Origin of the sequence: Citrobacter sp. CK206 (assembly GCF_030333125.1) — a bacterium.
Lineage (GTDB): Bacteria > Pseudomonadota > Gammaproteobacteria > Enterobacterales > Enterobacteriaceae > Citrobacter_B > Citrobacter_B koseri.
Genome location: NZ_JAOWGM010000029.1, coordinates 321,881 through 377,343, shown reverse-complemented (window position 1 = coordinate 377,343; position 55,463 = coordinate 321,881). Strand labels below are relative to the sequence as shown.

Sequence of the window (55,463 nt, the reverse complement as noted above, 5' to 3'; positions counted from 1 at the left end):
GGTTGCCGCAGCGCAAAGCGCAGACAACATTCCGGCGGCGGACGAGGGAAATAACCGCACCGACTGGGCTGAGGTGACGACGGGAATTAACCAGAGCATTCAGGACGCGATAGCGCGCTATCAGGGCGGCGATGCGAAGAATGCAATTCTGGATATCCAGGATACCTACTTCGACCGCTTCGAAGCCAGCGGCATGGAAAACAAAATCGGCTCTCGCGATTCGGCATTTAAAACCACGCTGGAGGCGTATTTTACCCGCCTGGTCAGTCTGATGAAGGCCGGTCAGCCGGTTGAGCGCCTGAATGCGGAGGCCAGCGCGCTGGCGCAGGATCTGCAAAAAGCCGTGACGATGCTGGGCGAAGGCGAAGAAACCCAGTGGAGTCTGCTGCTCTATAGTCTGATGATCATCGTGCGCGAGGGGCTGGAAGCGCTGCTGATTGTGGCGGCAATCGTGGCCTACATGGTGAAAAACAACCATCAGGATAAGCTGCCGCTTATTCGTCAGTCGGTAATTGTGGCGCTGATCGCCAGCGTCATCACCGCCGCTATCTTCCAGATGCTGTTTACTAACTCCGGCGCCAGCCGTGAACTGCTGGAAGGCATAACGATGCTGATTGCCGTCGTGATGCTGTTCTTTATGAGTTACTGGCTGCTGTCCAAAGTGGAAGCGCGCCACTGGAAAGCCTGGCTGGAAGGCAAACTGTCTCATTCCCTGTCGCGAGGCTCCCTGGTCGGACTATGGCTGACCAGCTTCCTGGCGGTCTACCGCGAAGGGGCGGAAACGGTGCTGTTCTATTACGCTCTGATTGGCGATGCAAACACGGTGTCCGGCCATATGGCGATTGGCGCCGGTTTTGTGATTGGCTGCGTGGTGCTGCTGCTCGCCTGGCTGGTGATGCGTTACTCAGTGGTGCGCCTGCCGCTGAAACCCTTCTTTATGTTTACCGGCAGTTTCATGTATCTGATGGCCTTCGTCTTTGCGGGCAAAGGCGTCCTGGAACTGGTGGAAGGCAAACTGTTCCAGCCTACGTTGATTAACGGCTTCCCTGAAATCAGCTGGCTGGGGATTTATCCCTACGTGGAAACGTTGTTACCGCAGGTCGTATTGCTGCTCGCGGCGCTGGTGGCGCTGTGGGTGATGCGGCGCAAAAGCGCGGTTCCCGGGGAGACGATAAAAAATAACCCATAATCGTTGTATAGCCGTTGTTTTAGACGAGAGGATACGTTTGATGACCATGAAGAAAACCCTGATTGCCAGCGCAGTGATGGCCAGCATTTTCACTGCGCCAGCCGCGTTTGCTTTTAAAGAGTACCCGGCAGGCGAGCCTGTCACCATGAATGAAATGGAGCTGGCGGCCGTTTACCTGCAACCGATTGATATGGAACCGCGCGGCATGGGCTTACCGGCAGCAAAAGCCGATGTTCACCTTGAAGCGGATATCCACGCTGTAGAAGGCAATAAAAACGGTTTTGGCGCAGGGGAATGGATCCCGTACCTGACCATCAGCTACACCCTGGTCAACAACGACACGGGCGAAAAACAGGAAGGCACCTTCATGCCGATGGTTGCCAGCGACGGCCCGCACTATGGCGCGAACATCAAAATGATGGGCGTGGGCAACTATAAAGTGACCTACCACATTGAACCGCCGTCAAAAGCCGGGATGCATCGCCATACTGACAGCGAAACAGGCGTAGGCCGCTGGTGGAAACCGTTTGATGTGAGCTACGAGTTTAAATATGTCGGTCTGAACTAAAACCGACTAACCAACGCGCCTGGAGGATTCCCCCTTCTGGCGCGTTGGTCAGACCGATCATATGCCCGTCGCCTAATTCAACCCGCCGTACAGAGTCGAAGTTATGAGTTACTTTTTCGTCACGACGCTACAGGTCTTTTTCTGCATTGCGCTTCTTTCCGGTGTTCTCTGGAGTCGAAACGATCCTCCCTCTTTACGTCCACTGACCTGGACGCTGCTGACCGGGCTGATTGCCGGCGTGCTGGCGGGACTGTTTATTCACGGCAGCCAACCGGTACAACTGCTGCTGGTTGGGGCGGAGGTCATGGTATCGCTGCTGTTTGTCCTCAGTTTCTGGTGGGCTTCAACGCGTATCCGCTATCTGTGGCAGGGGATTCTGATTTTCGGCGCTGCCCGCCATTGGGCGCTGGACCCTAATCTGGGCGGGCTGACCAGTACGCATGTGCTGAATACTGACCTGCTGTTAAACCTGACGGCCGTCGTTCTCGCTTTTGCGATCCTCTGTCTGGCGGGCGTACTCTGCGCGATGCTGCTGCGGCGTATTCGCGGCCTGTACTGGCCGTTAACGCTGATTCTGCTGGTGATGATCTGGCTGCCGCTGAGCGGCAACCTGCTGTTGTTGCTGATGAAATTACAGGTTGTTCCGCTGGGAAAATCACTGCTGAGCTTCGTGGCGAAAGTCACAAATAACACGGCGCTGTATAACTGGGCGGGAGCCGCGCTGCTGCTGGCCCTGGCGCTGTGCTGGCTTCCGGCGCTGTTGCGGGCTTTTCGACAGACGCGGGAAACCGAAGAACCGATCGCTCACCGTCTGGCGCTGGCGCAGCGTCGCAATGCTTTACGGCTGTGGCTGGTCACAATCGGCTGCGCGGTGGTCGTTATCGCAGGCCAGCTGTGGTGGGATAAAGTGGCCTCGCAGCCGCCGCAACTCTCTGAAGCCGTGCCCGTAACGCTGGGGAGCGATGGCATGGTGCGCCTGCCGGTCGAACAGCTTCGTGACGGTAAACTGCATCGTTTCGTCTGGGTGGCGGACGATGGCAAAGCGGTGCGCTTCTTCGTGATTAACCGCTATCCCGACAAGCTGCGTTTTGGCGTGGTGTTCGACGCCTGCCTGCTGTGCGGCGATCAGGGTTATGTCATGGAGGGCAATCAGGTTATCTGCGTCGCCTGCGGAGTGCATATTTTTATTCCGTCTATCGGCAAGGCCGGTGGCTGTAACCCGGTGCCGATTGAAAACTGGCACAATGATGAAAAAGAGCTGGTGATCCCCGGTAAAGAACTGGCGACAGGGGTGAACTACTTCTCGACGGTCATGACTATTAAGGTGACCGATCCGGTCGATGGTTCAACGTTGACCAATACCTCAGCCGATTACAAATACAGCTATGGCGGCAAGACCTGGTTCTTCTCGTCAGAGGCTAACTATGAACGCTTCCGTGAAACGCCGGAGCAGTTTGTTCCTGCCGACATGAGGGAGGAATAATCATGCTGTGGCGGATGTTACGACAATCCTGGGGGCGCAATTTACGCCGCAAAGTGCTGGCGATAATCACCGTTTTTCTGGCCTCCAGCCTGATCTCGGCGCTGCTGGCGGTGTCCATTGATATCGGCGACAAAATGTCCAGAGAGCTGAAGTCTTATGGTGCGAACATTTTGATTGAACCCGCCGGACAGACTGCGCTGCCCGCGCTGTTTAGTGAGAGCAGTAATCCGCTTTCCGGTCAGGATTTTCTTGATGAAGCCGAGCTGCCGAACATCAAAGATATCTTCTGGCGAAACAACATTGTCGGGTTTGCGCCGATGCTCGGCGGCGAAGCCAGCGTGGAGGGAGAACCGGTGCGGATTCTGGGCACCTTCTTCAGTCAGCCAGTGGATATTCCTGATGAAGAGGGATATGAGACGGGGCAGAAAACGGTCAGCCCTTACTGGCAGGTGACCGGCGACTGGCCGCAGGAACCGGCAGGCGCAGAGCCGCAGACCTTAGTCGGGCACGCGCTGGCGCGGCAAATGGGCTGGAAACCCGGTGATAAGCTGACATTACGTACCGAAGGCGAAGCGGTGCAGGTCACCGTCAGCGGTATCCTCTCCAGCGGCGGCGATGAAGATAACCAACTGGTGATGCCGCTAAGCACGGTACAGCACCTGCTGGGGCTACCCGGAAAAGTGCAGGCGATTCGCGTCTCGGCGCTGACGGTGCCGGAAAACGAGCTGTCCCGCCGCGCGCGGGAAAACCTGGACGCGCTCAATGCCGAAGAGTACGACCTCTGGTATTGCACGGCCTATGTGTCGTCGATCGCGCATCAGCTGGAAGAGGCGATTTCCGGTGCGGAAGTGCGCCCGGTATGGCAGGTCGCGGCGTCTGAAGGGGTGGTGATCGATAAAATTCAGCTGCTGATGGCGGTCGTTACCGTCGCGGCGCTGGCGGCTTCCGCAATGGGGATCGCCTCGTTGATGACCAGCACCATTATGGAACGCGCCAAAGAGATCGGTTTGATGAAGGCGCTGGGTGCGCGACAGTGGCAAATTATGCTGTTGTTCTACCTGGAAGCGGCGTCCAGCGGGCTGGCTGGCGGTGCGCTGGGATGTATTGCCGGGTGGGGGCTGGCGAAAGCGATTGGCGTCATGCTCTTCGACGCGCCGCTTAATTTTGCCTGGATTGTGGTGCCGTGCGTACTGGTGATTGCGGTACTGATTGCGTTGATCGGCACCTGGTTCCCGGCCCGGCGGATCGCCCGACTGTATCCTGTGGAGGTGCTGTATGGCCGCTAAACGTACCATGCTCTGGCTGCTGGTGTGGCGGGCGCTGCGTCTGCGTTTTCAGCGGGTCAGCGTGGTGTTTGCCGCGCTGATGGTGGGGGCGACCATCGTGACGGCGCTTTCTGCCGTCTGGTTCGACATTAACACCAAAATGAGCGAAGAACTGCGCACCTTCGGCGCGAATTTTTACATCGGGCCGGGGCACGGTTCCAGTATGCCGCAGCAGGAGTTGCAGAGCATTCTCGATCAGGCGCCGCAGGGGCTGGTGCATGGCGCCAGTCCGTGGTTGTACGGCATGGCGCGCACCGAGCTGGAAAAAGTGGTGATGGTTGGCGTGTGGTTCGAGTCGCTGCAAAAACTGGTGCCGTACTGGCAGGTCACCGGTAGCTGGATTGGCGTCAGTTTTGACGACCGTAACGCGATGATCGGCGTCAAACTGGCGGAACGCCTCAACGTGCAGCCGGGCGACAGCATCACGCTGGTGGATCACAATCAGCGTAAGAATTTGCAGATTAAAGGCATTGTGGAGTCTGGCGATGCGACGGACAACATGCTGATCGTCAGCCTCGACGTGGCGCAGGCCTGGCTGCATCAGCCGGGCAAAATCAGCCACGGCTTGCTGAGCGTCAGTAACGATGTCGGCCAGGTGGAGAGCTACGCCAGCCGGTTGCAGGCGCAGTATCCTGATCTGGAGATTCGTCCGGTGCGTAAGGTCTCTGCTTCCGAAGGGCAGGTGCTGGATAAAATTAAAGGTCTGATGGGGCTGGTCTCGATCGTGATTCTGGCGCTCTCTTCGCTGTGCGTGAATACCACGCTGATGGCGATTGTCGGCGAGCGGGCGCGCGAGTTTGCGCTGCAAAAAGCGCTTGGTTCCAGCAACGGCGATATCGTGCGGCAAATTCTGCTGGAAACCAGCATCATCGCGCTGGCGGCGGTGGCGTGCGGCTGGGTGCTGGGATATTTGCTGGCGCAACTGTTGGGATTAACGGTGTTTAATGCCGCCATTTCGCTGCGTTTGCCGGTGTTGCCCATTACTCTGGTGTTGTCTTTACTGGTCGCCATTCTGGCGGCGATTGTTCCGGTGCGACGCGCGGTAAGCGTCGAGCCTGCTAAAGTGCTGAAAGGAGAGTAGCGCCATGTCCGTTACGCATATCCCTCAGGTGGCGATCGAAACCCGCCACTTATACAAACGGTTCGGTGACGTTACCGCCCTGGATGACATTAATCTGCGCATTGCGCAGGGTGAATTTGTCGCCATTATGGGCGCTTCTGGTTCTGGTAAAACCACGCTGATGAATATTCTGACGTGCCTTGATACGGCGACGGAAGGGCAGGTGTTTCTTGATGGCACCGATGCCGCCGCGCTGGATGAAGAGGGGCGTCGTCGCTTTCGCGCCGAGAAAATCGGCCTGGTATTTCAGCAGTTCCATTTGATCCCGTTCTTAACTGCGCTGGAAAACATCATGCTCGCCCAGCATTACCACAGCGTGGTGGATGAAGCGGCGGCGAGGAAGGTGCTGGAGCAGGTAGGGCTTGGGCATCGTGTGACGCACCTGCCGAGCCAGCTTTCCGGTGGTGAGCAGCAGCGTGTGTGTATCGCCCGGGCGCTGGTCAACGAACCGCCGGTTATTTTCGCGGATGAACCGACGGGTAACCTGGATGAAGAGAATGAGCAGCGGGTGCTGGATCTGCTCACCGATCTGCATCGTCAGGGGCGCACGATTGTGATGGTGACGCACAACCCTGCGCTTGGGCAGTTTGCCGACCGTATTCTGCGGCTGCAACACGGTAAATATCTGGGTGAGGAGGCCAATCAACATGCGCTGGCATAATGTGCTGTTACTCGCGGCGGCGATCCTGATAAGCGGGTGTAAAGAAGAAAAACTGGCGGTCGGGGCACCGGCCCCGGCGCTGGCGGCGTTTGATCTGCAAGGCCAGGAGTCAGGCCTTGAACGCTGGCAAGGAAAGGCGGTGTACCTGAATTTTTGGTCTGCGGGATGCGGGGGGTGTCTGGCGGAAATGGACACGCTGGAAGCGCTGAGCAAAAAATGGGGCGATAAAGTGGTGGTTGTGGCGGTCAATACCGACCCTGAAACGGTCAGGATTAACGATCTGCTGGCAAAGCATCAGATAACCTATCCGGTGGTGCGCGATCAGCTCAACATTACCCAGGAACGTTATCAGGTGATCGGCACGCCGACCTCCGTACTGATTGACCCCGAAGGACGCGTTCTGGAGCTACACCAGGGTATGCGTAAGCCGCCAGAGTTAGAGGCCACGTTTGCGCGCCTGGCGGCGCGATGAACGACGCGTACGGAGAAATACCCAATGGCATTTATCTGGAACGACGAAAGCCTTGCGATTCTGCGGGAAAACGCGGGCATCCTCACGACAGAGCAGATAGCGCAACTGCTTCACACCAATATTACCGCCGTGCGGAATATGGCTTATCGGCTGAAACTGAGCCTTCGGGTGACGGCGTATAATCACCGACGCATAGCGCAGGTTCAGGCGCTTTATGCCTCTGAGACGTTGAGTCTCAAAGAGATCGCGGCGAAAACGGGGCTGACGGCCAGTACCGTGCAATATATCGTGTACGTGAAATCAAAAAATAAGCCCTACGCCACCACGGAATATGTCTCTTTTGAAACGGAGAACGCCGTTCATTACCGCGTGCAAAAAGAATTTGTCGATACGGAGCGTTCCCTGCTGGACAACATCTCTGATAACACGCGATTTCGTGAACTGTATCTGACGGACGGCACTTTTTATTGCGCCCGCAATATTAAGTATGAGGTTTTTATCTCGGAATAACCGGAACATGCTGACCTGCCGGTTATCTTCTGGAATCTCCCGTTTTGCGAAACCGTTCCCGGAAAAATGTCATATTTCTGTCACACTCTATGAGGATTGATAACAACAAGAGGTTGTAGGGATGAAAAAATCGATACTCGTCGCCGCTGTGGCAGGGGTTGTTTTATTGTCGTCCGCCGCGCAAGCGCAGACAACGCCGGAAGGTTATCAACTGCAACAAGTGTTGATGATGAGCCGACACAACTTGCGCGCGCCGTTGGCCAATAATGGCAGCGTGCTGGAGCAGTCCACGCCGAATCAGTGGCCGGAGTGGGATGTGCCCGGCGGGCAGCTCACCACGAAAGGCGGTGTGCTGGAAATTTATATGGGCCACTACATGCGAGAATGGCTGGCGGAGCAGGGGATGGTCACGTCAGGCGAATGCCCGACGCCGGACACGGTATATACCTATGCCAACAGTCTGCAACGCACCGTTGCGACGGCACAATTCTTTATCACCGGCGCTTTCCCTGGGTGCGACATTCCGGTACATCATCAGGAAAAAATGGGCACGATGGACCCAACGTTTAATCCAGTGATCACCGATGACTCTGCGGCGTTTAGCCAGAAAGCGGTGCAGGCGATGGAAAAAGAGCGCAGCCAGATGCAGCTTGACGACAGCTATCAACTGCTGGCGCAGATGACGGACTACAAAGATTCACCGTCCTGCAAAGAAAAACAGCAGTGTTCGCTGACCGAAGCCAAAGACGCCTTTAGCGCGAAGTATCAGGAGGAGCCTGGCGTTTCGGGGCCGCTGAAAGTCGGCAACTCGCTGGTGGATGCGTTTACGCTGCAATACTACGAAGGCTTCCCGATGGATCAGGTCGCCTGGGGCGAGATTAAATCCGATCAGCAGTGGAAAGTCCTGTCAAAGCTGAAGAACGGGTATCAGGACAGCCTGTTTACCTCGGGTGAAGTGGCGCGCAACGTCGCCAAACCGCTGGTCAAATATATTGATAAAGCGCTGGTGACTGACCGTAGCAGCGCGCCGAAAATTACCGTTCTGGTGGGGCATGACTCGAATATTGCTTCGCTGCTGACGGCGCTGGATTTCAAACCTTACCAGTTGCACGATCAGTACGAACGCACCCCGATTGGCGGCAAGATTGTGTTCCAGCGCTGGCATGACAGCAAAGGCAATCGCGACCTGATGAAAATCGAATATGTGTATCAGAGCTCGCAGCAGTTGCGTAACGCGGACGTCCTGACGCTGAAATCACCGGCGCAGCGCGTCACGCTGGAACTGGCAGGATGCCCGATAGACGCAAACGGCTTCTGTCCTCTTGATAAGTTCGATAACGTGTTGAACAGCGCGGCAAAATAGCAGAGGTTCTCCCCCGCGCAGGCGGGGGAGAAAAGGTCAGACATTTTTACGTTCGATGGTTTGTTCGCCCCAAAATAGCGAATCTTTATCCGTCTTCTCAAAGGCTTTAAGCAACACTTCGTCGCTGCCTTCCTCCCAAATTTTTTCAGCCAGTTTCTCGTCATACTTCGCGACTTCAAAAATGGCTTCGGCTATTTCTGGTGATGTATTACGCAGACTTGCCCATTCGCCGACGTGATGAGCCTTCGCTTCTTGAGTTGGCATTCGAATCCTCCTGTTGAAGATTAGCCGTTGAGTTTTACTGCCAGACCTGCAACATATTCACCCTGATAGCGAGCGATAGAAAGTTCTTCCTGGCTTGGCTGGCGTGAACCATCGCCCCCGGCAATTGTGGTGGCGCCGTATGGCGTACCGCCGCGAACCTGCGAGACGTCAAACAGTTCCTGCGCGGCGTAACCGATAGGGACAATCACCATGCCGTGGTGAGCCAGCGTGGTCCAGGTTGAGGTAATGGTTTGTTCCTGACCGCCGCCGGTGCCTGTCGAGCTGAATACGCTGGCGAGTTTTCCATACAACGCGCCGGATGCCCACAAACCGCCCGTCTGGTCCAGGAAGGTGCGCATCTGGCCTGACATATTGCCAAAGCGCGTCGGCGTACCAAAAATGATGGCGTCGTAATCAGGCAGTTCCTGCGGGGTTGCGACTGGTGCGTTTTGTGTTTTACCTCCGGCCTTTGCGAAGATTTCAGGCTGCATCGTTTCCGGTACGCGTTTGATAATGACTTCTGCGCCGTCCACTTTGTTTGCCCCTTCCGCCACCGCATGCGCCATAGTTTCGATGTGTCCGTACATGGAATAATAAAGCACCAGAATTTTTGCCATTTTGCACTACTCCTCGAGTTAACCGTGTCCGTAGCGATTCGCTACCTCTATTTAAAGATATGACGTCCTGGAGAGAGTGCAAATATCACAACCATTTCTTTGATTTATAACAAAATTTATCAACGTCGTTTTTGTTGCAAAATGATACATTTTTCGCCGTTCGGATTTCTTTAACCATAAGAGAGGCTTATTGATTTCCTGGGGGGATTATTCCTGTCCCCCTGACGAACCTGTTGCAGAATATTACGATTTACTGGTCAGCCGGGGTAACTTCGCTAAGCTTAGTTCCGCGTGGCAATAATTGTGGCGTCTGCCATATGCCGCGTGAGGAGATCTTCCTCAACACCGATGCAATATGATGTCTAATCTATGACGGAGGTCAGTAATGGCAAACCATCGGGGCGGTTCCGGTAATTTTGCGGAAGACCGCGAAAGAGCATCAGAAGCAGGTCGTAAAGGTGGCCAGCACAGCGGGGGCAACTTTAAGAATGACCCGCAGCGTGCATCAGAAGCAGGCAAAAAAGGGGGCAAAAGCAGTCACGGTAACCGTAACAGCTAGCCTGTAAGTTAACGCCATAATGTTTAGCGCATGCCGCTGGTAAACGTTATGATGCCACCGCCGCCGGTTCCTCCGGCGGTTTTTTTGTCCGTAAGATTGAAGTGTCGCCGCAGGCGACGCAAACTAAGCGTCCTGACGTTCAAAAAGAAAAAAGCGCCGTTGCCACGGTATCCTGGCGGCAATAAAACAAGGAGAGGGCGCATGGTTCAACGCGCAGAGAAAAAAACAGGTAAACGTTCACAGGCCGTCAGCGCCAAGCGCCAGGCGATTTTAACCGCTGCATTAAACACGTTTTCCCAGTACGGTATTCATGGTTCACGTCTGGAGCAGGTGGCTGAACTGGCGGGAGTGTCCAAAACCAACTTGCTCTATTATTACCCGTCGAAAGAGGCGCTTTATGTCGCCGTACTGCGACAAATCCTTGATATCTGGCTGGCGCCGTTAAAGGCCTTTCGTGAAGATTTCGCGCCGCTGGTGGCGATCAAAGAGTACATCCGTCTTAAACTGGAGGTCTCCCGTGATTATCCGCAGGCTTCCCGGCTTTTTTGCATGGAGATGCTGGCGGGCGCGCCGTTGCTGATGGAAGAACTGACCGGGGATTTGAAGGCGCTGATTGACGAAAAATCGGCATTGATTGCCGGATGGGTAAACAGTGGAAAACTGGCGCCCGTCGATCCGCATCACCTGATCTTTATGATTTGGGCTTCAACGCAGCATTACGCCGATTTTGCGCCTCAGGTCGAAGCGGTAACGGGCGCAACGCTGCGTGATGAAGCCTTTTTCAATCAAACGGTCGAAAGCGTACAGCGGATGATTATTGAAGGCATTCGCGTACGTTAACCGGCAGGCGGCAACGGACAGCTCAAATCGCCTTCCTCACATTGCAGCAGCGAAGCTAAAAACGCTTCGCGTTCGTCCGTTTTGTCCGTCATGCACTGGCTGGCGATCATCGGCTGTATACTGCCGCCTTCCGTGCCGGAACTGACCAGCGCGCAGTCGGCGTCCCGCAGGGCAATCCAGGCGATTTGCGCTTTTTTCAGCAAGTCACGCTGCGGCGGTTCGGCGCGTTTTAGCGCATTCTGGTACGTTTCATTGAGTTTTTTATCGGCAGTTTGAAATTGCGCGGCGGCGCAGGTGTTCATCTCCATTTGCGTGCTGGCGTTGGCGCAGTCATCGGCCAGTGCCGGAGCGCTGAGTAGCAGCGCAGCGCATGTGAATATAATTCGCTTCATACTTCCCTCTGGCTCTAAAACATTGCCGGATGGCGGCTTTGCCTGATCCGGCCTACAAATGTGTTTTGTAGGCCCGGTGAGCCGTAGCGCCACCGGGCATTTTCCAAAGCCTTAATTAACCACAGCCTTAACCAATTGTCATCAGGCTGGCGTTACCACCTGCCGCAGCGGTGTTAACGCTGAGCGAGCGCTCGATATACAGACGCTCCAGCAGGATATTGGTTTCACCACGGGCAAAGCCCTGTACCGACACGATCGCGCCGTCACGGGCGGCTACCGCCTCGCACAGCGCCCGTAGCTGATCGGAATCGCCGTGGAAGATCACCGCATCGAACGGCTGCGAAGTCAGCGTGTCCGCTTTCGCAAACTGAATACGTTCACAAACCGCAGCGGGCAGGCGCTTCGCCAGTTCGCGATGGAAGGCATCGTCCGGCCACAAAATCAGACTCCCGACCGCTGTCACGGCGGCGACCTGCACCAGAGCGTCCTGCTCGTCATCAGCCAGACACAATACGCGTTCACGCGGCAGTAACGTCCAGGTATTGCGCTCACCGGTAGGGCCGGGCAGCAAACGCTGGGTTCCGGCCTGCGCCAGCTCGCTAAACTGCTGACAAAGCGTATGCAAAGCCGGGCGATCCGCCGCCCACCCGGTCAGCGCGTCAAGCGGCTGAGTCAGCGCGGCTTTAAGCTGGGCATCTACCGGGTAGTCCGCATCCTGACGGGCAAGCGTAATGCCCAGCGCGTTTTCCGGGCGATTTGCCAACAGACGGTAGAGATAGAGCGGACCGCCCGCTTTCGGCCCGGTGCCGGACAAGCCTTCGCCGCCGAATGGCTGGACGCCCACGACCGCGCCGACCATATTACGGTTGACGTACAGGTTGCCTGCGTGTGCTGAACCGGTGACCTGCGCAATGGTCTCGTCAATTCGGGTATGTACGCCCAGCGTCAGACCGTAGCCGGAGGCGTTGATCTGCGCAATCAGTTCGGGAAGGTGGTTGCGCGTGTAACGCACCACATGCAGCACCGGCCCGAAGATCTCTTTTTGCAGCTCATCAAAACTTTCCAGCTCAATCAGCGTTGGCGGAACAAAGGTGCCGCTTTGCCATTCGCGCGCATCGTCGCTGTTTTCACGTACGGCCTGGAATACCGGACGACCTTTCGTACGCATCGCCTGAATATGGCGCTCGATATTGGTTTTGGCTTCGTTATCGATAACCGGGCCAATGTCGGTGGTCAGACGGCCCGGATTGCCCATGCGGCATTCCGCCATTGCCCCGCGCAGCATTTTCAGGGTGTGGTCGGCGATATCATCCTGCAAGCACAGTATGCGCAGCGCCGAGCAGCGTTGCCCGGCACTGTCAAACGCAGATGCCAGCACATCCACAACCACCTGTTCGGTAAGGGCGGAGGAGTCCACGATCATGGCGTTCATCCCGCCGGTTTCCGCAATCAGCGGAATCGGGCGACCCTGCGCATCCAGACGGGTGGCGATGTTACGCTGCAATAAGCTGGCGACTTCGGTCGAGCCGGTAAACATCACGCCGCGTACGCGCTCATCGGAGGTTAACTGCGCCCCAACGGTTTCCCCCTGGCCGGGCAGCAACTGCACTACGCCCGGCGGAACACCGGCTTCCAGTAAGATGGCGATGCCCTGGGCGGCAATCAGCGGCGTTTGTTCCGCCGGTTTCGCCAGGACGCTGTTGCCCGCCGCCAGCGCAGCGGCAATTTGTCCGGTGAAGATGGCCAGCGGGAAGTTCCACGGGCTGATACAGACGACCGGGCCTAAAGGACGATGCGTTTCGTTATCAAAGTCATCGCGTACCTGCCCGGCGTAGTAGTGGAGGAAATCCACCGCTTCGCGTACTTCTGCAATGGCATTACTGAAGGTTTTCCCGGCTTCGCGTACCAGAATGCCAATCAGCTGCTGCATTTGGCCTTCCATTAATACCGCCGCGCGTTGCAGGATGGCGGCGCGTTCCTGCGGTGGCGTGGCAAACCAGATAGGGGCGTTGTTAACCGCGTTTTGCAGCGCTTGTTCAACGTCCGCAGCGCTGGCTTCGCGCACGTAGCCGACGATGTCTTTCGGCTCTGCCGGGTTGATCACCGGCGTCATCTCTCCGTCAGCGACCGGCTGTTCCAGCATCGGTTTGGCCTGCCATTTTTGCAGCGCATTATTCAACAGGGCGGAGGAGAGGGAAGCCAGACGGTGTTCGTTAGCCAGATCCAACCCGCCGGAGTTTTCCCGGCCTTGTCCGTAGAGGTCGCGAGGCAGCGGGATTTTCGGATGCGGCAAGCCGGTTTGCCCTTCTTGCTGCGCCAGTTTTTCCACGGCCTCCACCGGGTCGGCGACCAGTTCATCCAGCGGCAGCGTGGCGTCGGCAATACGGTTAACGAAGGAGGTGTTAGCGCCGTTTTCCAGCAGGCGGCGCACCAGATACGCCAGCAGCGTTTCATGCGTGCCGACTGGGGCATAAATACGACACGGACGGTTGAGTTTGCCATCCGCCACTTTACCGGTTACCTGCTCGTACAGCGGTTCGCCCATGCCGTGCAGACACTGGAATTCATACTGGCCCGGATAGTAGTTCTGCCCCGCCAGTTGATAAATCGCCGCCAGAGTATGGGCGTTATGGGTCGCAAACTGCGGGTAAATCAGATTCGGTACGGCGAGCAGTTTTTTCGCGCAGGCCAGATAAGAAACGTCGGTATAGACCTTGCGGGTGTAAACCGGGTATCCCTCCAGTCCGTCCATTTGGGCGCGTTTGATTTCACTGTCCCAGTACGCGCCTTTCACCAGGCGGATCATCAGGCGACGACGGCTGCGCGTGGCGAGATCAATCAGATAATCAATCACAAACGGGCAGCGTTTCTGATAGGCCTGAATCACGAAACCGATGCCGTTCCAGCCAGCCAGTTCCGGCTCAAAACAAAGTTTTTCCAGCAGGTCGAGGGAGATTTCCAGACGGTCAGCTTCTTCGGCGTCGATGTTGATGCCGATATCATACTGACGCGCCAGCAGCGTCAGGGATTTCAGGCGCGGATACAGCTCCTCCATCACGCGGTCATACTGCGCGCGGCTGTAGCGCGGGTGCAGGGCGGAAAGCTTGATGGAGATCCCCGGCCCTTCATAAATTCCGCGTCCGTTAGACGCTTTGCCAATGGCGTGAATAGCCTGCTGATACGAAACCATATAAGCCTGCGCATCGGCGGCGGTCAGCGCCGCTTCGCCTAACATATCGTAGGAGTAGCGAAAGCCCTTGTCTTCCAGCTTACGCGCATTTGCCAGCGCTTCGGCGATGGTTTCGCCGGTGACGAACTGCTCGCCCATCAGGCGCATTGCCATGTCCACGCCTTTGCGGATCAGCGGCTCGCCGCTCTTACCGATAATCCGGTTCAGCGAGCGAGAGAGACTGGCTTCGTTATGGGTAGAGACCAGCTTGCCGGTAAACAACAGACCCCAGGTGGCGGCATTAACAAACAGCGACGGGCTGCGGCCAATATGCGACTGCCAGTTGCCGTTGCTGATTTTGTCGCGGATGAGCGCGTCACGCGTCGCTTTATCCGGGATACGCAGCAGCGCTTCTGCAAGGCACATCAGCGCGACGCCTTCCTGCGAGGAGAGGGAGAACTCCTGCAACAGCCCCTGCACCATCCCGGCGCGGCCGCTGGCCGTTTTCTGGTTACGCAGTTTCTCCGCCAGTTGATAGGCCAGCTTGTGGGCTTGTTCGGCCACCGGCTGCGGCAGACGCGCCTGCTCCATTAACATCGGCACCGCATCGGTTTCGGCGCGACGGTAAGCTGCGGTAATCGCGGCGCGGGAGACCGACTGAGGCAGGATCTGCTCGGCAAACTCAAGGAAAGGCTGGTGGTTTTCTTCCTGCTGTGCGGTTGACTCATCGCCTTCATTGGCGGCGCCAGCCAGCAGGGCGGGCAACTCCGGTAACGCCTCGTCGCTTTCCAGTTTTTCCAGATAATTAAAGATTGCCTGTTTGATCAGCCAGTGTGGGGTGCGATCAATTCGTGTTGCTGCTGTTTTAATACGTTCGCGCGTCGCGTCGTCCAGCTTAACCCCCATCGTGGTGGTTCCCATGCCGTCTACTCCTGTTGTTCTGATATGTGCTGCTGATAGTTATCGAGAAATATCCACCATGTTGCAACTTTGTGCAACCTCGTTAAATGTGACCTGCCTTGCAAGCTTAAAAATGAATGAAATGTTAAAAGAAGAGACGCTTCTGGATGGGATAAAAACAATAACCAAATCTTTTTCTCTGCGGCAGTTAACACTTTTGAAAGGTGCAACCTTAAAAAATGTGAGAGAGTGCAACCTGGAGAAAAATAGTATCCCACCCGAATAAAATTTGATGTAAATGATGTGTTAAATCGATTGTGAATGACCACCGCTTCCGGCAGGATACGGTCGCCCTGGTAAACATAAACACCATTGCCACGTTCCGGCAGGGTATAAAACGGCAGCTTTTATTATTGTCGGCACATAAAATCTGGAGACTTTTGATGGCTATTAGCACACCGATGTTGGTGACGTTTTGTGTCTATATCTTTGGCATGATATTGATAGGGTTTATTGCATGGCGTTCGACCAAAAACTTTGATGACTATATTCTCGGCGGCCGCAGCCTTGGGCCGTTTGTGACGGCATTATCCGCTGGCGCATCTGATATGAGCGGCTGGCTGCTGATGGGTCTGCCGGGGGCGATTTTCCTGTCGGGGATTTCTGAAAGCTGGATCGCGATTGGTCTGACGTTAGGGGCATGGATTAACTGGAAACTGGTGGCGGGACGTTTACGCGTCCACACTGAATTTAATGATAACGCCCTGACTCTGCCGGATTATTTTACCGGGCGTTTTGAAGATAAAAGTCGCGTTCTGCGCATTATCTCTGCCCTGGTTATCCTGCTGTTTTTCACCATTTATTGCGCATCGGGGATTGTGGCAGGGGCGCGTCTGTTTGAAAGCACCTTTGGCATGAGCTATGAAACCGCGCTGTGGGCGGGGGCGGCAGCCACCATTATCTACACCTTTATTGGCGGCTTCCTGGCCGTGAGCTGGACCGACACCGTCCAGGCCAGCCTGATGATTTTCGCCCTGATTCTGACGCCTGTTATGGTGATCATCAGCGTCGGCGGTTTTGGTGACTCCCTGGAAGTGATTAAACAAAAGAGCATTGAGAATGTGGATATGCTCAAGGGACTGAACTTTGTCGCCATCATCTCCCTGATGGGCTGGGGGCTGGGCTACTTTGGTCAACCGCATATTCTGGCGCGCTTTATGGCGGCGGATTCTCACCACAGCATCGTGCACGCGCGTCGCATCAGTATGAGCTGGATGATCCTGTGTCTGGCGGGGGCGGTGGCTGTCGGCTTCTTCGGTATTGCTTACTTTAACAATAACCCGGCACTGGCCGGAGCGGTGAATCAGAACTCGGAGCGCGTGTTCATTGAACTGGCGCAAATCCTGTTCAATCCGTGGATTGCCGGTATTCTGCTGTCCGCTATTCTCGCGGCGGTGATGTCGACGTTAAGCTGCCAGCTGCTGGTGTGCTCCAGCGCGATTACCGAAGATTTGTATAAAGCCTTCTTGCGTAAAGGCGCGAGCCAGAAAGAGCTGGTATGGGTAGGGCGCATTATGGTGCTGGTGGTTGCGCTGGTGTCTATCGCGCTGGCTGCTAACCCTGAAAACCGCGTGCTCGGTCTGGTGAGCTATGCGTGGGCGGGCTTCGGCGCGGCGTTTGGCCCGGTCGTGCTGTTCTCGGTGATGTGGTCGCGTATGACCCGTAACGGCGCGCTGGCCGGAATGGTTATCGGGGCGCTGACGGTTATTGTCTGGAAACAGTTTGGCTGGCTGGATCTGTACGAAATCATCCCTGGCTTCATTTTCGGCAGCATCGGGATTGTGGTCTTTAGCCTGCTGGGTAAAGCGCCGTCGTCGGCTATGCAAGAACGTTTTGCGAAAGCGGATGCGTATTACCACTCCGCACCGCCGTCGCGTTTACAGGCAGAGTAATCTGACCGCTGCCCGTTTACTTTCATAGCCCGCCATGCGCGGGCTTTTTATTCAGAATTGTGGCGTGTTTCTCTGTATGTCGATGAATGAAAGTATTAATTTTTACTATGAGCATTCAGGTGAAATAATTTTGTAATATCTCTGTAAGAGACTATTGCCAGTGCAAAGGGGAACTTTAGTTAATGCATGGTAAATATGTTGTTGCATTAATGATAAATTATGTTGTACTAATACGTAATAGCGGTAGTTCCCGGCAGTGATGACACTTTTCACTATGGAGATCGCGAATGGTAAGGTCCTGTACTGGACACGTTTTTCACAGTAACAGCAATAACTTATGCGGATGCCTCTCCTCCGGTAGCCCTGTCGTCACCGCTAAATTCCTCTCACTTCCTCTTTTTATCCCTGTTACTGACGCCGTATTCGGTGCGCGTAGCCGTGTAGGGCGTCTTTTCAAAAAGCAAGCAATGGCTTACAAGGAAGCCAACCCTCAGATGTTCGTGCGCATAATCGTGCCGTCAACGGCGCGTGTGATGTATACCAACAACTCAAGGTGCTATCCATGGGAAGACAAAAAGCAGTGATCAAAGCTCGTCGTGAAGCAAAACGTGTGCTGAGACGGGATTCGCGTAGCCACAAACAACGTGAAGAAGAATCGGTCACCTCGCTTGTGCAGATGAGCGGCGTAGAAGCGATAGGCATGGCGCGTGATAGCCGTGACGCCACACCAATCGTAGCGCGAAATGAGGCTCAGGAGCACTACCTGAATGCTATCGAGAGTAAACAACTGATCTTCGCCACTGGCGAAGCCGGGTGTGGAAAAACCTGGATCAGTGCGGCAAAAGCAGCAGAGGCCCTGATACATAAAGATGTAGACAGGATTATTGTTACCCGTCCGGTTTTGCAGGCCGATGAAGATCTCGGCTTCTTACCAGGCGATATATCCGAGAAGTTCGCGCCTTATTTCCGGCCCGTCTATGACGTACTGGTGAAACGCCTGGGCGCGTCTTTTATGCAATACTGCCTGCGGCCTGAGATTGGTAAGGTGGAAATCGCGCCGTTCGCCTATATGCGCGGACGTACATTTGAAAATGCAGTCGTCATTCTTGACGAGGCTCAGAATGTGACTGCTGCGCAAATGAAGATGTTCTTAACGCGCCTCGGGGAGAACGTGACGGTTATCGTAAATGGCGACATTACCCAGTGCGATTTACCGACTCATGTTCAATCAGGGTTAAGTGATGCGTTAGCTCGCTTTGAAGAAGATGAGATGATAGGTATTGTCCGTTTCCATAAAGACGACTGCGTGCGTTCGGCATTGTGCCAACGAACCCTTCATGCCTATAACTGAAGCGTCGTCAGATCTCATAGCCCGGGAAACCGGGCTTTGTTTTTTGTAGGCCGGATAAGGCGCTTGCGCTGCCATCCGGCGATGTGCGGGAGCCCGGTGGCGCTAACGCTTACCGGGCCTACGGTGTTCTTGTCAGCCGGATAGCATGTGCAATAGGCAAAAAAAAGCCCGTACTTTCGTACGAGCTCTTTTTCCGAATATGGCGGTGAGGGGGGGATTGACTCGCTTCGCTCGCCCTGCGGGCAGCCCGCTCTCTGCGTTCGCGGTCTGTCCAACTGGCTGCCGCCAGTTGTCGAACCCCGGTCGTGGGTTCTCATCCCCCCACAGTACGTGCAACATGCGAAAAAAAAAGCCCATACTTTCGTACGAGCTCTTTCTTGAATATGGCGGTGAGGGGGGGATTCGAACCCCCGATACGTTGCCGTATACACACTTTCCAGGCGTGCTCCTTCAGCCACTCGGACACCTCACCATATTGTCGTTCCAGTGTTGCTGGAACGGGCGCTAATTTAGGGAAATACGCCCCCGGCGTCAATCACCTTTTCTAAAAAATCGTGCAATTACACAAACTTCAATCAACATGCAGTTTAAATAAGCGGAAACTGCTTTTTTTGCCAGCATCTCTAAATTTGTTATGCTGATGATCCCTATGAAAATGATGATAATAAGTGCGAGTAAATTCCGCACAACAACACTCAGGAGTCAACATGGAGATAATGTTCTATCACCCGACCTTCGATACGGCCTGGTGGCTTAACGCTTTGGCAAAGGCGATTCCCGGCGCGAATATTCGTGAATGGAAACCCGGTGATAACGAACCTGCGGATTATGCGCTCGTGTGGCATCCGCCGGTGGAGATGCTCGAAGGACGGAAGCTAAAAGCCGTATTTGCGCTTGGCGCAGGTGTGGATTCCATTCTGAGTAAGCTCAAAGCGCACCCGGAAATGCTGGATGCCTCTATCCCGCTGTTCCGCCTGGAAGATACCGGCATGGGCCTGCAAATGCAGGAGTATGCCGTGAGCCAGGTGCTGCATTGGTTCCGCCGTTTCGATGATTATCAGGCGCTGAAAAACCAGTCAACATGGCAGCCGCTGCCGGAATATGATCGTGATGAGTTCACCGTCGGTATTATGGGGGCAGGGGTGCTGGGCGCCAAAGTCGCTGAAGCGCTCCAGGCATGGGGATTCCCGCTTCGCTGCTGGAGCCGTAGCCGTAAATCCTGGCCTGGCGTAGAGAGTTTTGCGGGAGCTGAGGAGTTAGGCGCATTCCTGAATCAAACAAGGGTGCTGATCAACCTGCTGCCAAATACGGCGGAGACGGTGGGCATTATTAATTCCGGCTTGCTCAATCAGTTACGGGATGGCGCTTACCTGCTTAACCTGGCGCGTGGCGTGCATGTTAATGAGGACGATCTGCTTGCCGCGTTGAATAGCGAAAAACTCAAAGGGGCGATGCTGGATGTTTTCAGCCGCGAGCCGCTGCCAAAAGAGAGTCCGCTCTGGCAACACCCTCGCGTGGCGATGACGCCGCACATTGCCGCCGTCACCCGCCCGGCGGAAGCCGTGGACTATATTTCGCGCACCATTACGCATCTGGAACGCGGCGAATCCGTGACGGGTCAGGTCGATCGCGTTCGCGGCTACTGATGACAACCCGGTTAGCGCCGGGTTTCGACTAATAAATGGCGACGATACCTGCTATCCTTGTCGGAAAACGACTACAGGAGTGAGTTATGTATCCCGTTGACTTGCATATGCATACCGTCGCCAGCACCCACGCATACAGTACCTTGCACGATTATATTGCCGAAGCGAAACGCAAAGGTATTAAGCTCTTTGCCATTACCGATCACGGCCCGGATATGGCCGATGCTCCGCATCACTGGCACTTTATCAACATGCGTATCTGGCCGCGTCTGGTTGACGGGGTGGGCATTCTTCGCGGTATTGAAGCCAACATCAAGAATATCGATGGCGAGATTGACTGCACGGGCCCGATGCTGAACTCGCTGGATGTGATTATCGCCGGTTTCCATGAACCGGTTTTCGCGCCGCACGATAAAGAGACCAATACCCAGGCGATGATTGCCACGATGGCCAGCGGAAATGTGCATATTATCAGCCATCCGGGTAACCCGAAGTATCCTGTCGATATCACCGCGATTGCGCAGGCGGCGGCTAAATACCAGGTGGCGCTGGAAATTAATAACTCGTCATTCCTGCATTCGCGCAAAGGCAGTGAAGATAATTGCCGCGCGGTGGCCTCAGCCGTGCGTGACGCTGGCGGATGGGTGGCGTTAGGGTCGGATTCCCATACTGCGTTTACACTCGGTGAATTTGCCGAATGCCGGAAGATCCTGGATGAAGTGGATTTCCCGGAAGAACGCGTTTTAAACGTTTCGCCAGGACGCTTACTGAGATTTCTGGAATCGCGCGGTATGGCGCCGATCCCGGAGTTTGCTGAACTTTAATTGCTGATAACTGGAATATATCAATGAATGAGTTTTCTATCCTGTGTCGTGTGCTGGGATCGCTGTATTACCGCCAACCGCAGGACCCTCTGCTGGTTCCTCTGTTTACGCTGATCCGCGAGGGTAAATTGTCGGCAAGCTGGCCGCTGGAGCAGGATGAGCTTCTGGCGCGGTTGCAGAAAAGTTGCGACATGACCCAACTGGCGGCGGACTACAATGCGCTGTTTGTCGGCGACGAGTGCGCCGTGTCGCCTTATCGCAGCGCCTGGGTGGAAGGGGCGAAGGAGTCCGATGTTCGCGCGTTTCTTTCCGCTCGCGGTATGCCGTTGGCGGATACCCCTGCCGACCATATCGGTACGCTGCTGCTGGCCGCCTCCTGGCTGGAGGATCAGTCTGCTGAAGATGAGAGCGAAGCGCTGGAAACGCTGTTTATTGAATACCTGCTTCCCTGGTGCGGTACTTTCCTTGGCAAAGTGGAAGCCCATGCCGCGACGCCATTCTGGCGTACGATGGCGCCGTTGACGCGCGATGCGATCGGCGCAATGTGGGATGAGTTACAGGAAGGCGCTGAAGAGTAAATGTGACCGTAGTCACCTTGTTGTGCAACATGATTAATTGTCTTGCATAAAATGTGTGCGTGATCTCATTCGTATGCCGCTTTTCTGCTATGATGCGCGGCATGAATATACTTATCTCCATTGCAATCACAACGGGCATTCTCTCCGGTATCTGGGGATGGGTGGCCGTTTCCTTTGGCCTGCTCAGCTGGGCGGGTTTTCTGGGCTGTACGGCCTATTTCGCCTGCCCGCAGGGCGGCCTGAAAGGGTTATTGATTTCTGCATGTACGCTCCTGAGCGGCGTGGTGTGGGCGCTGGTGATTATTCACGGCAGCGCGCTGGCTCCGCATCTGGAGATCGTCAGTTACGTCATGACGGGAATCGTCGCGTTTTTGATGTGCGTTCAGGCGAAGCAGCTGTTGCTTTCTTTTGTGCCTGGCACTTTTATCGGCGCATGCGCGACGTTTGCAGGGCAGGGGGACTGGCGACTGGTTCTGCCTTCGCTGGCGCTGGGACTCGTGTTTGGCTATGCGATGAAAAATAGCGGGCTGTGGCTGGCGTCTCGTCGGGTAAGAGAGTCTTCGCCGACGGCGGTCAGCAAATAAAAAAGCGTGAGGTTTCCCCCACGCTCATATGATGTCAATCCTGATGGCGCAAACTTATCCTGCCTGCTGTAGGTCCGATAAGCCTGCGCCATCGGGCATTCTACGGTTGGCGAAATATCAGGATTCCGGCGGTACGGACATGTGGCGGTATTTCACCAGAATGTCGTTCTGACGCTCCGCTTTGTTCTGCAAATCCCACAGGCCGCGATCGATCCCGTCGTTAATCAGGAAGATAACGCCCGTTTCAATCGCTGACATCAGACACAGCATCACCGGTTCATTAGAGGTGTAGCCGATTTCACCTTCCAGCAGTCGCTGGTAATCAATAAAGCGGAACACCCCGGCCTGCACTTCATAGGAAAGGATGGTCTTGCTGGTATTGACCGAAGAGAGGATCTCGCCGGTGCTGACGTTAACCACGCGCAGGTTTACCGCAATCTGGTCAAGCTGATACTGCGTATCCGCACCGATACCGAAGTACCGCGCGCCGACCCCGCCTGACTTCACGTTGCTTTCGTAACCGATAATCGACCCTTCCACCATGATATTCGCGGCGGTGAGGGACTGAAGCGGGATTCGGTTATTGATAGCCACCGTGCCGTTTTCCTGCGCTGCACGAATAATTTTGCGTTCGTTCAGCAGGTTTTGCAGTCCCTGACGCTCCAGCGGGATAAACCAGCGGGAGTCTTTCAGCGCAGTCACCAGCATCGCGGTGGCGCTCTGCGGAACGGCAGTCGAGAAGTTACTCGCCGGATAAGGTTTAAACTGGCCAGTTTCATCCTGAATATTATAAACCGAGACAAAAATCTTACCCGTTGGCATCGGCAGGTGCGTCAAATCTTTATAGCTTTGCGCACGAGGCATTAATGTCGGTTTCGCGGCTTCTTTAGGCGGGGCGGTTAAGCATCCGCTCAGTAAACATACTGCAACCAAAATAAGTAAGCGCTGCATGATTATTGTCCTTTGGTAGCTGGGGCTTAGAAATCGGTTGACTGTGTTTGCAAACCTGACACTTCAATCGTCGAGGTTTTCCCGGTTTTCCTGTCCGTGACATTAAGTCGTAGTTGCCCATCCCGGTTGGCGATATCAATGATAAAATCATTGGTCACCATTCTGCCTGGTTTGCCGGTGTTAATATTTGTCAGCAATCCGCCAAGGATTTGCGATTGAATAGCCTGCGTAAAGTTATCCAGGGCAGACGGGGTTTCAATCCCGAAGTCGTCGTAATAACTTGGGTCCTTATAAGAGTTTTGTGCCTGAGCGCTATTTAATAAAAATGCGCCGTTATTTGGGTTTCCACCAAAATTAGGATTTCGGAACTGGAATGTCATATTTCCAGCCCAACTTAATGGTGAAATAAGCATGAGCATAACTACTGCATGTTTGACACGCATGGCAGCCTCCAGACTAAATCATATTTTAGAATTCATCGCGCGCTAAATCACTCGTGCTTAATAGCGTTTGATCTATTTGCCGACGATTTAATGCTTCTTCAGTTTGCGCCAGCGCGAAGTCAACGGTTCGCTCGAAGTCTCTTTTCGTTGGGAATAAAAAAGTCTGGAATATAACGTCCTGATTTACCGTTATCGTGATCCAACTTCCCCAACGCGCACTGGGTCTTTCATTGATGGTCAAATTGCCTGTGTACTCACTTTCCCATTTGTCGCTGAAGGCGCGATAAAAATTGTGGCCGACTGATGAGACGGTATGGTCAGTTAAGAGTCCGGGAACTTCCACTTCAACTTCCGCAGCGTGAAGATTCCCTGCGGCAAGCAGTAATTCTGCTGCCACAATCCAGGTCAGATAGCGTTTCATGGCTTTATCGCCTGAGGTTATCGTTTGCCCACGAGACCGCCTGAGTACGGTTTTTAACAGCTATCTTTTTGAAAAGATTATAAAGATGTGTTTTTACCGTATTCTCGCTGATAAAAAGCGAGCGGGCGATTTCAATGTTTGAGGCGCCGATTCGCAGTTTATTGAGGATCTCTTTTTCACGATGAGTGAGAAGCGCTGATTCCGTGCTGTTGTAACGGTAGTTCCCTGAATGGGTGATCAGGTAACTGGCCAGCTTTTGCGAAAAATAGCATTCGCCTCGCAGGATCCCCTGCAAGCCGTTAACGACACGTTCTTCATCCTCCGTTGCGTAAAACACGCCATTGATATGTGGCCAGTTTTCAATATCACGGAAGGGATAGTCGTCGGGAGTGTTCAACAATAACGTCTTGATATTGTTGTTTTTCCGACTCAAATTGTCTTGCCAGTAATGGATAATTTTTTTATCCGCTTCCATCATATCCAGTAAAACAATGCAACTGGCGGATATATCATCCAGAGAACGTTGAATATTATGTAGTTTTCCGGTAACAGCCAGTGATTGCTTTAAATGCTGCAATAATGCAGTGGCCTGTAAAGATGGTTTTGTGATCAACAATAATGTATGACCATGAATACTATGGACTTCATTAAACATGATGAAACCCCACTTTTTTTAGTCGCACATCTGACAGCTGCCTCAGCTAAAATACGAGGCACCAGAAGTACTGACAGATGTTGCACTGCTGTGTGTAGAAATAAAACATCGACCCAAAAAGGGTAAAAATATTAAAACAGATGGACTACAACTGATTTCAATCTAGTCATTACAAACCTTAAAGCAAGTGTTAAACTTGTAACAAAATGTAAAATTATATATTCATATGTTAATGTGTGGATTTTTTAGAGATTAGATTTGATAGAAAAGTTGTACATGTTGCTGTTATTGCATAGATTTAAAAAATCATACAAATTATAATAACTTATTGATTTTAAATCATAATTTAAAATTATTTTTGAGTTTGTCTGACAAGTTAATTTTAAAACGTTCGACTCAGGGCCGCCTGGACATTTTTAGTGAGAAAAAAATGATGTTTGTCACGAGTTGTGACGGCGATGCAGTGTGATGCCCGGAGAAACGCATAATGATATGCAGAAAACGGTTTTTCCCTCTCACTGGCAGAAATGTTTAGCCCGTTACAGATAAGAAAATAAATTTTTCGTAAATAACAGTGGAGTCAACAGTGAATTAGCACTTTGGTGTGACGCTGAATATCAAAATACCACTCGCGGGTGAGTTATTTAAAATGTTTCCACGGACATACTCTTCATCGTAACGCGGCGTTAACAAAAAACGAATCGCGTTAACAGTCAAATTGAAATGCTTTTAAATTAACGTAATGTACGACCAGGTCCAGGGTGACAACATGAAAAACAAATTGTTATTTATGATGTTAACAATACTGGGTGCGCCTGGGATTGCAGCCGCGACAAGTTATGATCTGGCAAATGCGGAATATAATTTTGCGGTAAATGAATTAAGCAAGTCTTCATTTAATCAGGCAGCCATTATTGGTCAAAAGGGCACTTATAATAGTGCAAAAACACGCCAGGACGGCTCAAAACTTTTATCTGTTATTTCACAAGAAGGCGGAAATAACCGGGCGAAGATTGACCAGTCAGGAGCTTATAACCTTGCATATATTGATCAGGCGGGTTACGCCAATGATGCAAGTATATCGCAAGGCTCTTATGGTAATACTGCAATGATTATTCAGAAAGGTTCTGGTAATAAAGCAGATATTACGCAGTACGGTACGCAAAAAACAGCAGTTGTAGTGCAGAGACAGTCGCGCATGGCTATTCGCGTTACGCAACGTTAATACCATGACGACTTTTAAATCAATCCGATGGGGGTTTACCATGAAACTTTTAAAAGTGGCAGCATTCGCAGCAATCGTAGTTTCTGGCAGTGCTCTGGCAGGTGTTGTTCCGCAGTGGGGCGGTGGCGGCGGTCATAATAATGGCGGTAATAATTCCGGCCCTGAATCTACCCTGAGTATTTTCCAGTACGGTAGCGCAAACTCTGCTCTTGCTCTGCAAAGCGATGCTCGTAAATCAGATCTGTCCATCAAACAATATGGTCATGGTAACGGCGCAGACGTAGGCCAGGGCGCTGACAACAGCGGCATTGACCTGACCCAGAATGGGTACAGAAACAGCGCGACTATCGATCAGTGGAATGCCAAAAACTCTGATATCGTTGTGAGCCAGTTTGGTGGCCGCAACGGCGCGCTGGTTAACCAGACTGCGTCCGACTCCCAGGTATCGGTTACTCAGGTCGGCTTCGGCAACAACGCCACGGCTAACCAGTACTGATTCAGGTCGGGTACTCATAATAAACAGGGCGAAAGCCCTGTTTTTTTCGTGAGGATATGATGAATACGCTATTACTCCTTGCCGCGCTCTCCAGTCAGATTACATTTAATACCACGCAACAAGGTGAAATTTACACCATTGTCCCCCAGGTTACGCTCAGTAAACCCTGCGTGTGCGAAGTCCAAATTTTTGCCGTTCGTGATGGGAAAGGAGGGCAAAGCCGTACACAGCAGAAAACAACCCTTTCTTTACCCGCTAATCAACCCATTGATTTAACGAAACTCAGTTTAAATATTTCCCCGGAGGACTCGGTAAAAATTATCGTTACCGTTTCCGACGGGCAGTCGTTGCATTTGTCGCAGCAATGGCCATCTCCTGAGAAATCATCTTAATCATTTGATTTATTTGGTGATTGTTTGTGGCAGGGGATGGATTACTGTTCTATGAATTATAGAGAGGCAACAACGTCGTTTCCGTTCACCGCGAGCGTCGCAGTGGAAGGAAAACTCCGATCCTTCAAGTATGATTGATCATTGAGGAGCTATTGTATGTTTGCGTTGTGTTCGAAAAATATCCTCGGAGCAGGCCTTGGCGTCTGCATTCTCTTTTCTTCCTCTGTTACAGCTCAACAAATCACAACCGGCGGCGTTATTCATTTTCGTGGTCAGATTGTCGAACCTCCCTGTGAGGTCAGTGCCCGGCAACAAAATATTGACATGACATGCGTGAATAATGGCCAGATGAAAACTAACCGTTTTACCCTGCAACAGGTTACAACCGCCCCGCAAAGCCTTCGACAAATTGCATCCGTGAGAGTCAACTATCTCGATCCGCAACAACGTCTGGCGATTATGAGTATTGAATACCAATAAACGCATCACGTCAGAGATAAAATCGTTCGATTAAAAAACGCGATTTCATTGAAAGCCCTGCTGTACACTTAGGCTATAGGTTAAGGTAAGGGGGATCTATGAAATCGCGTATTCATGTACAACATGGCGACATAACCCAACTCACGGTAGATGTGATTGTTAATGCCGCCAACGCTTCATTACTGGGGGGCGGTGGCGTTGACGGTGCGATTCATCGTGCAGCGGGTCCGGCGCTACTGGAAGCCTGCAAAAAAGTCAGGCAGCAGCAGGGCGAGTGCCCGGCAGGACACGCAGTCATCACTCTGGCAGGCAATCTGCCGGCGAAAGCGGTGATCCATACGGTGGGGCCCGTCTGGCGTGGCGGCGATCACAACGAATCCCAGCTCCTGGAAGATGCCTATTTCAACAGTTTGCAACTGGTGCTGGCCAATGGCTACCGGTCTGTCGCGTTTCCGGCGATCAGCACCGGCGCTTACGGCTACCCACGCCCCGCCGCCGCAGAGATCGCGGTTAATACGGTTGCGGATTTTCTTGCCCGCCACGCGCTACCTGAGCAGGTATACTTTGTCTGTTATGATGAAGAAACTGCCCGACTTTACGAGCGATTACTGACCCAACAAGGTGATGAGTGAGTTGACCCGACTTGAGCGCGCTGTTACCCCGCTGTGTGAACGTCATCCCGGCGAATGCGGCATTCTCGCCCTGGATGACAGCCTGGATGCCTTTGCCGCACGCTATCGATTAACAGAAATGGCTGAGCGCACCCTGGATGTGCAGTATTACATCTGGGAGGACGACATGTCCGGGCGTCTGCTGTTTTCGATATTATTGGCGGCGGCAAAGCGCGGCGTTCATGTTCGCCTGCTGCTGGATGATAACAATACGCCGGGGCTTGATGATACGTTGCAACTGCTGGATAGCCACCCCAATATCGAAGTGCGCCTGTTTAATCCTTTCTCTTTTCGTATGCTGCGTGCGCTGGGGTATTTAACCGACTTTGCCCGGCTTAATCGGCGTATGCATAATAAAAGCTATACGGCAGATGGTGCAGTCACCATTGTCGGCGGGCGGAATATTGGCGATGCCTATTTTGGTGCAGGTGAAGAGCCGCTGTTTTCCGATCTCGACGTGATGGCGATTGGCCCTGTCGTAAAAGACGTGGCGGATGATTTTGAACGTTACTGGCACTGCAAATCGGTGTCAACGCTGCAAAAAGTGTTGTCGCTGTCTGAGCAGGAAATCACCCGACGCATTGACTTACCGGATTCCTGGTACAACGACGACATTACGCGCCGCTATTTGCATAAGCTGAAAACCAGCCACTTTATGTCCCATCTTGATCGCGGCGCTTTACCGCTGATATGGGCGAAAACCCGTCTGCTCAGCGACGATCCTTTAAAAGGCGAGGGGAAAGCGCAGCGTCATTCGCTTCTGCCGCAACGCCTGTTCGATGTGATGGGGTCGCCAACGGAACGTATCGACATTATTTCCGCCTATTTTGTTCCCACCCGGGCGGGCGTCGCGCAACTGCTGCAACTGGTGAGAAAAGGGGTCAGGATCGCGATTCTTACCAATTCACTGGCGGCGAACGATGTGGCGGTCGTCCATGCGGGCTATGCGCGGTGGCGTAAAAAACTTCTGCGCTACGGCATTGAGCTCTATGAGCTTAAACCCACTAACGGGCATGTGGCTGAACTTCACGATCGTGGTTTAACCGGTAACTCAGGCTCCAGCCTGCATGCGAAGACCTTCAGCATTGACGGGAATAAGGTTTTTATCGGTTCGCTCAATTTCGATCCCCGATCGACGTTACTCAATACCGAAATGGGGTTTGTGATTGAAAGCGAAACGCTGGCAACGCTGATTCATAACCGTTTTATGCAGAGCCAGCGTGATGACGCCTGGCAACTGCGGCTGGATCGTTGGGGAAGGATTAACTGGGTTGATCGCCACCTGCGTGACGAGGTGGTACTGAAAAAAGAACCCGCCACAGGATTCTGGAAGCGGGTTCTGGTGCGACTGGCGTCTGTCTTGCCCGTCGAATGGCTGCTTTAACGTCCTTCAGCGGGCAGCTTAACTGGCGACAGCCTTGCTGTTATCACGTTTAACCGCGGGTTTGCCCGAAAATAAAAATTTCAGTACGGGAACCCGTAAATGCAGTTCATACAGAACCAGCGCAATACCGATAACAAAGACCAGCCCGCATAAAAAGCCCAGCAGATTCGACGTAATATGCGGCGTAATATACGCGCCGAAAAACAGCGTTAGTGGATGATGCACCAGATAGATGAAAAGCGATGCATTCACAAAATAGGTGACGCGAGCGGACTGGAAATTAAGTAAACGGTGGCCCAGCGAAAAGACCACGTTAACCATCCACAATCCCATCAGCATGGTAATGACGTATTCTGTTTCATACATCCAGGCATCGCCGCTGCCATAACGCTGGTTCAGCAGGTAGGCAACGAAGGCGAGCGCCGCAGCCAGCGTGCATCCGCGTGACGGTACGGTAAACAGCGCTTTCAGCGCCGGGTTGATGAATGCCAGCGCGCCCAGGATAAAGAAAGGGAGATAAAACAGCGTTTGCATGACGACGAAATTGAACATGCCATCGCTAAGAATAGAGGGATAAATGATAAAAATGGCGCGTCTCAGCGCGGCGTAACCGACGCCAAGGATAAAGAAGATAAGCGTCAATTTGGTCATCGAAACGGCGGCGAATAACGGCTTCGTTGTGCGTTCCGCGCTTTTTTTGATTTGGCTGAATGCCCACATGCTCAGGGTTGTTAATACAACAAGCACTAATAAAAACCACAGATGAGAAATTAATTCCCAGGCCAGCGTATTGTATTTCTCATACAAAGAAAGCGTGTGCCAGTTCTCGGTTTTTCCTTTGACAAATTGCAGCATGATAAATTGCGGCAAGGTGAGTAAAGGAATGGCCGTCAGCATAGGAATACCTACGCGTTCAACACGCACTTTCCACCAGCGTTTTAATGGATAACGCAGGAATAACATGTACGAAAAATAACCGGAAATAACAAAAAAGACCTGCATGCGAAATGCGTGGACAAAATCGTTAAACAGGGTCAGCCACCATGAGGGCTCTGCGCTGTTGATATGCCAGGTATGGCTTGAATAGATCAACGAGATATGAAAGGGGATCCCCAACAACATCAGCCAGGCGCGGATGGAGTCAAGAAAATATTCACGCTGTGGAGGTACTGGATTCATAGATAGATACATATTCTCAGACTTTTCGTCTTATCCCTGGGACGAATAATGTTTACATTCGGGGGCAACCCTACACGAAGTCCAACAACCTGTCTCCAGGATAAGCACGCAAAGTGAAAACAGGAGCAAAACCTGCTTAATCCATGAGCCAGCGCGCTGAACAAAGCCGGGATTCAGTTGTCGGATTGCCTGATTATCCATTAAAATGGATCGGATCGATATAAGCACACAAAGGGGGAAGTGCTTACTTATTATGAAACATAAACGACAAATGATGAAAATGCGTTGGTTGGGCGCGGCGGTAATGTTAACGCTGTACACATCGTCGAGTTGGGCGTTCACCATCGATGATGTTGCAAAACAAGCTCAATCCTTAGCCGGTAAAGGCTATGAGGCGCCGAAAAGTAACTTGCCCTCCGTTTTCCGCGACATGAAATATGCGGACTATCAGCAGATCCAGTTTAACCGTGATAAAGCGTACTGGAGCAATATCAAGACCCCATTCAAGCTCGAGTTCTACCACCAGGGTATGTACTTCGACACACCGGTCAGGATCAACGAAGTTACCGCGACGACGGTAAAAAGAATCAAATACAACCCGGACTATTTCAATTTTGGCGATGTTCAGCATGATAAAGACACCGTCAAAGACCTCGGCTTCGCCGGGTTCAAAGTGCTGTACCCGATCAACAGCAAAGACAAAAATGATGAAATCGTCAGCATGCTCGGTGCCAGCTATTTCCGCGTCATTGGCGCAGGCCAGGTCTATGGTCTTTCCGCGCGTGGTCTGGCGATTGATACCGCGCTGCCTTCCGGTGAGGAATTTCCCCGCTTTCGCGAGTTCTGGATTGAGCGTCCAAAACCGACTGACAAACGTTTGACCATCTATGCGTTGCTCGATTCCCCGCGTGCGACCGGGGCATACCGCTTCGTCATCATCCCTGGGCGTGACACCGTGGTGGACGTTCAGTCGAAAGTCTACCTGCGTGATAAAGTCGGTAAACTGGGCGTTGCGCCGTTAACCAGCATGTTCCTGTTTGGGCCGAACCAGCCGTCTCCGGCAACCAACTATCGCCCGGAATTGCACGACTCTAACGGGTTGTCTATCCATGCGGGCAACGGTGAATGGATCTGGCGTCCGCTGAATAACCCGAAACATCTCGCGGTGAGCAGCTATGCGATGGAAAACCCGCAAGGGTTCGGCTTGCTGCAACGCGGTCGCCAGTTCTCGCGCTTTGAAGATTTAGACGATCGTTACGACCTGCGCCCAAGCGCCTGGATCACGCCGAAAGGCGAGTGGGGCAAAGGGAAAATCGAACTGGTGGAAATTCCGACCAACGATGAAACTAACGATAACATCGTGGCCTACTGGACGCCGGATCAACTGCCTGAAGCAGGCAAAGAGATGAACTTCAAGTACACCATGACGTTTACCCGCGATGAAGAGAAACTTCATGCGCCGGAGAATGCCTGGGTTCAGCAGACGCGTCGCTCTACGGGCGATGTCAAACAGTCTAACCTGATTCGCCAGCCTGACGGCACCATCGCCTTCGTCGTGGATTTTGTCGGCACAGATATGAAAAAGCTGCCGCAGGATACCCCTGTCACGGCGCAAACCAGTATTGGCGATAACGGCGAAATCGTTGAGAACTCAGTGCGTTATAACCCGGTGACGAAAGGCTGGCGTTTGACGCTGCGCGTAAAAGTGAAAGACGCGAAGAAAACCACTGAAATGCGTGCTGCGTTGGTGAATGCCGATCAGCCGTTGAGTGAAACCTGGAGCTACCAGTTACCTGCCAATGAATAAGACAACTGAGTATATTGACGCAATGCCGCTTTCAGACAGTGAGAAAGCGGCGCTGCCGAAAACGGACATCCGCGCCGTCCATGAGGCGCTGGATGTTGAGCATCGAGCTTACTCGCGAGAAGACGATTCACCGCAGGGATCTGTTAAAGCGCGCCTTGAGCAGGCCTGGCCGGATTCGCTGGCCGAAGGGCAACTGATTAAGGATGATGAGGGACGCGATCAGTTGCAGGCAATGCCGAAAGCGACGCGTTCTTCTATGTTCCCCGATCCCTGGCGCACCAACCCGCTGGGTCGTTTCTGGGACCGCTTGCGCGGCCGGGACGTGACGCCGCGTTATCTCTCCCGCCTGACGAAAGAAGAGCAGGAGAACGAGCAAAAATGGCGTACCGTCGGGACAATCCGCCGCTACATCCTGTTGCTGCTGACGCTGGCGCAGACGGTGGTTGCGACCTGGTATATGAAGACCATTCTTCCTTATCAGGGCTGGGCGCTCATTAATCCTGCCGACATGATCGGGCAGGATCTGTGGGTCTCCTTTATGCAACTGCTGCCGTATGTGCTGCAAACCGGCATCCTGATCCTGTTCGCCGTGCTGTTCTGCTGGGTGTCTGCGGGGTTCTGGACCGCGCTTATGGGCTTCCTGCAACTGCTGATTGGCCGCGATAAATACAGTATTTCGGCGTCAACGGTGGGAAATGAGCCGCTGAATCCAGAGCACCGTACCGCGTTGATTATGCCTATCTGCAACGAGGACGTTGACCGCGTGTTCGCAGGGCTACGCGCTACGTGGGAATCGGTTAAAGCCACCGGCAATGCAGCGCATTTCGACGTCTATATCCTGAGCGATAGCTACAACCCCGATATCTGCGTGGCGGAACAAAAAGCGTGGATGGAGCTGATTGCTGAAGTGCAGGGCGAAGGACAGATTTTCTATCGCCGTCGCCGCCGTCGTGTGAAGCGCAAAAGCGGCAATATCGATGACTTCTGCCGTCGCTGGGGCAACCAGTACAGCTACATGGTGGTGCTGGACGCTGACTCGGTGATGACCGGCGAGTGTCTGAGCGGCCTGGTACGTCTGATGGAAGCGAACCCGAATGCCGGGATCATTCAGTCGTCGCCGAAAGCGTCCGGTATGGATACGCTGTATGCGCGTTGCCAGCAGTTTGCTACCCGCGTGTACGGCCCGCTGTTTACCGCCGGGCTGCACTTCTGGCAGCTAGGCGAGTCGCATTACTGGGGCCATAACGCGATTATTCGCGTGAAGCCATTCATCGAACACTGTGCGCTTGCGCCGCTGCCGGGCGAAGGATCGTTCGCGGGTTCCATCCTCTCGCATGACTTCGTGGAAGCGGCGTTAATGCGTCGTGCAGGGTGGGGCGTCTGGATTGCCTACGACCTGCCGGGTTCGTATGAAGAACTGCCGCCGAACCTGCTGGATGAACTTAAGCGTGACCGCCGCTGGTGTCATGGCAACCTGATGAACTTCCGCCTGTTCCTGGTGAAAGGGATGCACCCGGTTCACCGTGCGGTGTTCCTGACGGGGGTCATGTCTTACCTGTCGGCGCCGCTGTGGTTCATGTTCCTGGCGCTTTCCACCGCCTTGCAGGTGGTTCATGCGTTGACCGAACCGCAATACTTCCTGCAACCGCGCCAGCTGTTCCCGGTCTGGCCGCAGTGGCGCCCCGAACTGGCGATTGCGCTGTTTGCATCCACGATGGTGCTGCTGTTCCTGCCGAAGCTGCTGAGTATTATGCTCATCTGGTGTAAGGGCACAAAAGAGTATGGCGGATTTGTGCGCGTAACGCTGTCGCTGCTGCTGGAAGTGCTGTTCTCTGTGCTGCTGGCGCCGGTACGCATGTTGTTCCACACGGTGTTTGTGGTGAGCGCATTCCTCGGCTGGGAAGTGGTCTGGAATTCACCGCAGCGTGACGATGACTCTACCCCGTGGGGTGAAGCCTTCATGCGTCACGGTTCCCAGCTGCTGCTCGGCCTGGTATGGGCGGTTGGCATGGCCTGGCTGGATTTACGTTTCCTGTTCTGGCTGGCGCCGATTGTCTTCTCGCTGATCCTGTCGCCGTTTGTGTCCGTGGTTTCCAGCCGTTCAACGGTAGGCTTGCGCACCAAACGCTGGAAACTGTTCCTCATCCCGGAAGAGTATTCCCCGCCGCAGGTGCTGGTGGATACTGACAAGTACCTGGCGATGAACCGCAATCGCACGCTGGATGACGGCTTTATGCACGCGGTGTTTAACCCGTCGTTTAACGCGCTGGCTACGGCGATGGCTACGGCCCGTCACCGCGCCAGTAAGGTGCTGGAGATTGCGCGCGACCGCCATGTGGAGCAGGCGCTGAATGAAACGCCGGAAAAACTGAATCGCGACCGCCGTCTGGTGTTGTTGAGCGATCCGGTGACGATGGCGCGTTTACACTATCGCGTCTGGAATTCACCGGAAAGATACTCATCGTGGGTTAACTACTATCAGGGTATCAATCTGAACCCACTGGCGTTACAGAAGAAGTAAGCCGTAGCGGCCTGATAAACGTGGCGTTTATCAGGCCGACAAATATGCGCTGACAATTATCTGAAAATACCGGCCTGCTGCCGGTATTTTTTTATACTGAACAAAACGACGAATGAGGTATCCGGTGCGAATAATCGTGGTTGGCGTAATGGCACTACTTCTGAGCGGGTGCGGCAGCATCATTAGCAGGACGATCCCCGGACAAGGGCACGGCAATCAATACTATCCCGGCGTGCAGTGGGATGTCCGGGATTCCGCGTGGCGCTATGTCACGGTTCTCGATCTGCCGTTTTCACTGGTTTTTGATACGCTGCTGCTGCCGCTGGATATACACCACGGCCCTTATGAGTAGTTAACGCTCATCCCACTCATCCGCCGCAGTCTGGCCTTCTTCGGTATCCAGAGGCGGCTCGAGCTGAAATTCACCGTCATCCCACTCATGCAGAGTGTTCTCTTCCAGCCACTCCTGACGAATCTCTATCTCATCATAATCGCCGTCAAAGACGCTTTGCGCCGCTTCGCCACTCAGCATTGGCAGACATTCGCCTTCTTCGCCCTCATCGGCAAAAAACTCGGCTTGCCACATGATGTCGCCATCCTGTAGCACGTATTTCTGGATATTGAGTTGTTGAACATTGGCTTCATCTTGTTCGAGTTCCGGGTTGTCAGCCAGAAACTCTTCACGGGCTGCATCAATGGCTTCTTCCAGCGTGGCGTACATAGTCATCACTGTCTCCCTTTGATTTGATGAGGTATTCAGGGAAAGAATAGCTGATTCTCCGGTTTTGCAAGTATGAAAGCGCAAAAATCATTTTGCCGCGAGGGTCTCTCTGCGCCGCCGCAGGCTGTTCCACGAATAAATTGCGTTGAACAACACGACGCCTGCGGTGACGCAAAACACGGCGCGAAAACCGTAGCTGGCAGAAATAGCTGCCCCCATTAACGGGCCTGTGACGTTGCCAATATCGCGAAATGACTGGTTGTAACTGAAGATGCGCCCGGCGATCTGATTGCTGGCGTTATAGACCAGCAGAGTCTGTACGGCAGGGAGCAGGGCGCCGTCCGCCGCGCCAAGTAAAAAGCGCAGCACGCCAAGCTGCCAGGGCGTTTGTACGAATGACATCGGGATCAGCAGCAGGACAGAGATAATCAGGGCGGTAATCAGGATCTTTTCGGGGCCAATGCGATCGCCCAGTTTGCCGAGCCGGGGCGCGCTGAGCAACGCCGCAACGCCGGGCACCGAGGCGATCATTCCGCTGATAAATGCGATATTGCTGACGTTACCGGCTAGCTCTCTCACATATAACGTCAGAATAGGCGCGATCGATCCGGTTGCAACCTGAATGATCAGCGTGGTGACGAACAGACTCAAAACCAGCTTTGGGTTTTTTAGTGAGCCAACGACCTCCCGGACGTGCAACATCTCCTTTTTGCTGACAGGCTGAAAACGCTCGCGAATAAAAAAGAGCGTCAGTAAGAAACAGACCAACAGCACGCTGGCGGTGATGAAAAAGACAGGGCGTAATCCGTACTGGTCGGCAAGTAATCCGCCCGCCAGAGGGCCGAGCAATGCGCCGCTGACGCCGCCAGTAGAAAGCGTTCCTAACGCCCAGCCGCTCTTATTACGCGGCACCTGAGTGGCGATAAGCGCATTTGCGTTTGGCACAAATCCGCCGAGCAGACCTAACAATGCGCGCAGGATCAGAAACTGCCAGATGTTCTGCGCCAGCCCCATCAGCAGCATAACCATCGCCATGCCGAGGGCTGAGCGCAGCAGCATGATCTTTCGCCCTTTGCGATCGGCCAGCCCGCCCCAAAAAGGCGAGGCAATAGCGGAAAACAGGAAGGTGATACTGAAAACCAGCCCCGACCACATATTCAGCGCGCTGTGGCCCGTTACGCCGAGCTGCTCAACGTAGAGGGGTAAAAATGGCATCACCAGGCTAAACGCCACGCCGGTCAAAAAACAGCCCAGCCAGGCTACGGTGAGATTGCGTTTCCAGTTTATGGGGACATCAGAGGGTGACATAGCGATCCGCAGTGTGATGCGCTGTTTGCGCTATCATCAGAATAAAAATAAGGCAATACTCTCTTATTATGCGCCTGCCTGCTGAGGGCGGCAATGTGAGTAGCTTTTAAAGCTAAAAGAGGCGATTGAGAAGGTGCAACCGTCGCCCGGCTGCACCTGATGAATCAGTAACGGGAAGGCATACCTTCAGGACGCGTTTTGAAACGGCGGTGCAACCACATGTATTGCTCGGGCGCCATCATGATGCATTTCTCTACGATCGTGTTCATCCAGGCTGCGGTGGTTTCGGCGTCATCCAGCGGTGGTGAGCATTCCGGCGGCAGGAGAATCAGCTCATAGCCTTTGCCATCGGGTTTACGACGCGGAACAAACGGCACCAGACAGGCGTTGGACATTCGGGAGAGCATCCAGGTTCCTGACGTGGTGGCGGCCTGTTCCACGGCAAACAGCGGGACAAACACGCTGGCGCGCGGGCCATAGTCATGATCCGGCGCATACCAGACCACTTCACCTTTTTTCAGCGCTTTGATCATGCCTTTCAGGTCTTTGCGATCGAGCATCGACTTGTTGGAGCGCATACGTCCCCAGGTTTGTAGCCAGTCGAGCAACGGATTGTCATTCGGACGATAAACGCCAATGCCAGGCTGTTGCAAACCAAACTGGCGCGCGCCCAGCTCCAGCGTCAGAAAGTGCAGGCCAACCAGCAGAATCCCTCGCTCCCGGGCCTGAACGTCGCGGATATGCTCAACGCCGCTGACATCTGTCCAGCGTGAAATACGGCGGTCGGACCAGAACCAGGCCATGCCGGTTTCCATCACGCCCATCCCGACAGACTCGAAGTTCTTCACCACCATCTGGTGGCGTTCTTGCTCGCTCATCTGCGGAAAGCACAATTCAAGATTACGATAGGCGATGCGGGCGCGGCGCTTCATAAAACGCAACGCCAGACGTCCCATTGCACAACCCAGTTTGTAAATCACCGGGTAGGGCAATTGCACGACCAACCAAAGAGCACCAATACCCAGCCAGGTTAACCAATAACGTGGATGCAGTAGCGCAACGGAGAACTTAGGTAAATTCGTCATCTCTATCCTGTCTGTAAACGAGCAATTCCCTGTATTGTCGCATTTTTTCGTGTACAGCAAAAATTTGTGGTTGGAGAACGACGATAAAAGCGGCAATTGTTGTTAATTTCTTAGTATGAAGAATGAAATGTAGCGCAAAATGTGTGGATGTAAATTGGCGATGTTTGCTTTATGATGCCGCCCGATTTCATTTTTACTGATTGCAGGATACGTACACCATGCCAGTGTTACACAACCGCATTTCGAACGATGCGCTTAAAGCCCGGATGTTAGCTGAAACGGAGCCGCGCACGACCATCTCTTTTTATAAATACTTCACGATCGTCGATCCGCAGAGCACGCGCGACGCGTTGTACCAGATGTTTACCTCGCTGAATGTTTTTGGTCGCGTTTATCTGGCGCGTGAAGGCATTAACGCACAGATCAGCGTGCCGCAAAGTCAGGTCGCGACGTTTCGTGAGCAACTGTATGCGTTTGATCCCGCATTAAACGGCTTGCGTCTGAATATTGCGCTGGACGATGACGGTAAGTCCTTCTGGGTGCTGCGTATGAAAGTACGCGAGCGGATTGTGGCCGATGGTATCGACGATCCGAATTTTGATGCCAGCGACGTTGGCGAGTACCTGAAAGCGGCGGAAGTGAACGCCATGCTGGACGATCCTGATGCCGTGTTTATCGACATGCGTAACCACTACGAATATGAGGTGGGGCATTTCGAAAATGCGCTGGAAATTCCGGCTGATACGTTCCGCGAGCAGTTGCCGAAAGCTGTTGAAATGATGCAGGAGCATAGAGACAAGAAAATCGTCATGTACTGTACGGGCGGTATTCGTTGTGAAAAAGCCAGCGCCTGGATGAAGCATAACGGTTTTAACAAAGTGTGGCACATTGAGGGCGGCATCATTGAGTACGCGCGTAAGGCGCGCGAGCAGGGACTGCCGGTGCGTTTCATTGGTAAGAACTTTGTGTTTGATGAGCGCATGGGAGAGCGGATCTCTGATGAGGTTATCGCGCATTGTCACCAGTGCGGCGCACCGTGCGACAGCCATACCAACTGTAAAAATGATGGCTGCCATCTGCTGTTTATTCAGTGCCCGGCTTGCGCCGAGAAGTTTAAAGGCTGCTGTAGCGAACTGTGCTGTGAAGAGAGCAGTTTGCCGGAAGAGGAACAGCGCCGTCGCCGCGCTGGCCGTGAAAATGGCAATAAAATCTTCAATAAATCGCGTGGTCGCCTGAATACCCAACTGGGCATTCCCGACCCGACGGAATAACGTAGCGCCATCCGGCATTACGCCCGGTGGCGCTTCGCTTACCGGGCCTACAATGTGTGCTGCTGTAGGCCGGATAAGGCGACGCCGTCATCCGGCATTATGCCCGGTGGCGCTCCGCTTACCGGGCCTACAATATGTGCTGAAGGCAATGCCGCCATCCGGCATTCGTTACTTCTGCTGTACGCCTTCCACCGAGATAATCAGATCGACTTCCTGCGATGCAGGGCCGAGGTCGGTGGTGATGTTGAAGTCTTTCAACTTAATTTTACCTTCCGCTTCAAAGCCCGCGCGTTTCCCGCCCCACGGATCGTCACCCTGGCCGATCAGCTTCGCTTCCAGCGTGACCGGTTTGGTGACGCCATTGAGCGTCAGGTCGCCGGTGATATCCAGCTCGTCGCCATCTTTTTTCACGCTGGTCGAGGTAAACGTCGCCTGCGGGAATTTCGCCACGTTCAGGAAATCAGCGCTACGCAGGTGCTTATCACGCTCCGCATGGTTGGTATCAACGCTGTTGGTGTTAATGGTGACGTTCACTTTATCCGCTGCCGGATTTTTTTCATCGAAGGTAAATGTCCCGTCGAAATCTTTGAACGTCCCGTACAGCCAGCTGTAACCCAGGTGCTGGATACGGAAGTTAACGAAGGCGTGTTGTCCCTCTTTATCAATTTTATAGTCTGCCGCGATTGCAGAACCAGTGGTGAATAACAGGGAAGCAAAAGTCAGTCCCAGCAGGCTTTTTTTCATTTTTCAACTCCATAGTCAGGCGACGATCTCCCCAGCATACGCTTCAGGGTGTCGTCTTTATCGATGAAATGGTGCTTCAGGGCCATTAGCCCATGCAGAACAGACAAAATCACAACGCTCCAGGCCAGCCACAGGTGCAGACTACCGGCAAGATCGGCCTGAGCGCCCGCGTCGGCCAGCGTGGCGGGCACGTCAAACCACCCAAACACGCTGATCGGTTTGCCGTCGGCGGTTGAGATCAGATAGCCGCTGATCACAATGGCGAAGAGCAGAAGATACAGCGCAAGGTGGCCCACCGCCGCACCCAGACGGGTCAGGCGTGAATAGCTTTTCAGCGCCTTTGGCGGTGGTGAGACGAAACGCCAGAAAACACGTATAACCAGCCCCATCATTAGCAGGATGCCGATACTTTTATGCAATTCCGGCGCCTGGTGATACCAGCCATCGTAATAGCTGAGCGTCACCATCCATAAACCCAGGGCAAACATGCCGTATACAACAATGGCGACCAGCCAGTGAAGCAATACAGAAATGGCGCCATAGCGCTGAGGAGTATTTTTGAATTGCATAAACACACCAATGGATATTTCAGGAGAGAATGAAAATGACCTGTTAGAGACATTAATGCAACTAATAAATAACAATCTTGGCGATATTTGTTTTTATTTCAATAAAATTGATTGAATTTGTCATTGTGCGTCAGAAGATTCGAGGTGATTAGCGGTTTTATCTATGCAGGGCAGGATGGCGGGAGGTTTCTTATTGGTCAAATTATTACAATGAAAGTTAGAGTAATCTCAGGTTTTGTCAATTTTTGTCAGCTGAAATAAATTAAAAGAACATGATATAAATAATGTCCATGATGGCCAGCAGCGACCATAAAATAACGTAGAGCATAAAATGCTCACGAATATTATTGATCAGATAGTGAAAAATACGACGCACAGCCTGACTCCTCAAAAAGAAACGGCCCCGTTTGCGAGGCCATTGGGTCATTATTGCGTAAAGCGGTTCAGTTTGAATGGCGTCAGGTCAAAAGCCGGCGATTTACCCTGCGCGAAATCGGCGGCAATCTCGCCCAATACCGAGGCGAACTTAAAGCCGTGGCCGCTCAGACCGGTGACGATCAGCGTATTATCATGTCCCGGTAATGTATCGATAATAAAATCTTCATCCGGGGAATTATCATAGGTACAGGCGGCGCCGTTCAGGCAGCAGCCAATGCCGGGCAGGATAGTGCGCAGGAAGGGGAACGCTTCGGAACCATCGCTGGCGACGGCGGCAAACGGCTTGCGCTCTTCCGGTGAGTGAATCAACTGACCACCGTTGTGTTTTCCTATTTTTAATGCGTCGTTTTCGGCGGGAAAACCGTAATACTGATCGCCGTTCGGGAGTTCTCCAGTGAACGCCGGGAAGTTATTTTTCATGCTGTAGCGCCCGTCAGCCTGATACCAGGCAAAAACTTTACGAACGGGCTGGATGGGGAGTTCCGGCACCAGCGCCTGTACCCATGTACCGGCACTGATCAGCACTTTCTTCGCGCGGTATTCGCCGTCAGCGGTTTCAACGGTAACGCCGTCGTTATCGTGATGAAGGGCGGTGACGGGGCAGTTAAAGAGCTGCGCGCAGCCAGCCTCTTCGGCAAGGCGAACCCAGGTTTTGATCGCCAGTTCACTGCGCAGAAAACCGGAGTCCGTTTCGAACAGGCCAATGTAGTTGTCAGGGACGCGAATTTCAGGCCAGCGCGCCATGATGGCGGCGGCATCCAGTTGCTCAACGTTTAACTGCCATTGCTGTGCGCTATGCGCCACGTTCGCCAGAAATGGCGAGTCCGCCGGGCCGAGGTTTATGACGCCGGAGCGAACGAAGATGGGATCTTCATTATGCGTTGAAAGCTCTTCCCATAACGTTTGCGCACGCAGCACCAGAGGAACGTATTTCTCACCCTCGCCATAAGCGTGACGGATTAACCGGGTATCGCCGTGATGGCTGCCCTGTTGATGTGGCGGCATATGGGCATCTGTCATCAGAACCTTCAGTCCGGCGCGAGTGGCATAATATCCGGCTGCGGCGCCGACGGAACCGCTGCCAATAATGATTAAGTCGTATTTCATCAGCTTCTCTCTGCTATCGCGATTATTGCAGGGTAAATAAGTGAATTGAGATATACAAGTTATACTCGTCATGCTTTCGGATTGCCGTCGCGTCGGCGCGTTTGTCGGCCGACTTTCTGTCAGTGGAATTATTGAGAGTATGAAACGATAAAGGCACCTTTTAAGGTGCCTTTGGGTGGAGGGGTCGCGTCACGTTAATGACGGCGATACTCATTTTCCTGGTAATCGCCAGATTCAATTTTGGCGATGCCTGCTTCTAATATCGAAATAAATTGTCTGGCAACATCGGTGGTTAACCAGAGCGTCTGACCAACTTCAGTCCCATCAGGGTCAGGGCGATTCGGGGTCTGGTAGTGCAAACGCAACATCAGCGCATCATAGCTGTCAACGGTGCTGATGTCCCATCCTACAAGCGGATGAGTCTGAATGACTTCATTATTCTTTTCCATTATGCCCCCTAATACGTGTTACAAGACAACGGTTTTCGAGGTTCAATGCGTGTTTTTTTCTGAAGCAACTTCAGTATATCAATAAATAAGGCTATTCACTGGAAATTTAAAGGGTGACAGAATAAATTTCTTCTTTTTAAGAATTATGTGCACAATAAAACAGCATGTTATTCATATTTTTTTGGCATGTTGTGCAGTTATTTTGAGTAATGGATTAAAAAGCGACCAGTTGCGCAAATAAAAAAGCCGGGGCGACCCGGCAAAAACGAACATTACTGCATATCATTTTTTATTCATTGACGAACCAGTCATCCGCGCTTTCCCAGGTTTCCTGTAGGATTTCGCTGATGCGTTCTTTATCCTCTTTTGTCGCGCCAATGACCGACAAATTGTTGGCTGCGGCATAACGGACGACAACATTGCCCGCGTTATCTGGAAAAGAGTGATGGATACGGCGGGAGAGTTCACCGGCCAGCGCGTCAATCGCGCCAGCAGGCAAAGGTGACGTTTTCGCTATAGTGACTTCAATACGCATAATGGCCCCCTGTTGAATATACTGTGTATTTATACAGTTAACCTTTCCGGCTTACAACAGTTGGCCACATTTTTTTTATTATTTTACTGACCAGCGTACGCGCTCGCCGCCGAGGAAGGGCACCAGTGAGTCATCGGCAAGCGTGATGCTTTCCGGGACGAGCTGCTCTTCGCGTACCAGTTCAACGTAGGTTTCATTGACCGGCAGGCCGTAGAACCGTGGCCCATTGAGTGAGCAGAACGCTTCAAAATGCGCGAGGGCGTTCATCTCTTCAAAGACCGTAGCGTAGCTGCCAAGCGCCGTCGGGGCATTAAAGCAGCCTGCGCAGCCGCAGCTGGTTTCTTTCCGATGACGGGCGTGCGGCGCGGAGTCGGTACCGAGGAAGGCACGGCTAAATCCGCTGGCAACCAGTTCACGCAAGGCCTGCTGGTGGACGTTACGTTTGAGGATCGGCAGGCAATACAGATGCGGGCGAATGCCGCCGACCAGCATATGGTTGCGATTAAACAGCAGATGCTGTGGCGTGATGGTGGCGGCTAACAGCTCGTTGCCGTCGCGAACGTACTCTGCGGCATCTTTGGTGGTAATGTGCTCAAACACGACCTTCAACGCCGTCAGACGCTGGCGCAGCGGCTCCATCACCGTTTCAATAAACCGTGCTTCGCGGTCAAAAATATCGATATCAGCATGGGTAACTTCGCCGTGTACCAGCAACGGCATGCCGAGTTTTTCCATGCGCTCCAGTACCGGCATGATCGTATCGACAGAGGTGACGCCGTGGCTGGAGTTGGTGGTCGCGTTGGCCGGATAGAGTTTTGCTGCGGTAAAGACGCCTTCGCGGAATCCGCGCTCAAGCTCATCAGGATCAAGCGTATCCGTTAAGTAGCAGGTCATCAGTGGGGTAAAGTCATGCCCGGCAGGAACGGCATCAAGAATGCGCTGGCGGTATGCGATGGCCGCATCGACCGTCGTAACAGGCGGCGCCAGGTTCGGCATCACTATCGCGCGGCCATAAATTTCACTGGTGTAAGGCACGACAGTTTTTAACATGTCGCCATCGCGAAGGTGAACGTGCCAGTCGTCTGGGCGGCGGATCTTTAAAACCTGGGATGGTGCAGTCATTAATATGCTCCGGCTGGGGGGATAGTCATTTTTGCCGGAAACCAAGGATAAGCGGAAACGTTTTCGTTTGCACGAAAAAAAAGGGCGCAAATGCGCCCTGGTGCGTTAGTCGGTGAACGGGATGATGATTTCGCCCGGTTTAACCTCTATGCCTTTGGCATATTTTTTCGCCAGCGCTTCGCCTTTGCTGCTGTCTTCACGCAAAACGTAGGCCGGTTGCTGATTAAAATAATTACGCAACGACTGATTCAGGTAAGGCATCAGCGTTTGCAGCACCGATTGCATTTTTTCCGGCGTTACGGTTGCATCCACCACTTCCATTTCTTGCAGATAAATCGCGCCTTTTTCTTTGTTAAAGACCGGTAGCGCTTTCAGCTTCAGTTTCATGGTGGCTTTCTGGCTGCCAAACAGGGAGCTCATATCCAGGTTCGCATCACCGGTTAGCGTGACTTTGTTGGGCTCTTCCCGGCCAATCTGGCTGCTGAGATTCGTCAGTACAATATGCGCATCCGCGATGCCCGGTAAGCCAATGTCTTTGGAAAAATTATTCCGTTTTTCAAGCGCCTGATTAATTTCTTGCTCGCTTACCGTGTACTGCGTGAGTTGGTTGCAGCCAACCAACAGGCCGCTAACCAACAATGCAGCGGCAAAGACAATCTTTTTCATGGGGTTCCTCAACATGATGCCCGTGTCGTAATCCTGACACAAAGCAGCATGTGGCACCAGCACGCCGCGCACCAGCAGAAAAAACTGAAAGGGTGGCGGCATGGCGCCTCCACCCACAAACATTAGAGGGCCATAGACGATAACAGGTTGATTTGCGTCTGTTTTGCCATGTTATCACGGTAATCAGCGACCCGGGTTGGCCAGTTTATGCCTGCGACCAGCGTCAGGTTACGTAATAACGGGAACAGATGAATATCGTCTTCAGACAGTTCACCGTTCACGGCATTAGGCTGCACAATCAATTTATCCAGCGCGCGCAGATCGTCGCTGATGTTTTTGATGAGCCCACTGGAATGCGCCAGATTTTCGCCAAAGTCGCCAATCATGGCCTCTTTTTTCTCAGTGAAGTATTTCCGCGCCGACGGCGTGGAAAACTCATCAAATGCCGATTTTGCGAAACGCGGAAGGAGCAGGCGATTGGCGTAACCGTTAACTTTGCGTAGCCACTCATCAATCGCGGGGTTCTGTTTTCCGATCAGCAAGGGTTTGCCGTCAAGGTTGTCCACATAATGGACGATATCCATACTTTCGGGCAGATAACGGCTGTCGTCCTTTTGCAGAATGGGCGCCATTTTTTTGCCGATCATGCGGGTGGGCGTTGCGTCGTCGTCGTTTGCCAGGACGTTTAGCTCAACGGGAATATTTTTCAGGCCGAAAATCATGCGGGCTTTGATGCAGAAAGGGCAGTGATCGTAAATATAAAGCTTCACGTTTCTCCTCCATTTAACTGTCGGTTCTCTTTCAGTATGGAGGAGATGAAAGCAGGTATCAAATCAGGCGCCTGGCTCCAGCATGCCGCGTGGCGTCCGTTTGTGGCTGAATTGCCAGCCGAGCGCAAGAAAGGTCATGATTCCGATTACCCCAAGCATCATCCAGGGCAGTTCAGGCTGTTGCAGCGCTTTCCCCATATCGAACAACCATCCTCCGCCGATATACCCTATCGCGCCGCCAATGGCTAAACCCAGTCGACTGAAGCCCATATAGCTGCCGCGCGCCCGCGCATCGGACAGCGAGGCGCTGAGCGTTTCACGCGCCGGTTCTGCAATGACCGAACCGATATAGAACGTGCAAATGAGCGTGAAGAGCTGCTGTAAATTACCGACCAGCCCGACAGGCAACATACTGAGCGACATCAGCAGCAGTCCGGCCATCAGGCGGTGCTCGAGGCGAAAACGTTTCTCGCTCCAGCGGGCGATTGGGTAGAGCAGCGTCAGCGAGAGGCAGGCTTCGATCGCATACATCCACTTGACGGCGGCCGGTGATCCCGCGATGTCATTGACCATGATGGGCAGCATCAGCATCACCTGTACGGCCAGCATGTAGTATCCCGCCAGGGTCAGTACGTAAGTCACGAACCGTTTGTCCGCCATGACGCGCCCCATGCCCTCGCGTACCGGGATTTTCACCGTTGACAGCTTCCACGCCGGAAGCAGCCAGGCGTTAAACGCGGCGCACAAAACGAACAGTACCGCCCCCGTCGCGCATACCAGACGAAAGTCATACTGCAACAACCAGCTACCCAATAGCGCGCCAGTCACGGCGCCCGCGCTGTCCTGCATCATCAACAGCGAAAAGAAACGACCGCGTTGTTCCGGGCGAATCAGCTTGACGACCAGCGCAGAGCGCGGCGGATCGAAAAGGGTGCCGCCAAGCCCGGAAAGAAAGCAGGAAAACCAGAGCAGCCAGGGCTCATGGGCGATCCCCATTGTCGCGAATCCGGCTGCGCGCATAAGCATCCCGGTAACAATCATTGGCTTCGCGCCAAAACGGTCGGCAATCGCGCCGCCAAAAATGCCCAGCCCTTGCTGGATGAACTGGCGCAGTCCGAGCGCAATGCCGACCATCAATGCCGCCCAGCCCATCTGGTCGACAAAGCGAATGGAGATCAGTGGAAACACCACGAAAAAGCCTAATACGACCAGCATATTATCGATGAGCAGGAAATATTTACCCAGGTTCCTGGCCTGCGAGACACGCGACATTTCCCCTCCCGGGAAAGACACTCGTCATCCTTCACGTCGCAGGCGCGTCGGCGGCGTTCGCGCTCCCCGGCCACGTATTTCTGTGCGCTTTCAGGGAGTGACTCGCTTGCCGCCGTCCTGCAACTTGAATTCTGTTGAGTTTAAAAGGTGAGCACCTTCTATTCTGCGGTGTCGGCGCGTTTTTTCCCACCTTTGCCGGGACAATATTTTTTTATCAAAAGTCCATCTTGATAGAGAGTTTTCATCAAAATGTGTGAATAAGCCAAAAAATGACGATTTGCACTTTTCACAGAGCGTACAGGCGCAGGTATAGTAACGTTATCAGGGTGTGAAGACGTTACGGGAAGGAGTAGGTATAGAATGTTTGGCTATCGCAGTAACGTGCCAAAAGTACGCTTAACAACCGACCGTCTGGTTGTGCGTTTAGTACATGAGCGTGATGCCTGGCGTCTGGCCGATTATTACGCGGAAAATCGTCATTTTTTAAAACCCTGGGAACCCGTTCGTGATGAAAGCCACTGCTATCCTTCGGGCTGGCAGGCGCGTCTGAGCATGATCGCCGAGTTTCATAAACAGGGTTCAGCGTTCTATTTCGCGCTGCTCGACCCGGAAGAGAAAGAGATCATCGGCGTGGCCAATTTTTCTAACGTGGTGCGCGGCTCATTCCACGCCTGTTATCTGGGATACTCCATCGCACAAAAGTGGCAGGGGCAGGGGCTGATGTATGAGGCCTTAACCTCGGCGATTCGCTATATGCAGCGTACGCAACATATTCACCGTATTATGGCTAACTATATGCCGCATAATAAGCGCAGCGGCGACTTGCTGGCGCGACTCGGCTTTGAAAAAGAAGGGTATGCGAAAGATTACCTGTTGATTGACGGACAGTGGCGCGATCATGTGCTGACGGCGTTGACGACGACTGAATGGACCCCCGGTCGCTAAGGAGAGGACGATGAAATACGAACTAACCGCCACTGAAGCGCGAGTGATTGGCTGCCTGCTGGAAAAACAGGTGACAACGCCGGAGCAGTACCCGCTCTCGGTTAACGGCGTGGTTACCGCCTGCAATCAAAAAACCAACCGTGAACCGGTAATGAACTTATCGGAACATGAGGTGCAGGAACAGCTTGATAACTTAGTGAAACGCCATTTTCTGCGAACGGTGAGCGGCTTCGGCAATCGCGTCACCAAATATGAACAGCGCTTCTGCAACTCCGAGTTTGGCAATCTTAAACTGAGTCCGGCGGAGGTGGCGCTGATTGCCACGCTGCTGCTGCGCGGCGCCCAGACGCCAGGTGAACTGCGCAGCCGTGCATCCCGCATGTATGAATTCAGCGATATGGCAGAAGTGGAATCGACGCTGGAACAGCTTGCCGCCCGTGACGATGGCCCTTACGTTGTGCGCCTGGCGCGCGAACCTGGTAAGCGTGAAAGCCGGTATATGCACCTGTTTTGCGGCGAAGTCGATGAGCCGGTGAGTTCTGATGACGCGCCGCAGGCGGCGTCGGGCGATCTGCATGCGCGCGTTGAGGCGCTGGAAGGCGAAGTCGCGGAACTGAAACAGCGCCTTGATTCGCTCCTGGCGCACCTGGGAGACTAACGTGAAAAAATTACGTATCGGTGTTGTTGGGTTAGGGGGGATCGCCCAAAAAGCCTGGTTGCCCGTGCTGGGCGCATCCGGCGACTGGACGCTACAGGGGGCCTGGTCTCCTTCGCGGGATAAGGCGCTGCGCATTTGTGAAGGCTGGCGGATGCCGTACGTTGAGTCGTTGCCAGCGCTGGCGTCAACCTGCGACGCCATTTTCGTCCACTCCAGCACGGCGACGCATTATGAGGTGGTGAGCGAACTGCTCAATGCCGGAGTTCATGTCTGCGTCGATAAACCACTGGCGGAAAATCTGCGCGATGCGGAACGGCTGGTGGCGCTGGCCGAGCGCAAAAATTTGACGCTAATGGTCGGGTTTAACCGACGCTTCGCTCCGCTCTACCGCGATCTGAAAGCGCAACTGGGCGCCGCTGCTTCTGTCCGTATGGATAAACACCGGACGGACAGCGTCGGGCCGCATGATTTGCGTTTCACGCTGCTGGATGACTACCTGCACGTTGTGGACACCGCGCTGTGGCTGACGGACGGCAAGGCGCAACTGAACGGCGGCACGTTGCAGACCAACGATCTTGGCGAGATGCTGTATGCCGAGCACTATTTTTCGGCGGATCAGTTGCAAATTACCACCAGTATGCACCGTCGCGCCGGGAGTCAGCGTGAATGTGTGCAGGCGGTGACGGACGGTGGCCTGTTTGACGTGATGGACATGCGCGAATGGCGCGAGGAACGCGGTCAGGGCGTGGTGCATAAACCCATTCCGGGCTGGCAGACAACCCAGGAACAACGTGGATTTGCCGGATGCGCCCGTCATTTTATTGAATGCGTGCAAAATCAGACGGTTCCTGAAACGGCGGGCGAACAGGCGATTCTGGCGCAGCGCGTCGTAGAGAAACTCTGGCGCGAGGCAATGAGCGAATAACGCCCTGTAACATCTGGCTGTAGTAATTCATCATAATCCAGGTACTATATGCCAACTCAAAATAACACCTCTTTCTGACAGAGAATGATGGCAAACCGTGGATCGTTCTGTCGGCCTGATAAGACGTTTGTACGTGGTTATCAGGCACAACGATATTGCCGGATGGCGGCGTAAACGCCTTTATCCGGCCTGCGGTCGGCCATGCAAGGGTTTTGCTCCAGGGTCTGGAATACAACACTGATGAATTTATTAAAATCGCTGGCTGCCGTCAGCTCGATGACCATGTTTTCGCGCGTGCTTGGTTTTGCGCGTGACGCGATTGTCGCCAGAATTTTTGGCGCAGGGATGGCGACCGACGCCTTTTTCGTGGCATTCAAGTTACCGAATCTGTTGCGGCGCATTTTTGCCGAAGGGGCATTTTCCCAGGCGTTTGTGCCGATCCTTGCAGAATACAAGAGCAAGCAGGGCGAAGAGGCGACCCGGGTTTTTGTCGCCTATGTCTCCGGCCTGCTGACCCTGGCGTTAGCCGTAGTGACGGTGGCCGGTATGCTCGCCGCGCCGTGGGTGATCATGGTAACCGCGCCGGGTTTTGCCGATACCGCTGATAAATTCGCCCTGACCACCAAACTGCTGCAAATCACCTTTCCGTATATTCTGCTGATTTCGCTGGCCTCGCTGGTGGGCGCGATCCTCAACACCTGGAACCGTTTCTCGATTCCTGCGTTTGCGCCCACATTTCTGAACATCAGTATGATCGGCTTTGCGCTGTTTGCCGCGCCGTATTTTAATCCTCCCGTACTGGCGCTGGCCTGGGCGGTGACGGTGGGCGGCGTGCTGCAACTGGTTTACCAGCTTCCTCATCTGAAGAAAATTGGGATGCTGGTATTGCCGCGCATCAATTTTCGTGACGCAGGCGCGATGCGCGTTGTGAAGCAAATGGGCCCGGCGATCCTCGGCGTTTCGGTAAGCCAGATATCTCTGATCATCAACACCATTTTCGCCTCGTTTCTGGCTTCCGGTTCGGTTTCCTGGATGTATTATGCTGACCGACTGATGGAGTTCCCGTCAGGAGTTCTGGGCGTGGCGCTAGGCACCATTTTGCTGCCTTCACTGTCTAAAAGTTTTGCCAGCGGCAATCATGATGAGTATTGCCGTCTGATGGACTGGGGGCTGCGTCTGTGTTTTCTGCTGGCATTGCCGAGCGCCGTCGCGCTGGGCATTCTGGCCAAACCGCTGACGGTATCGCTGTTCCAGTACGGCAAGTTCACCGCCTTTGATGCGTCGATGACCCAGCGCGCGCTGGTGGCCTATTCCGTTGGTCTGATCGGCTTAATTGTGGTGAAAGTTTTGGCTCCGGGATTTTACTCGCGCCAGGATATCAAAACGCCGGTCAGAATCGCCATTGTGACGCTGATCATGACTCAGTTGATGAACCTGGCGTTTATCGGGCCGTTGAAGCATGCCGGTCTGTCGCTGTCTATTGGTCTGGCGGCGTGTCTGAATGCGTCGCTGCTGTACTGGCAACTGCGCAAACAGAAAATCTTTACTCCGCAGCCGGGCTGGACGTGGTTCCTGACCCGCCTGGTGATTTCCGTGCTGGTGATGTCCGCCGCGCTGGTTGGCATGTTGCATATTATGCCTGAGTGGTCAGAAGGGACGATGCTGTGGCGTCTGGCCCGACTGATGGCGGTTGTGGTTGTGGGGATTGCCGCCTATTTCGCCGCGCTGGCGGTGTTGGGCTTTAAAGTGAAGGAATTTACTCGCCGGACGGCATAGAGCCTCTATCCGGCAAATCGCCCGGTGGCGCTGCCGCTTACCGGGCATACGAGTTGTTCTGTGATCGTGTAGGCCGGATAAGGCGTAGCCGCCATCCGGCAATCAGATAGAGATTTTTTTCCCGCCACGGTGGGGAGAGGCGGTTTGACCGTTCGCGCCATACAGCGTCGGTTCCTGATGCGGTTTCAGCATGTCGAGCGCCTGATGATTCCGTTCAATCTGCCCTTCCAGCAGCCAACCATTATGTTGGTTGAGATCGCGTAAATGCTGCGTTTTTTCCGTAATCGCCTGCCAGCGTCTGGCGACATCATCATTAACGTTACGCTGCGCATCTTGTTCAAGACGGCGCTGCTGCTCCAGATAATCCAGCGTCGCCAGTAAAGAGCTTTTTTCTTCTGTAATACGCTGTAACTGGCTACCGTTAATGTGACCTACGGAGAGCTGCTGCTGCTCGGCATCCATCACCTTTTTCAGGTCATTGAGGACAGCCGTCATATGATCCAGAATTTCTGACAGACGAGTCATACGCTTATTTACTCTGTAAGTAGCTCTGCGCCTCGCGGATCAGCGAGTCTGCAATTTTACCGGTGTCCATCTTCAACTCACCGTTACGAATCGCCGTTTTCAGGGCTTCCACGCGCTCCATATTGATATCGCCGGTGCCGGGTTGCATCAGTTTCGCCTGAGCATCGCTTAACTTCACACTGGTACTGGTCGTGGTTGACGCTTTTTCCTGACGCGCTTTTTGTACCGGCGCATCGCTGGTTTCGCGCGGTTGGACAGTGCTAACGGGCTTCAAAGGTGAGGTACGGTCAATGCTCATTTATTTATCCTCATCGAGGGGTTACGCTGTAGCAGCCAGCTATCATCATTGGTTGATTATTTATCGGCAGCCACTACAAAATCTTTAACTCATTATAGATTAATAAGAATATTCCCATCAGGATCGACGGTTCCACTCACGACCTGGCCTGACAACATGCGTACGCGCGCGTTTTGCGCGACGGCGGCATTGTTCAGTGCCTGGCCTTCCGCATTGACGCTAAATCCGTCGCCGCTCGCCACCACCAGAACGCGCTGACCGGCTTTTATCCGCCATGCCTGGCGCAACATACTGAGCTGTATTGGCTGCCCGGGAACGAGGTCGCGCAAGCTGACGGCGTCCTGAATCTGGTTGATGTCCAGGACGGTTCGCGGGGGAAGCTGATCCAGCCGTCCGCGTTTTAGCGTGATGTTAGCCGGGCCAAGCGCACCGCCACGGGCGACGGAGGCCGCGGCAACAACGTAATTCCCCGTTGCCTGTACATTTACCTGTAGGTAGCGCTTTTCGTTTGCGCAGCGCGCCAGTACGTTCACATGCCCCCATAATTTCGCACTTCCGGTTACGCTCAGCGCGGGCTGTTCGCAATTCGGCAACAGATTGGGCGACGTGCGGATCGTGACGACGACGTCATCGCTGAACCCTGCCAGACGCTGAGAAAACCAGTCCGTTAACTGGGCATTCAGATCCTGGGCCATCGTCAGGGGGCTGAACAGCAGCGCCAGCAGCGCTATTCCACGTTTTAACGTTTGCATCGTCACTTCCCGCCAGTTTAAGCAATGACAGGATTCTACCTGCGTACCACAAGCATCAACGCAACAAATAGCGACGCATTTTGCGTTTATTCCGGCGATAACGCGCGCGTGATGGGATTTAAGCTGTTGGCTGAATTTTGTCATTTGCGGAGGAGATATGCTCGATAAGCTCGATGCCGCCTTACGTTTTCAACAAGAAGCGCTGAATCTGCGCGCCCAACGCCAGGAGGTGTTGGCCGCCAATATCGCTAACGCCGACACCCCTGGGTATCAGGCGCGTGATATGGATTTCGCCAGCGAACTCAAAAAAGTCATGGTGCGTGGCCGGGAAGAAACCGGCGGGATCGCGTTGAAGCTCACCTCTGCACAACACATTCCGGCCCAGACCGTCGCGTCTCCTTCGGTGGATCTGCTCTACCGTATTCCTGACCAGCCGTCCCTTGATGGCAATACCGTCGATATGGACCGCGAGCGTACGCAGTTTGCGGATAACAGTCTGAAATACCAGACGGGCCTCACCGTGTTGGGTGGACAAATCAAAGGCATGATGAATGTGCTACAGGGAGGAAACTAATTCGTGGCGCTGTTAAACATTTTTGATATTGCCGGGTCGGCGCTCACCGCGCAGTCCAAACGTCTTAACGTGGCGGCCAGTAACCTGGCGAACGCCGATAGCGTCACCGGGCCGGACGGTCAACCGTATCGCGCTAAACAGGTGGTCTTTCAGGTAGACGCGGCGCCAGGGGCGGCAACCGGTGGGGTAAAAGTGGCGGACGTCATTGAAAGTCAGGCGCCGGACAAACTGGTGTATGAGCCTGGCAACCCGCTGGCGGACGCCAACGGGTACGTAAAAATGCCTAATGTGGACGTGGTCGGTGAAATGGTCAACACCATGTCAGCCTCGCGCAGCTATCAGGCAAACGTCGAAGTTCTTAATACCGTGAAAAGCATGATGCTTAAAACGCTGACATTAGGCCAGTAAAGGAGGCGCGTATGTCTATTGCCGTAAATATGAATGACTCGACCAACTCGGGAGTCGCATCCACCAGCAGTGGCAGTTCGCTGACGGGAAGCAGCGCGAGTGATTTACAAAGCAGCTTCCTGACATTGCTGGTCGCGCAGTTGAAGAATCAGGACCCGACCAACCCACTGCAAAACAACGAGCTGACCACGCAACTGGCGCAGATCAGCACCGTTAGCGGAATTGAAAAACTGAACACCACGCTGGGCGCGATTTCCGGGCAGATCGACAACAGCCAGTCGCTACAGGCCAGCACCCTGATTGGTCATGGCGTCATGATCCCCGGCACCACCATTCTGGCCGGTACGGGCACCGAAGAGGGCGCGACCATCACCACGACGCCGTTTGGCGTGGAGTTGCAGCAGGCAGCGGATAAAGTCACCGCCACCATTACCGACAAAGACGGCAAGGTGGTGCGTACGATCAATATCGGCGAGCTGAAGGCTGGCGTTCATACCTTTACCTGGGACGGTACGTTGGAGGATGGCACAAGCGCGCCAAACGGTTCCTATAACGTCGCGATCGCCGCCAGCAACGGCAGTACGCAGCTTGTGGCGCAACCGCTTCAGTTTGCGCTGGTTCAGGGGGTTATCCGCAACAGTAGCGGTAATACCCTGGATTTAGGGACCTACGGAACCACCACACTCGACGAAGTACGGCAGATCATTTAAGCCTTTACACTTATCAGGAGTAAGTCATGGCCTTTTCTCAAGCGGTCAGCGGTCTGAACGCAGCAGCGACCAACCTCGATGTTATTGGTAATAACATCGCCAACTCCGCCACCTACGGGTTTAAATCCGGTACGGCGTCTTTTGCTGATATGTTCGCGGGCTCCAAAGTGGGCCTGGGCGTTAAAGTCGCCGGGATTACCCAGGACTTTACCGACGGCACTACCACCAACACCGGGCGTGGCCTGGATGTTGCGATTAGCCAGAACGGTTTCTTCCGTCTGGTAGACAGCAACGGCTCCGTTTTCTACAGCCGTAACGGTCAGTTCAAACTGGATGAGAACCGCAATCTGGTTAACATGCAGGGGCTGCAACTGACCGGCTATCCGGCAACCGGAACGCCGCCGACGATCCAGCAGGGTGCCAACCCAGGCCCGATCACCATCCCGAACACCCTGATGGCCGCGAAGGCAACCACCACGGCGTCTATGCAGATCAACCTTAACTCCAGCGATGAACTGCCGTCGAAAACGCCGTTTGATCCGAGCGATGCGGATTCCTACAACAAAAAGGGTACCGTTACCGTTTTTGACAGTCAGGGTAACGCCCATGATGTGAATGTGTTCTTTGTTAAGACGCAGGACAACACCTGGGAAGTTCACACCATGGACAGCAGCGATCCAACTGCGACGCCGACGTTGTCTACCACGATGGAATTCAATGAAAACGGGATGCTGGTTTCTGGCGGTTCCGCCAATATCGTCACTGGCGCAATTAATGGTGCGGACCCAGCCTCTTTCTCCCTGAGCTTCCTGAACTCCATGCAGCAGAACACCGGTGCGAACA

Annotated in this window: 61 protein-coding genes and 1 tRNA gene (2 of these 62 running past the window's edge); 36 read left to right on the top strand and 26 right to left on the bottom strand. The window is 53.6% G+C overall.

Going from position 1 to position 55,463, the window contains the following annotated elements; all coding sequences use genetic code 11:
• From OGX81_RS16780 to agp, 9 genes are all read left to right on the top strand, one after another.
• Window positions 1-1,189 carry the 3' portion of an FTR1 family iron permease gene (locus OGX81_RS16780; protein ID WP_012132915.1) on the top strand. It extends 698 nt beyond the left edge of the window, so 1,189 of the gene's 1,887 nt are visible here — the last part of the coding sequence; its start codon lies off the left edge, out of view; its stop codon occupies window positions 1,187-1,189.
• 40 nt (window positions 1,190-1,229) lie between these two features.
• Window positions 1,230-1,757 carry an iron transporter gene (locus OGX81_RS16775; protein WP_012132914.1) on the top strand — a complete coding sequence of 176 codons (528 nt, stop codon included), beginning with the start codon at window positions 1,230-1,232 and terminating at the stop codon, window positions 1,755-1,757.
• Between the two features lie 103 nt (window positions 1,758-1,860).
• Entirely contained in the window at window positions 1,861-3,240 is a 1,380-nt protein-coding gene (locus tag OGX81_RS16770) for a Fe-S-containing protein (RefSeq protein WP_000119836.1), read from the top strand.
• A 2-nt stretch (window positions 3,241-3,242) separates the two neighbouring features.
• On the top strand, window positions 3,243-4,526 hold the full coding sequence (locus OGX81_RS16765; RefSeq protein ID WP_104868811.1) for an ABC transporter permease: 1,284 nt from the start codon (window positions 3,243-3,245) through the stop codon (window positions 4,524-4,526).
• Complete coding sequence (locus OGX81_RS16760) at window positions 4,516-5,646, top strand: ABC transporter permease (RefSeq protein ID WP_012132912.1); 1,131 nt, start codon at window positions 4,516-4,518, stop codon at window positions 5,644-5,646. Before OGX81_RS16765 ends, OGX81_RS16760 begins: the two co-directional genes overlap by 11 nt.
• Window positions 5,647-5,650: 4 nt before the next feature.
• Window positions 5,651-6,346 carry an ABC transporter ATP-binding protein gene (locus OGX81_RS16755; RefSeq protein ID WP_000117262.1) on the top strand — a complete coding sequence of 232 codons (696 nt, stop codon included), beginning with the start codon at window positions 5,651-5,653 and terminating at the stop codon, window positions 6,344-6,346.
• Complete coding sequence (locus tag OGX81_RS16750; RefSeq protein WP_012132911.1) at window positions 6,333-6,818, top strand: TlpA family protein disulfide reductase; 486 nt, start codon at window positions 6,333-6,335, stop codon at window positions 6,816-6,818. Before OGX81_RS16755 ends, OGX81_RS16750 begins: the two co-directional genes overlap by 14 nt.
• Before the next feature lie 24 nt (window positions 6,819-6,842).
• Window positions 6,843-7,328, top strand: a complete 486-nt coding sequence (locus OGX81_RS16745; protein ID WP_000874189.1) for a hypothetical protein — start codon at window positions 6,843-6,845, stop codon at window positions 7,326-7,328.
• Window positions 7,329-7,449: 121 nt separating this feature from the next.
• Window positions 7,450-8,691 (top strand): bifunctional glucose-1-phosphatase/inositol phosphatase, encoded by a 1,242-nt coding sequence (agp, locus tag OGX81_RS16740; protein WP_104868809.1) that lies wholly within the window; start codon window positions 7,450-7,452, stop codon window positions 8,689-8,691.
• 36 nt (window positions 8,692-8,727) lie between these two features.
• Here the strand turns inward: agp and OGX81_RS16735 are convergent, their stop codons facing one another.
• Together OGX81_RS16735 and wrbA are read right to left on the bottom strand one after the other, a co-directional pair.
• Entirely contained in the window at window positions 8,728-8,955 is a 228-nt protein-coding gene (locus OGX81_RS16735; protein WP_047457633.1) for a YccJ family protein, read from the bottom strand.
• Window positions 8,956-8,975: 20 nt separating this feature from the next.
• Complete coding sequence (gene wrbA / locus OGX81_RS16730; RefSeq protein WP_047457630.1) at window positions 8,976-9,572, bottom strand: NAD(P)H:quinone oxidoreductase; 597 nt, start codon at window positions 9,570-9,572, stop codon at window positions 8,976-8,978.
• Between the two features lie 385 nt (window positions 9,573-9,957).
• Between wrbA and OGX81_RS16725 the strand changes: the two genes are divergently transcribed.
• Together OGX81_RS16725 and rutR are read left to right on the top strand one after the other, a co-directional pair.
• The gene (locus OGX81_RS16725; RefSeq protein WP_012132907.1) at window positions 9,958-10,131 is read left to right on the top strand and encodes a con-10 family general stress protein; all 174 of its coding nucleotides are present in this window, start codon (window positions 9,958-9,960) and stop codon (window positions 10,129-10,131) included.
• A 201-nt stretch (window positions 10,132-10,332) separates the two neighbouring features.
• Entirely contained in the window at window positions 10,333-10,971 is a 639-nt protein-coding gene (gene rutR / locus OGX81_RS16720; RefSeq protein ID WP_101744370.1) for an HTH-type transcriptional regulator RutR, read from the top strand.
• Here rutR and OGX81_RS16715 read toward each other — a convergent pair.
• Both OGX81_RS16715 and putA read right to left on the bottom strand, forming a co-directional pair.
• A complete protein-coding gene (locus OGX81_RS16715) occupies window positions 10,968-11,363 on the bottom strand; it encodes a lysozyme inhibitor LprI family protein (protein ID WP_071258246.1) in 396 nt (131 codons plus the stop codon). The genes rutR and OGX81_RS16715 overlap by 4 nt on opposite strands.
• Before the next feature lie 127 nt (window positions 11,364-11,490).
• Window positions 11,491-15,453: a trifunctional transcriptional regulator/proline dehydrogenase/L-glutamate gamma-semialdehyde dehydrogenase gene (putA, locus tag OGX81_RS16710; RefSeq protein WP_101744371.1), complete on the bottom strand. Its 3,963-nt coding sequence runs from the start codon at window positions 15,451-15,453 to the stop codon at window positions 11,491-11,493.
• On the opposite strand from putA, the gene OGX81_RS16705 reads away from it, so the two are divergent.
• The 3 genes from OGX81_RS16705 (at window position 15,452) to phoH (ending at window position 18,735) form a co-directional block, all read left to right on the top strand.
• Window positions 15,452-15,718 (top strand): hypothetical protein, encoded by a 267-nt coding sequence (locus OGX81_RS16705; protein WP_123907508.1) that lies wholly within the window; start codon window positions 15,452-15,454, stop codon window positions 15,716-15,718. The genes putA and OGX81_RS16705 overlap by 2 nt on opposite strands.
• A 157-nt stretch (window positions 15,719-15,875) precedes the next feature.
• Window positions 15,876-17,384 (top strand): sodium/proline symporter PutP, encoded by a 1,509-nt coding sequence (gene putP / locus OGX81_RS16700; RefSeq protein ID WP_024130454.1) that lies wholly within the window; start codon window positions 15,876-15,878, stop codon window positions 17,382-17,384.
• A gap of 562 nt (window positions 17,385-17,946) precedes the next feature.
• Window positions 17,947-18,735 (top strand): phosphate starvation-inducible protein PhoH, encoded by a 789-nt coding sequence (gene phoH, locus OGX81_RS16695; RefSeq protein WP_047457616.1) that lies wholly within the window; start codon window positions 17,947-17,949, stop codon window positions 18,733-18,735.
• 384 nt (window positions 18,736-19,119) lie between these two features.
• Here phoH and OGX81_RS16690 read toward each other — a convergent pair.
• Window positions 19,120-19,207: transfer RNA gene (locus OGX81_RS16690), tRNA-Ser, on the bottom strand.
• Between the two features lie 235 nt (window positions 19,208-19,442).
• Here OGX81_RS16690 and ghrA point away from each other — a divergent pair.
• From ghrA to OGX81_RS16670, 4 genes are all read left to right on the top strand, one after another.
• On the top strand, window positions 19,443-20,381 hold the full coding sequence (gene ghrA, locus OGX81_RS16685; protein ID WP_012132898.1) for a glyoxylate/hydroxypyruvate reductase GhrA: 939 nt from the start codon (window positions 19,443-19,445) through the stop codon (window positions 20,379-20,381).
• Between the two features lie 86 nt (window positions 20,382-20,467).
• A complete protein-coding gene (locus OGX81_RS16680) occupies window positions 20,468-21,205 on the top strand; it encodes a phosphatase (protein ID WP_104868808.1) in 738 nt (245 codons plus the stop codon).
• Window positions 21,206-21,228: 23 nt separating this feature from the next.
• Complete coding sequence (locus OGX81_RS16675) at window positions 21,229-21,783, top strand: TorD/DmsD family molecular chaperone (protein WP_012132896.1); 555 nt, start codon at window positions 21,229-21,231, stop codon at window positions 21,781-21,783.
• A gap of 101 nt (window positions 21,784-21,884) precedes the next feature.
• Window positions 21,885-22,367 carry a DUF1097 domain-containing protein gene (locus OGX81_RS16670; RefSeq protein WP_146209156.1) on the top strand — a complete coding sequence of 161 codons (483 nt, stop codon included), beginning with the start codon at window positions 21,885-21,887 and terminating at the stop codon, window positions 22,365-22,367.
• 117 nt (window positions 22,368-22,484) lie between these two features.
• On the opposite strand, the gene csgG is transcribed toward OGX81_RS16670, so the two are convergent.
• Genes csgG through csgD form a run of 4 tightly spaced genes read right to left on the bottom strand, consistent with a single transcriptional unit; the run spans window position 22,485 to window position 24,837 of the window.
• Complete coding sequence (csgG, locus tag OGX81_RS16665; protein WP_024130452.1) at window positions 22,485-23,318, bottom strand: curli production assembly/transport protein CsgG; 834 nt, start codon at window positions 23,316-23,318, stop codon at window positions 22,485-22,487.
• Window positions 23,319-23,344: 26 nt separating this feature from the next.
• Window positions 23,345-23,761, bottom strand: coding sequence for a curli production assembly/transport protein CsgF (gene csgF, locus OGX81_RS16660; protein ID WP_012132893.1), 417 nt, complete (start codon window positions 23,759-23,761; stop codon window positions 23,345-23,347).
• 25 nt (window positions 23,762-23,786) lie between these two features.
• Window positions 23,787-24,182 (bottom strand): curli production assembly/transport protein CsgE, encoded by a 396-nt coding sequence (gene csgE / locus OGX81_RS16655; protein ID WP_012132892.1) that lies wholly within the window; start codon window positions 24,180-24,182, stop codon window positions 23,787-23,789.
• 4 nt (window positions 24,183-24,186) lie between these two features.
• Window positions 24,187-24,837 carry a biofilm master transcriptional regulator CsgD gene (csgD, locus tag OGX81_RS16650; protein WP_012132891.1) on the bottom strand — a complete coding sequence of 217 codons (651 nt, stop codon included), beginning with the start codon at window positions 24,835-24,837 and terminating at the stop codon, window positions 24,187-24,189.
• 769 nt (window positions 24,838-25,606) lie between these two features.
• Here csgD and csgB point away from each other — a divergent pair.
• From csgB to OGX81_RS16620, 6 genes are all read left to right on the top strand, one after another.
• Window positions 25,607-26,062: a curli minor subunit CsgB gene (csgB, locus tag OGX81_RS16645; RefSeq protein WP_047457584.1), complete on the top strand. Its 456-nt coding sequence runs from the start codon at window positions 25,607-25,609 to the stop codon at window positions 26,060-26,062.
• A 40-nt stretch (window positions 26,063-26,102) separates the two neighbouring features.
• Entirely contained in the window at window positions 26,103-26,558 is a 456-nt protein-coding gene (gene csgA / locus OGX81_RS16640) for a curli major subunit CsgA (protein ID WP_024130450.1), read from the top strand.
• 59 nt (window positions 26,559-26,617) lie between these two features.
• Entirely contained in the window at window positions 26,618-26,950 is a 333-nt protein-coding gene (gene csgC, locus OGX81_RS16635) for a curli assembly chaperone CsgC (RefSeq protein ID WP_024130449.1), read from the top strand.
• Window positions 26,951-27,106: 156 nt separating this feature from the next.
• Complete coding sequence (locus OGX81_RS16630; RefSeq protein ID WP_047457582.1) at window positions 27,107-27,430, top strand: YmdA family protein; 324 nt, start codon at window positions 27,107-27,109, stop codon at window positions 27,428-27,430.
• 98 nt (window positions 27,431-27,528) lie between these two features.
• Entirely contained in the window at window positions 27,529-28,062 is a 534-nt protein-coding gene (gene ymdB / locus OGX81_RS16625; RefSeq protein WP_047457580.1) for an O-acetyl-ADP-ribose deacetylase, read from the top strand.
• On the top strand, window positions 28,055-29,485 hold the full coding sequence (locus tag OGX81_RS16620) for a phospholipase D family protein (protein WP_080750326.1): 1,431 nt from the start codon (window positions 28,055-28,057) through the stop codon (window positions 29,483-29,485). Before ymdB ends, OGX81_RS16620 begins: the two co-directional genes overlap by 8 nt.
• 18 nt (window positions 29,486-29,503) lie before the next feature.
• Here the strand turns inward: OGX81_RS16620 and mdoC are convergent, their stop codons facing one another.
• Entirely contained in the window at window positions 29,504-30,664 is a 1,161-nt protein-coding gene (gene mdoC, locus OGX81_RS16615) for a glucans biosynthesis protein MdoC (RefSeq protein ID WP_012132882.1), read from the bottom strand.
• Window positions 30,665-30,935: 271 nt separating this feature from the next.
• Between mdoC and mdoG the strand changes: the two genes are divergently transcribed.
• The 3 genes from mdoG to OGX81_RS16600 all read left to right on the top strand — a co-directional run bounded on the left by mdoG (window position 30,936) and on the right by OGX81_RS16600 (window position 35,344).
• A complete protein-coding gene (mdoG, locus tag OGX81_RS16610) occupies window positions 30,936-32,471 on the top strand; it encodes a glucans biosynthesis protein MdoG (RefSeq protein ID WP_077956924.1) in 1,536 nt (511 codons plus the stop codon).
• Window positions 32,464-34,992: a glucans biosynthesis glucosyltransferase MdoH gene (gene mdoH / locus OGX81_RS16605; RefSeq protein WP_060815905.1), complete on the top strand. Its 2,529-nt coding sequence runs from the start codon at window positions 32,464-32,466 to the stop codon at window positions 34,990-34,992. The genes mdoG and mdoH overlap by 8 nt, the downstream gene beginning before the upstream one ends.
• A gap of 124 nt (window positions 34,993-35,116) precedes the next feature.
• Window positions 35,117-35,344, top strand: a complete 228-nt coding sequence (locus OGX81_RS16600; protein ID WP_024130446.1) for a YceK/YidQ family lipoprotein — start codon at window positions 35,117-35,119, stop codon at window positions 35,342-35,344.
• Here OGX81_RS16600 and OGX81_RS16595 read toward each other — a convergent pair whose 3' ends face one another.
• From OGX81_RS16595 to OGX81_RS16585, 3 genes are all read right to left on the bottom strand, one after another.
• Window positions 35,345-35,719: a MysB family protein gene (locus OGX81_RS16595; protein ID WP_012132878.1), complete on the bottom strand. Its 375-nt coding sequence runs from the start codon at window positions 35,717-35,719 to the stop codon at window positions 35,345-35,347.
• An 81-nt stretch (window positions 35,720-35,800) separates the two neighbouring features.
• On the bottom strand, window positions 35,801-37,021 hold the full coding sequence (mdtG, locus tag OGX81_RS16590; protein WP_104868805.1) for a multidrug efflux MFS transporter MdtG: 1,221 nt from the start codon (window positions 37,019-37,021) through the stop codon (window positions 35,801-35,803).
• Window positions 37,022-37,185: 164 nt separating this feature from the next.
• A complete protein-coding gene (locus tag OGX81_RS16585) occupies window positions 37,186-38,106 on the bottom strand; it encodes a Kdo(2)-lipid IV(A) acyltransferase (protein ID WP_047457570.1) in 921 nt (306 codons plus the stop codon).
• A gap of 218 nt (window positions 38,107-38,324) precedes the next feature.
• Here OGX81_RS16585 and trhO point away from each other — a divergent pair, with 218 nt between their 5' ends.
• Window positions 38,325-39,377 carry an oxygen-dependent tRNA uridine(34) hydroxylase TrhO gene (gene trhO, locus OGX81_RS16580; protein WP_071258242.1) on the top strand — a complete coding sequence of 351 codons (1,053 nt, stop codon included), beginning with the start codon at window positions 38,325-38,327 and terminating at the stop codon, window positions 39,375-39,377.
• Window positions 39,378-39,545: 168 nt separating this feature from the next.
• Here trhO and OGX81_RS16575 read toward each other — a convergent pair whose 3' ends face one another.
• The 10 genes from OGX81_RS16575 to mdtH form a co-directional block, all read right to left on the bottom strand.
• The gene (locus tag OGX81_RS16575) at window positions 39,546-40,121 is read right to left on the bottom strand and encodes a YceI family protein (RefSeq protein WP_012132872.1); all 576 of its coding nucleotides are present in this window, start codon (window positions 40,119-40,121) and stop codon (window positions 39,546-39,548) included.
• Complete coding sequence (locus OGX81_RS16570) at window positions 40,118-40,690, bottom strand: cytochrome b (protein ID WP_012132871.1); 573 nt, start codon at window positions 40,688-40,690, stop codon at window positions 40,118-40,120. The genes OGX81_RS16575 and OGX81_RS16570 overlap by 4 nt, the downstream gene beginning before the upstream one ends.
• A gap of 262 nt (window positions 40,691-40,952) precedes the next feature.
• Entirely contained in the window at window positions 40,953-41,066 is a 114-nt protein-coding gene (locus tag OGX81_RS16565; protein ID WP_047457560.1) for a YceO family protein, read from the bottom strand.
• Between the two features lie 50 nt (window positions 41,067-41,116).
• A complete protein-coding gene (gene solA / locus OGX81_RS16560) occupies window positions 41,117-42,235 on the bottom strand; it encodes an N-methyl-L-tryptophan oxidase (RefSeq protein ID WP_058668994.1) in 1,119 nt (372 codons plus the stop codon).
• A gap of 194 nt (window positions 42,236-42,429) precedes the next feature.
• Window positions 42,430-42,684 (bottom strand): biofilm formation regulator BssS, encoded by a 255-nt coding sequence (gene bssS / locus OGX81_RS16555; RefSeq protein ID WP_012132867.1) that lies wholly within the window; start codon window positions 42,682-42,684, stop codon window positions 42,430-42,432.
• Between the two features lie 289 nt (window positions 42,685-42,973).
• Entirely contained in the window at window positions 42,974-43,219 is a 246-nt protein-coding gene (gene dinI, locus OGX81_RS16550) for a DNA damage-inducible protein I (protein ID WP_012132864.1), read from the bottom strand.
• Window positions 43,220-43,297: 78 nt separating this feature from the next.
• Complete coding sequence (gene pyrC / locus OGX81_RS16545; protein ID WP_058668995.1) at window positions 43,298-44,341, bottom strand: dihydroorotase; 1,044 nt, start codon at window positions 44,339-44,341, stop codon at window positions 43,298-43,300.
• Between the two features lie 105 nt (window positions 44,342-44,446).
• Window positions 44,447-45,007, bottom strand: a complete 561-nt coding sequence (locus tag OGX81_RS16540) for a lipoprotein (RefSeq protein ID WP_024130445.1) — start codon at window positions 45,005-45,007, stop codon at window positions 44,447-44,449.
• A gap of 122 nt (window positions 45,008-45,129) precedes the next feature.
• The gene (grxB, locus tag OGX81_RS16535) at window positions 45,130-45,777 is read right to left on the bottom strand and encodes a glutaredoxin 2 (RefSeq protein ID WP_024130444.1); all 648 of its coding nucleotides are present in this window, start codon (window positions 45,775-45,777) and stop codon (window positions 45,130-45,132) included.
• Between the two features lie 63 nt (window positions 45,778-45,840).
• Window positions 45,841-47,049 (bottom strand): multidrug efflux MFS transporter MdtH, encoded by a 1,209-nt coding sequence (mdtH, locus tag OGX81_RS16530; protein ID WP_071258238.1) that lies wholly within the window; start codon window positions 47,047-47,049, stop codon window positions 45,841-45,843.
• 360 nt (window positions 47,050-47,409) lie between these two features.
• Here mdtH and rimJ point away from each other — a divergent pair, with 360 nt between their 5' ends.
• The 4 genes from rimJ (at window position 47,410) to murJ (ending at window position 51,353) form a co-directional block, all read left to right on the top strand.
• Entirely contained in the window at window positions 47,410-47,994 is a 585-nt protein-coding gene (gene rimJ, locus OGX81_RS16525) for a ribosomal protein S5-alanine N-acetyltransferase (RefSeq protein ID WP_024130443.1), read from the top strand.
• 10 nt (window positions 47,995-48,004) lie between these two features.
• Window positions 48,005-48,652 (top strand): YceH family protein, encoded by a 648-nt coding sequence (locus tag OGX81_RS16520; protein ID WP_058668996.1) that lies wholly within the window; start codon window positions 48,005-48,007, stop codon window positions 48,650-48,652.
• A 1-nt stretch (window position 48,653) separates the two neighbouring features.
• On the top strand, window positions 48,654-49,577 hold the full coding sequence (locus OGX81_RS16515) for a Gfo/Idh/MocA family protein (RefSeq protein WP_104868804.1): 924 nt from the start codon (window positions 48,654-48,656) through the stop codon (window positions 49,575-49,577).
• 240 nt (window positions 49,578-49,817) lie between these two features.
• Window positions 49,818-51,353, top strand: coding sequence for a murein biosynthesis integral membrane protein MurJ (murJ, locus tag OGX81_RS16510; protein WP_049011711.1), 1,536 nt, complete (start codon window positions 49,818-49,820; stop codon window positions 51,351-51,353).
• 102 nt (window positions 51,354-51,455) lie between these two features.
• Here the strand turns inward: murJ and flgN are convergent, their stop codons facing one another.
• The 3 genes from flgN to flgA all read right to left on the bottom strand — a co-directional run bounded on the left by flgN (window position 51,456) and on the right by flgA (window position 52,928).
• Window positions 51,456-51,878 carry a flagella biosynthesis chaperone FlgN gene (gene flgN / locus OGX81_RS16505; RefSeq protein ID WP_012132851.1) on the bottom strand — a complete coding sequence of 141 codons (423 nt, stop codon included), beginning with the start codon at window positions 51,876-51,878 and terminating at the stop codon, window positions 51,456-51,458.
• 4 nt (window positions 51,879-51,882) lie between these two features.
• Window positions 51,883-52,176, bottom strand: coding sequence for a flagellar biosynthesis anti-sigma factor FlgM (gene flgM, locus OGX81_RS16500; protein ID WP_058668998.1), 294 nt, complete (start codon window positions 52,174-52,176; stop codon window positions 51,883-51,885).
• 92 nt (window positions 52,177-52,268) lie between these two features.
• Window positions 52,269-52,928, bottom strand: coding sequence for a flagellar basal body P-ring formation chaperone FlgA (gene flgA / locus OGX81_RS16495; protein WP_104868803.1), 660 nt, complete (start codon window positions 52,926-52,928; stop codon window positions 52,269-52,271).
• A gap of 157 nt (window positions 52,929-53,085) precedes the next feature.
• On the opposite strand from flgA, the gene flgB reads away from it, so the two are divergent.
• The 4 genes in view from flgB to flgE are tightly spaced (at most 26 nt apart) and all read left to right on the top strand, a layout consistent with a single transcriptional unit that may run on beyond the window.
• The gene (gene flgB, locus OGX81_RS16490; protein ID WP_012132848.1) at window positions 53,086-53,502 is read left to right on the top strand and encodes a flagellar basal body rod protein FlgB; all 417 of its coding nucleotides are present in this window, start codon (window positions 53,086-53,088) and stop codon (window positions 53,500-53,502) included.
• Window positions 53,503-53,505: 3 nt separating this feature from the next.
• On the top strand, window positions 53,506-53,910 hold the full coding sequence (gene flgC / locus OGX81_RS16485; protein ID WP_012132847.1) for a flagellar basal body rod protein FlgC: 405 nt from the start codon (window positions 53,506-53,508) through the stop codon (window positions 53,908-53,910).
• Between the two features lie 11 nt (window positions 53,911-53,921).
• Window positions 53,922-54,620: a flagellar hook assembly protein FlgD gene (gene flgD, locus OGX81_RS16480; RefSeq protein WP_012132846.1), complete on the top strand. Its 699-nt coding sequence runs from the start codon at window positions 53,922-53,924 to the stop codon at window positions 54,618-54,620.
• Between the two features lie 26 nt (window positions 54,621-54,646).
• On the top strand, window positions 54,647-55,463 hold the 5' portion of the coding sequence (flgE, locus tag OGX81_RS16475; RefSeq protein WP_012132845.1) for a flagellar hook protein FlgE. The gene runs 389 nt beyond the window's last position; 817 of the gene's 1,206 nt are visible here — the first part of the coding sequence; its start codon is at window positions 54,647-54,649; the stop codon falls past the right edge of the window.

What these genes read in the sequence shown, in the direction of transcription:
- OGX81_RS16725 (WP_012132907.1), top strand. Translation starts at nt 9,958, where the DNA reads ATGGCAAACCATCGGGGCGGTTCCGGTAATTTTGCGGAAGACCGCGAA.
- agp (WP_104868809.1), top strand. Translation starts at nt 7,450, where the DNA reads ATGAAAAAATCGATACTCGTCGCCGCTGTGGCAGGGGTTGTTTTATTG.
- OGX81_RS16765 (WP_104868811.1), top strand. Translation starts at nt 3,243, where the DNA reads ATGCTGTGGCGGATGTTACGACAATCCTGGGGGCGCAATTTACGCCGC.
- csgE (WP_012132892.1), bottom strand. Translation starts at nt 24,182, where the DNA reads ATGAAACGCTATCTGACCTGGATTGTGGCAGCAGAATTACTGCTTGCC.
- csgD (WP_012132891.1), bottom strand. Translation starts at nt 24,837, where the DNA reads ATGTTTAATGAAGTCCATAGTATTCATGGTCATACATTATTGTTGATC.
- bssS (WP_012132867.1), bottom strand. Translation starts at nt 42,684, where the DNA reads ATGGAAAAGAATAATGAAGTCATTCAGACTCATCCGCTTGTAGGATGG.
- putA (WP_101744371.1), bottom strand. Translation starts at nt 15,453, where the DNA reads ATGGGAACCACCACGATGGGGGTTAAGCTGGACGACGCGACGCGCGAA.
- flgD (WP_012132846.1), top strand. Translation starts at nt 53,922, where the DNA reads ATGTCTATTGCCGTAAATATGAATGACTCGACCAACTCGGGAGTCGCA.
- OGX81_RS16745 (WP_000874189.1), top strand. Translation starts at nt 6,843, where the DNA reads ATGGCATTTATCTGGAACGACGAAAGCCTTGCGATTCTGCGGGAAAAC.
- flgM (WP_058668998.1), bottom strand. Translation starts at nt 52,176, where the DNA reads ATGAGCATTGACCGTACCTCACCTTTGAAGCCCGTTAGCACTGTCCAA.
- mdoC (WP_012132882.1), bottom strand. Translation starts at nt 30,664, where the DNA reads ATGAATCCAGTACCTCCACAGCGTGAATATTTTCTTGACTCCATCCGC.
- pyrC (WP_058668995.1), bottom strand. Translation starts at nt 44,341, where the DNA reads ATGACTGCACCATCCCAGGTTTTAAAGATCCGCCGCCCAGACGACTGG.
- OGX81_RS16540 (WP_024130445.1), bottom strand. Translation starts at nt 45,007, where the DNA reads ATGAAAAAGATTGTCTTTGCCGCTGCATTGTTGGTTAGCGGCCTGTTG.
- murJ (WP_049011711.1), top strand. Translation starts at nt 49,818, where the DNA reads ATGAATTTATTAAAATCGCTGGCTGCCGTCAGCTCGATGACCATGTTT.
- rimJ (WP_024130443.1), top strand. Translation starts at nt 47,410, where the DNA reads ATGTTTGGCTATCGCAGTAACGTGCCAAAAGTACGCTTAACAACCGAC.
- solA (WP_058668994.1), bottom strand. Translation starts at nt 42,235, where the DNA reads ATGAAATACGACTTAATCATTATTGGCAGCGGTTCCGTCGGCGCCGCA.
- phoH (WP_047457616.1), top strand. Translation starts at nt 17,947, where the DNA reads ATGGGAAGACAAAAAGCAGTGATCAAAGCTCGTCGTGAAGCAAAACGT.
- OGX81_RS16680 (WP_104868808.1), top strand. Translation starts at nt 20,468, where the DNA reads ATGTATCCCGTTGACTTGCATATGCATACCGTCGCCAGCACCCACGCA.
- rutR (WP_101744370.1), top strand. Translation starts at nt 10,333, where the DNA reads ATGGTTCAACGCGCAGAGAAAAAAACAGGTAAACGTTCACAGGCCGTC.
- dinI (WP_012132864.1), bottom strand. Translation starts at nt 43,219, where the DNA reads ATGCGTATTGAAGTCACTATAGCGAAAACGTCACCTTTGCCTGCTGGC.
- mdtG (WP_104868805.1), bottom strand. Translation starts at nt 37,021, where the DNA reads ATGTCACCCTCTGATGTCCCCATAAACTGGAAACGCAATCTCACCGTA.
- csgB (WP_047457584.1), top strand. Translation starts at nt 25,607, where the DNA reads ATGAAAAACAAATTGTTATTTATGATGTTAACAATACTGGGTGCGCCT.
- OGX81_RS16770 (WP_000119836.1), top strand. Translation starts at nt 1,861, where the DNA reads ATGAGTTACTTTTTCGTCACGACGCTACAGGTCTTTTTCTGCATTGCG.
- OGX81_RS16715 (WP_071258246.1), bottom strand. Translation starts at nt 11,363, where the DNA reads ATGAAGCGAATTATATTCACATGCGCTGCGCTGCTACTCAGCGCTCCG.
- ghrA (WP_012132898.1), top strand. Translation starts at nt 19,443, where the DNA reads ATGGAGATAATGTTCTATCACCCGACCTTCGATACGGCCTGGTGGCTT.
- OGX81_RS16520 (WP_058668996.1), top strand. Translation starts at nt 48,005, where the DNA reads ATGAAATACGAACTAACCGCCACTGAAGCGCGAGTGATTGGCTGCCTG.
- OGX81_RS16620 (WP_080750326.1), top strand. Translation starts at nt 28,055, where the DNA reads ATGAGTGAGTTGACCCGACTTGAGCGCGCTGTTACCCCGCTGTGTGAA.
- mdtH (WP_071258238.1), bottom strand. Translation starts at nt 47,049, where the DNA reads ATGTCGCGTGTCTCGCAGGCCAGGAACCTGGGTAAATATTTCCTGCTC.
- OGX81_RS16670 (WP_146209156.1), top strand. Translation starts at nt 21,885, where the DNA reads ATGAATATACTTATCTCCATTGCAATCACAACGGGCATTCTCTCCGGT.
- ymdB (WP_047457580.1), top strand. Translation starts at nt 27,529, where the DNA reads ATGAAATCGCGTATTCATGTACAACATGGCGACATAACCCAACTCACG.
- OGX81_RS16755 (WP_000117262.1), top strand. Translation starts at nt 5,651, where the DNA reads ATGTCCGTTACGCATATCCCTCAGGTGGCGATCGAAACCCGCCACTTA.
- trhO (WP_071258242.1), top strand. Translation starts at nt 38,325, where the DNA reads ATGCCAGTGTTACACAACCGCATTTCGAACGATGCGCTTAAAGCCCGG.
- mdoH (WP_060815905.1), top strand. Translation starts at nt 32,464, where the DNA reads ATGAATAAGACAACTGAGTATATTGACGCAATGCCGCTTTCAGACAGT.
- OGX81_RS16595 (WP_012132878.1), bottom strand. Translation starts at nt 35,719, where the DNA reads ATGACTATGTACGCCACGCTGGAAGAAGCCATTGATGCAGCCCGTGAA.
- OGX81_RS16675 (WP_012132896.1), top strand. Translation starts at nt 21,229, where the DNA reads ATGAATGAGTTTTCTATCCTGTGTCGTGTGCTGGGATCGCTGTATTAC.
- flgB (WP_012132848.1), top strand. Translation starts at nt 53,086, where the DNA reads ATGCTCGATAAGCTCGATGCCGCCTTACGTTTTCAACAAGAAGCGCTG.
- flgA (WP_104868803.1), bottom strand. Translation starts at nt 52,928, where the DNA reads ATGCAAACGTTAAAACGTGGAATAGCGCTGCTGGCGCTGCTGTTCAGC.
- csgG (WP_024130452.1), bottom strand. Translation starts at nt 23,318, where the DNA reads ATGCAGCGCTTACTTATTTTGGTTGCAGTATGTTTACTGAGCGGATGC.
- csgC (WP_024130449.1), top strand. Translation starts at nt 26,618, where the DNA reads ATGAATACGCTATTACTCCTTGCCGCGCTCTCCAGTCAGATTACATTT.
- flgN (WP_012132851.1), bottom strand. Translation starts at nt 51,878, where the DNA reads ATGACTCGTCTGTCAGAAATTCTGGATCATATGACGGCTGTCCTCAAT.
- OGX81_RS16575 (WP_012132872.1), bottom strand. Translation starts at nt 40,121, where the DNA reads ATGAAAAAAAGCCTGCTGGGACTGACTTTTGCTTCCCTGTTATTCACC.
- OGX81_RS16750 (WP_012132911.1), top strand. Translation starts at nt 6,333, where the DNA reads ATGCGCTGGCATAATGTGCTGTTACTCGCGGCGGCGATCCTGATAAGC.
- OGX81_RS16760 (WP_012132912.1), top strand. Translation starts at nt 4,516, where the DNA reads ATGGCCGCTAAACGTACCATGCTCTGGCTGCTGGTGTGGCGGGCGCTG.
- OGX81_RS16775 (WP_012132914.1), top strand. Translation starts at nt 1,230, where the DNA reads ATGACCATGAAGAAAACCCTGATTGCCAGCGCAGTGATGGCCAGCATT.
- wrbA (WP_047457630.1), bottom strand. Translation starts at nt 9,572, where the DNA reads ATGGCAAAAATTCTGGTGCTTTATTATTCCATGTACGGACACATCGAA.
- OGX81_RS16585 (WP_047457570.1), bottom strand. Translation starts at nt 38,106, where the DNA reads ATGACGAATTTACCTAAGTTCTCCGTTGCGCTACTGCATCCACGTTAT.
- OGX81_RS16735 (WP_047457633.1), bottom strand. Translation starts at nt 8,955, where the DNA reads ATGCCAACTCAAGAAGCGAAGGCTCATCACGTCGGCGAATGGGCAAGT.
- OGX81_RS16630 (WP_047457582.1), top strand. Translation starts at nt 27,107, where the DNA reads ATGTTTGCGTTGTGTTCGAAAAATATCCTCGGAGCAGGCCTTGGCGTC.
- csgA (WP_024130450.1), top strand. Translation starts at nt 26,103, where the DNA reads ATGAAACTTTTAAAAGTGGCAGCATTCGCAGCAATCGTAGTTTCTGGC.
- OGX81_RS16705 (WP_123907508.1), top strand. Translation starts at nt 15,452, where the DNA reads ATGCCGTCTACTCCTGTTGTTCTGATATGTGCTGCTGATAGTTATCGA.
- OGX81_RS16570 (WP_012132871.1), bottom strand. Translation starts at nt 40,690, where the DNA reads ATGCAATTCAAAAATACTCCTCAGCGCTATGGCGCCATTTCTGTATTG.
- putP (WP_024130454.1), top strand. Translation starts at nt 15,876, where the DNA reads ATGGCTATTAGCACACCGATGTTGGTGACGTTTTGTGTCTATATCTTT.
- csgF (WP_012132893.1), bottom strand. Translation starts at nt 23,761, where the DNA reads ATGCGTGTCAAACATGCAGTAGTTATGCTCATGCTTATTTCACCATTA.
- mdoG (WP_077956924.1), top strand. Translation starts at nt 30,936, where the DNA reads ATGATGAAAATGCGTTGGTTGGGCGCGGCGGTAATGTTAACGCTGTAC.